Origin of the sequence: Lysinibacillus sp. 54212 (genome assembly GCF_036662795.1) — a bacterium.
Classification (GTDB): domain Bacteria; phylum Bacillota; class Bacilli; order Bacillales_A; family Planococcaceae; genus Lysinibacillus_B.
Map to the genome: position 1 here is coordinate 1 of NZ_JBAFWZ010000023.1, position 56724 is coordinate 56724.

The window sequence follows — 56724 nt, forward strand, 5'->3', positions numbered from 1 at the left end:
CAGTGAGTGACCACATGATTACACATGAACAAACAACACAAGAAGAGAGACAAACTTCATTTACAAAGATGGTGGAAATAGCTTTAGATGTAGTATAAATATTGTCGGTGCGATGAGTTTTTACTTTATAGACAGCACATAGTCGACTTTATTGCAAAGCAACTGCACCTAAAAAATTTAATCATAAAAGGGCTAAAGGCATTTGAAATTCCTTCGTTTCCTATGCCTTTTATTTGTATTGATCGACAAACTGTATCATAAATAGATTAGGTACATAACTCTACATGGGCGATTTACAATATATGGTTCATAACTATACTATTAAAAAATGTCAGATACACACCAAAAAAGCACATAAAGGAGCTGCTTATAGTGGAAATTAATATACCAGGAAGAGAAATCATAAAAATTAAAAATCTTGTACTAGACTACAATGGAACTATAGCTTGTGATGGTAAGCTTATTCCTTCCGTAAAAGATAAAATAGAGGCGATTAATAAAAAAGGGGTAAAAGTACATTTAGTCACTTCTGATACTCATGGTTCTGCCAGAAATCAATGTGCTAATCTGCCAATTGAAATACAAATTTTTGATAACTCAAATGCTGCAGAAAATAAAAGAGAAATTGTAGAAAAACTGGGAGTAGAACATTGCATATGTATTGGAAATGGGTTTAATGATGGACAAATGTTTGAAGCTTGCAGCATATCGATTATAGTGATCGGGGAAGAAGGGTGTTCCGCAAAATCTTTAATGAAAGCTGATATTGTATGTAAGGATATCGAAGAGGCCTTTGATTTACTATTAAAACCGAGTAGAATCATTGCAACTTTAAGAGGATAAAATATTTTGGACTATTATTGAGTTTACACAGTGAACCATAATATATATATAAGTGTAATTTATTATAATATGTGTGCCAAATTATTAATCTTGGGATTTTTTATAAGCGATCAATAAAGTTATCTGTGATGATTAAAAAATGACATTTTCAATATAGGAGAATGAATGTAGTGAAAATTCAGTGTGCTTCAGCAGGTGGTCGTTTAAGCCTGCTATTTTTTTGAGTGAAAAATAATTAATTGAATAAAGATTCCTTTCATTTGAATTCCTTGTTTTCTGTATAAATAAAATAAAGACATCCAAACTAATGAAGGTATTTAAAAATGAACTAGGAGGAACAGGGATGGAAAATGACAGACATGACATATTTAATAAGAAGTCCGAGAATGCGCTAAGTCTAGGGAAAATGGTTGAAAATACGAAAGAAAATATTAAAGAAGCTGAAATTAGTAAGGAATTTGCGAATCCTGAAGAGCTAGAAAATATAGAGAGAAAAAATTCCCGGCGTAGACAATCAATCGCTAGGATGGAAGAGCAATTAAAGGGATCTACAAAGAAAAAATAAGCATAAAATATTGTAGAATTCCTATTTTTAAAAACCGCACATTGGCAAGTTACGATGAGGCGATCTTAGTAAGTTGTTTTTTAAAATATAAGTACGAAGTCTATTTATTTTAGACTTGGTACTTTTTTGTTGCTTAGAAATTTATTAGATTCTGAATAGTGGAGAACGTAAGTGCATTAAAGCATAAAAGGCACCGATCTTTGAAAATTCTACAATAGAATATATTACCGCTATTCCAATTAAAATAATATAAAAAGGAGATACCTTTATGCACGCAATTAACAAAATAGGTAACAGTTTTTGGTATATAACGCCAATATCAGTAACCGATCGACCTATTCTAGGAATGGTGGTCGGCAATAATAAGACATTAATGATCGATGCGGGTAACTCTGAGGACCATGCTAATTATTTTCAAAAAGAACTTTTAAAAAGAGGTGTTCCAAATCCTGATCTAGTTGTTCTTACTCATTGGCATTGGGATCATATCTTTGGTCTTTCAGCATTATCTAATACCGTTTCCATCGCCTTCAAGGAAACAAAGGAAGAGATGGAGAAATTAATCCCATTTTCATGGTCAGACGAGGCAATCGATGCGCGAGTGAAAGAGGGAATAGAAATTGAATTTTGCGCCAAAGCCATTAAGGAGGAATTCAAGGATCACCGAGACATCAACATTGTCCTACCTCATATAACTTTTGAAAAACGAATAGAAATCGACCTTGGCGGGGTAACATGTATTGTTCAACATGTTGGAGGGGACCATGCTGCGGACTCTGCAATAGTGTATATCAAGGAAGAGAAGATTCTTTTCCTTGCAGACTGCATTTATCCTAAAATGTATGCTGTTAAAGAAAACTATACAATCAAAGAAACGCTACGGCTATTAGATGAGTTAGAGCAATTTGATGCCGAAACATATATTCCTTCGCATCAAAAGCCAATTTCAAAAGAGGAATATAATCAGGAAGTAGCCAAGCTTAGAATGATTGCAAAATATACAGATATTTGCGGTGGGGATCAACAGAAAATAATAAAAGAATATAAAAAACATGTAAGTAGGGAATTGACAGAAGACGAAAGAGAAGCGATTTCAAACTTTGTAAATGGCTATTAAATCAAAAGGCGGTGGTGGGAACCACTGCCTTTTAATTAGAAGCGCATTTTCTATTTCTCGGTCACTGATTCCCATTCCAACAGCAAGAAAATTACTTTATAAAATCAAACTAACGATGATACCTGAAAGTACGCTTACAAGTGTGGCTCCATATAACAGTTTCAACCCAAAACGGGCAACGGAATTTCCCTGCTTTTCGTTCAGACTTTTGACAGCCCCAACAATAATACCGATAGATGAGAAGTTGGCGAAGGAAACAAGGAATACAGAAAGAATACCCATTGTTTTTTCACTAAAATGATAATTGCCTCCGGATAATTCCAACATCGCTACAAATTCATTGGTCAACAGTTTAGTCGCCATAATCGATCCAGCGCTAACCGCTTCAGAGAAAGGAATCCCCATGATGAAGGCTACTGGAGCAAGGATATAACCTAATATAGTTTGGAAAGAAATGTTGAATAACACTTCGAACACATGGTTGAATCCTGCCATCAATGCAATGAACCCTATCAACATGGCCCCGACGATAATCGCAACCTTGAAACCATCAATGATATACTCGCCTAGCATTTCAAAAAAGGATTGTTGTTCATGCGCCTCTATTTCTAATATATCCTCATTTGGATCAATCTCGTAAGGATTAATAATAGAAGCTATGATAAAACCGCCAAATAAATTTAATACTAAAGCAGTGACAATATATTTCGGTTCCAGCATTGTCATATAAGCCCCAACGATGGACATTGATACAGTCGACATCGCCGACGCACATAGAGTATACATACGTTGGTTTGAAAGCAGACCGAGTTGCTTCTTTAATGTGATGAAAACCTCCGATTGTCCGACCATCAGTGAAGCAACCGCGTTATATGATTCCAGCTTACCCATTCCATTCACTTTACTTAATAACAATCCAATTCCCTTCATAAGGATTGGCAGGATTTTCAGATACTGAAGAATACCAATTAATGCAGAAATAAATACAATTGGCAACAATACAGTTAAAAAGAATGGAGCCTCTCCCTCGTTCGCCATGCCGCCAAACACGAAGGAAACCCCTTCATTTGCATATTCTAGCAGCGTGTTAAAAACAGCAGCTATTCCCTTGATGATGATCAATCCAAATTCTGTATTTAACAATAACAAAGCTAAAAGAATTTGAATAACAATCATTAGGATAATTGGTTTGACTTTTATATTTTTTCGATTGGAACTTACCAACCAAGCCAAAAACAATACAACAATAATACCTAAAATAGAAATAACGTATTGCATATGTAACCTCCTGTTGAATTATAAAAATGTGCTGGTTACCTAAAGAATTGTATTTGTAATAAGTATCTTGTCCATATTTCATAAAAAAACGTATTTAGTTTTAAAAAAAAATTAGGTTTTACTTAGAATTGTGTAGAGGTTATGTAATGTGCAACTATTTAGAAAGTGGATTATGCAACGAGGATGAGGTATGTTTATATGACTGTTTGACTAGTGGAAACTAACTTTTATAGCATTGATTTGCGTGTTCATCATGAGTAACATGTTTGTCATCGTCAAAGTATGATTAGATTTTTTGTGGGGGAGAATTATCAATAATATTCGGCTGTGCTAATGGATTAATGTATGTTGTAAATGCTGATACCCAGATCATTGCATTCTATAAAGCAAATGCAGACAACAACAGTTTGTAAGTAGTGCATATGATGAACGAAAAATAAGTGTGCCAAGTTGATTACTATAAACTTGGCACTTAAAAATGAACGCCGCTTAGAAAGGTGTTCAATCAATATAAAACACTTCGCCCTTTGCAATAAATGGCAATCGGTTTCCTTTTGGTAAAACAAAAGCATGTGGATGGGCGATTTGTAAGCGGTCAGTAAAGCCATCTGTGATGATTAAAATCGGACCGTTTTTCGGGAAGTCCTCCGCTTTTTGTAATAGCGTAATAGCTGGCTGTAATATCGTACCGCCGCGCCCTTTAATTTTAACGGAGCCTGGAATATCTTCTGCTCGCATATAGCCGGCATCATAGGCAACAGTATCACAAAAAATAACGCGCACAGCCTCGACATCACGTGCAATACTGTAGCTTGCAATCGTACCGAGTGCCTTAGCGAGAAGCTTAGTATCCATGGAGCCAGATGTATCAAGTACAACACCAAACGTGCGCCCTTTAATATCGTCATCGTTTATAATATAGCTTGGTCGTGGAATATTAGGCGTACTAGATTGTCTGCGTGATAATCTTGAAAAGGTGCGCTTTTTTTCAATTGGCTTGAAATAATGGTCAAACCATTTTGCAAGCTCTACATCCCATCGTATTGGAGGCATGCTAAGTGCCCGAATTTCTTCAATTAATCCAGCAGGAAGTAGACCTCGTCCGCGTCCTTGGTGGAACTCAAGACCTTGAGATAGACATGACTTATAGAAATCTTCTAGAGACATGCCTTCTCGAAGTATCCACGGAGCCCGGGGACCATCATCAATCATATCTCTTCCTTCGCGCCCCCGTAGTGTATAGAGCTTACGGTAGGTACGTAAGTCTGTTACGATACGGTCATAAATTTCCTCTGCACTTAGCCCTTTTAAATCAGGGTCATACAAAACACCTGCTTTAGGCATATCACCAATGCTCATTTCCACAAGCCAATCGTTAATAACGTAATCACAGGCGACATTCCAATAGTAAGCATCGCGTCCTTGCCTACGTTCATGATGACAAAGACCGGCATGGAGAAGCTCATGTGCAAGAACAAACTTCATCTCATCTAGCGAAAGACTTGCTGAAGGGTTTATATAAATTTCCTGATTCATCACATCGATGGCGGCAATCGAAATATCAAGCTGTTGACAGAGGCGTAAATCCGTAATGATAGTAAAGCTTGATGCTAACGAGCCGAGAAGGGGATAGCTACTAATAAACCAATTTTTCGCTTGCTCCGCTTCGGTTAAAGACCTGCTAGTACCACTAAAAGATGGTGCAACTCCGCTGGCAACTTCGACCGCTAGACTAACAGCATCGGCTATCCCTTCGGCTAATAAATAGCCCCATTCCTTTTGAAAGTAATAACTAGTTTCCTCTTCAAACATATCTGGCTCATTAGGTCCTGCAGTCCCCCAGCCGATGTATTGCTGCTCGACTCCCTGCTCAACAAAATGATTGTATAATGTATTTTCATCTTTTGTTTTAGCATCTGTCGGTGGTGTTAGTCCTTCTGGATGACGACCGATTTTCATATCCGATAAAAAGCGTGCAACAATTACATCACAGGCAATATTCCATAGCCTGCGATGCTCTTTCTGCTTAAAATGCTCAAAACCTAAATGAAGCAAGCAATGACAAAGTACATACACCCATCCATCCGTAGAGAGGTTCTTGCTCGGATTACAATAAATGCCTCCACCCTCCGTGACATATGCATAGCCTTGTGCTGAGCCGCTGTAATTGCTATCTCTTCTTACATAAGTACTATAAAAAAGTCTAGAAAACATCGGATGCTCATTTAAAAACAGACACGCCGCTGAAAAATTTTTCTCGCTCGTAGTTTGCTGCCGTTTATTATTCGCCATATTATTTATCCTTTCGATCAACAAGTCGAGGTAGGTCACGAATGATTTCAGTCATAAACCAGTTTGGTAAGTTATCCTCATCCTCTTGATTAACGACAACAAGCTGTGCCATTTCGTGACTAATGGCAGCTAAGTCCTTAATAAGTGATTTTGCTTGATGGGCGAAATTGCGTTGTGTTCCGGATATTTTTTCATTTGTTGGTGGTAGCTCTTTAATGATTTGAGCACGGAAGCTTTGTACGAGGAAGTATAAAATATCACGATCCTCAGGCGCACTTGGAAACTTCATTTCACCTGCTAAGATTTTATTTAAATAGTATTTTGTATCACTTTGCTTATAAAATGCTTTAAATTGTGCAGCATGCTGAGGTGAAATACACCCTTCAGCTAAAATACCGATAATTTCAGTTGTTAAATTTTCGTCCCCATACTCATATAGAGCATCACTTAACATATGCCAGCTTCTCGGTGTAGAGAAAGGCTCCTCATGCTTTGGCGGTTGCTTCCATAGATGATCCGGACGTACTTGTAAATATTCAATTACGAGTGGATGAATACTAGCACCCATTGCCCACTCTAACCATTCTTTGTGTGACACATGCAGCTGTGCATGGAACATACGATTAATAAGGGCAGAACTCATCGTCTTTACGATGGCACTATCCTGAGCGCGGTTGCCTGCACCAATGACGATAGAGCCTTCGGGTAGTGTATAATTGCCTACGCGACGATCATGGATTAAGCTATAAAATGATTTTTGCACCTCTTGAGAGCAGGCGTTTAATTCATCTAAAAATAAACAGTACGGCTCATCCTTAGCAATCATCGTTGGCGGACAAAATTCTGTTTTGCCGTTAATAATTTGAGGGACTCCGATAATGTCCTCAGGCGCCAGCTGGCTACCTAGTAATGAAACACATGGCAGACCAACTTGGCTTGCAAACTCCTCTACTAAAGCGGATTTCCCGATACCAGGTGCGCCCCAAATAAAAACCGGACGCGTCACGGCAACATTTAGTAAAACGTTCATTAATTGTTTTTGTGTTACTTTTGCACCTAAATTCATGTCTATACTCCTCGGCCAGTACTAGATTGTTATCGTATTATTTTTCACCTAAAATTGGGGATGAAAATAAATAAAAGTATACTTTGAATAAGCGTCATGAAAAAACGCAACATCTCTACTTAATTTACAATAATTGTAACGTTGTGCTATTGGGTATGGCAAGTAGTGAAAAATGGTTGTGGGAGTTAAAAGGAAGAGTAGATATTAAATTCAGGTATCATGTTTTTCTTTAAAGCCTGATACTTATTGGGGGAATTAATGACGGTTTCAATTCCGCTCTTTTCAAACCTTACAACAATTGTGGGATTTATTTACGGGGGAAAGAGGTAAATGATTTATTGTCACTCAAAAGTTATCGGATAATGGGTGCTTCATTCGGGTCTTCAGTTCATGTCTTCAGTTCATGTCTTCAGTTCATTTTGATAAAGGAATTACAGGTAATAATCAGAACAAATTAATCAATTAAAAAATTGCTACATACAGGTTTCCGCTATTCGAGGTTTTTTGATGCATTTCCAAACTTTTGGTATGTATAATTAAAATAATTTTCAGTTTTTCTTTGTAAATTTAAAAAATAAACTTACGATAATTGAAAGTATTGTATAAATGATTACCCAAAAAAAGAAAGTTTCATTAAAACGGGTAAACGTAAGAATAGTAAATACAATAAAAGTTAATATAGGCGTTAAAAACCATTTTTTTACTAGGTAATAACTGATTATTGATGCGATAATAACAGTAATTGGGCATATAAGTAGTACGAATATAAATTCCATTACTATAACACTTCCACTTCATTTTTATCATAAAGTATACCAAACTACATTATATAGTTATATGCAATCCTACCTAAAGCGCCGTTTGGGCACACTTCATTGATTACCCGTGTAAATCCGCATTAATCTGACCAGAAGCCTTTAAGATTATAAATTTAGTAATAGTTGTTCAATAATTTCCTTGTCTTCAGGATAATTATGGATTATTGTTGAAATTTCACTATTATTTTTCCATGAAATTTCTTCAATTTCTTCATCAGGATCATGATATTGTAATTTGCCACCGATAATTTCACATAAGAAGTGATGTGGTGTTACTTTATAATCTTTGATAATTGAATTTTTGGTATGTATCTCTTTAACTATTTCAGCTTTATATGCAGTTTCTTCAAAAACTTCACGTATACAAGTTTCCTTTGCTGTTTCGTCATCTTCTACTTCCCCCGATGGAACACCCCAACTAATTGAATTGTTTGCTCTTACCATTAATACACTATAATCTTTAATAACGATTGCTGATGCACCATTCCAAATCTTATATAGCATTATGATATCCCCTTTATTATAGATGTTTAATTGATTTCCACCAAGTTAGCACAATAAGAAAGATATCACTCAACCTCACTTAAGATTTTTTCAATTCGTTCAAGACGTTGTTTAATCTCTTGTAAATCTGTTTCTTCCATTTTTAATTTCTGTTCGGCTATTTTAGCGTTCGCTAAATAACGATTAACTATCCTAACGATATATACAAAAGCGACAATGATTACACTAATTATTGCCAAAAGAGCAATTGGTAAAACAACTGTAATAAACTCTACCCAACCAGATGTCTCTATTTCTGGATAAACTATTTTTTTCTACTGTTGCATCTCTCCTTTGAATACGTGTTTATAAATACTCTAAGTGTTAATTAATAATTCTACATTGTTATTGAATTTACCTAATCGTTTGCTTACGTGACTCCCAAAATTGGTGGAATGGAATGCTAAAAAAATATTACAAATAAAAGTATGATCCCGATCTTAATGATGTCTGCCAAGGGGGATTTGGTACAGATGTTTACATTGCAAAGCTACTTTCTATGATCCAACTTGTCGCTAGAGTAAAAGCTATTAATTTCACCTAATCAATTTAAGAAATATCTATAAACGCTTTGAATTTGTCATTCTGAAAACGGCTCTTCAAGAGCGAATGGGCGCTTTAATGAGTTGGTATGAAACAGAAGCACAGCAGCTCCATCCAGTTCTTCGTGGGGCTATGCTACACGCTATTTTTGTAGGGATTCATCCTTTTATTGATGGTAATGGACGCACTTCAAGACTATTATTAAATTTGGAGTTATTGAAATCGGGTTATCCGCCGATTGTTATTAAAGTTGGGAATCGTTTGGCGTATTACAATGCGTTAGATAAAGCACATACGACAGAAGATTATCAAGATTTTATTGAGCTCGTTGCATCTGAAGTCGAATCTTCATTAGACTTATATTTGAGTGCGATAAATTGTTCGTGAAACGGTATTGTTATAACTAAGGCCGATTATCAATTAAATAATCGGCCTTTGCAAATTGTTACGAATGAATGTATTTCCAAACGACTTAACATCTTGCACTTTTAAACTTCTTCATTCCAAAATAAATCATTCAATGTTTTATTTAATGCCTGGCAAATCGCTATACAAACCGAAAGCGTTGGATTGTACTTTCCTAATTCGATCAGACCAATTGTTTGACGGGTGACGCCTACCTTTTTCGCTAAATCCTCCTGTGACATGTCACTTTCAATTCGGGCAGCTTTTAATCGAACATTTTTCATTTATGCTTCATCATCCAATTCATCTAACATTTTACGATTTACTTTATCGCTTTGGCTTTTCGCCATACTGTATGGAACTAGTAATACTATCAGCAACCCAGGAATGTAAATGATGAGTGATACTAAAAATACGATAAAGAAATACTCAATTGCTTGCGCTGTGCTATCTGCATAATTAAATGCACTATTCACGCCGAATATTATACTTAAGAATAGACCATAAATAATCCCGATTGCCATTGTACGTGTACTGTATTTAAATTTACTATTAGCATTCGAGATTTCCACCTCTTCTGAGAAAATCCCCATCTTTACTGATCTAAACAGATAATATACACCTGACAATATCAATATAATAGTCTCCGTTATGATTAAGTTAAATTCCTTACCAATAGTCAAAAATTTAATGGCAATGCTTACGAAACAAATGACCGTAATAATCGTAAAAATTTCCCGATAAATTTTGTTTTGCATATTTGTAACACGCTCATCTGAAAACTTTTTTCGTTTAAACATAGTACAGCCCCCTTAATTTTCTGATTACTTATAATATACATTATAAATTGCTTTTTGCAATATATAAATTGCATTAAGGGTACAAAATTTGATAAAGCATAAAACAAGCACCGCTTTTTTGAAACGGTGCTTCAAATCATAAATTTTGAACTTGTCTGCATATTTATGGTTTTTTTTTATAAATGATGATTTTTATTGGATAGTTATTATTGAAATAACAACGATTATTAGTAAATAAGACCATATTTTTGCCTTTTATCGTTTGGAGAATCCATCTCATTATTTTCTATCAATGGGGAAAGATAAATTTATCTTCGTTCATTGGGAGTTGGGATAATTGAGTAAGGTATCACATGTATTTTGGATTTCAATTGGCATTGCAAGTGCTTTTGTTATTTGGGGAATAGTTGCTCCTGTTCAATTAGGAGAAGTGATGGATCATACAAAGGGTTTCTTTTTAGAATCCTTTGGTTGGTTTTATCAATTATCGGCAACCTTTTTCCTTCTATTCGCTGTATTTTTGATTTTTAGTAAGTACGGAAAAATAAAGTTAGGTAAGGATGATGATAAACCTGAATTTAAAAATAGTACGTGGTTTGCTATGCTGTTCAGTGCTGGGATGGGGATTGGACTTCTCTTTTTTGGCGTTTCTGAGCCAATTTCTCATTTTGTCAATCCACCAATTGGGGAAGGTGGAACAGGAGAAGCAGCAAAAATTGCTTTACGCTATACCTATTTACATTGGGGCTTTCATGCATGGGCAATATATTCGGTTATCGGACTGATCTTAGCTTATTACAAATTTAGAAAACAACAGCCGGGTTTATTAAGTGTCACGTTAACGCCTCTACTTGGGGACCGGGCAAAAGGAACGGTAGGAATAATAGTTGATGCTATCGCAGTGTTTGCTACTATTTTTGGGGTGGCCACTTCTTTGGGACTAGGTGCTACACAAATAAATGGAGGTATTCATTATGTAGTTCCGGCTGTGCCTAACAACTTTACTGTCCAACTAATCATCATGGCAATCGTTACGGTCTTATTTATTCTTTCGTCTAGTACCGGTCTAAAAAGAGGAATTAGTCTATTAAGCAATGCAAACTTAGTCTTAGCGGTCATTCTGCTATTTACGTTCTTAATTTTAGGTCCAACTGGGTTTGTACTGGATTTATTTACAACAACCTTAGGAAGTTATGTTCAAAACTTGCCTAGTATGGGATTAAGATTGACCCCCTTCAATAAAGAGCAAGCTTCCTGGATACAAGATTGGACTATTTTTTATTGGGCTTGGTGGATTGCGTGGGCTCCTTTTGTTGGGACCTTTATTGCCAGAGTTTCAAGGGGGCGGACAGTTCGGGAATTTATGATTGCTGTGCTTGTTATTCCGACGATCGTATGTGCTTTTTGGTTTGCTGTTTTCGGAGGAACAGCTATTCATTTTGAGTTTTTTGAGGGGGCAAATATTTCGGGTGAAGGATTGGAAACAGCAATATTTGCAGTATATAACCTCTTACCATTTTCAAATGTCTTAGTAGTCGTTACGCTTTTATTGATTACGACTTTTTTCGTTACGTCGGCAGATTCAGCTACCTTCGTTCTAGGGATGCAGACTACTCATGGTAACTTAAATCCTCCGATTATTGTTAAAGTTGTATGGGGGTTGTTTCTAAGTGCATCAGCAGTCGTATTAATGCTTTCCGGGGGTCTCGAAGCAATGCAGACAGCTATTATAGTGAGTGCCTTTCCACTGATTTTTGTCCTGATTACCATGGCCCTTGCCATTTTAAGTGATTTTAGAAAGGAAATATTAGGTAAAGGTGGAGAAAAGAAAAAAACGAATAAAATAAAGCCCGAGTAACAGACAGAACCCATTCTAAAATAATAAAAAAATTAAACCTCATTTAGCTTATGTTCCGTGAATCAAATTGTAAGTAAGTGCGATTTTCTCATAGAAAATTTAATATTAAACAACCAAAGGCATTTGAAATCTGTTTAACTCAAATGCCTTTCATCTGAATTTATACATGAGGAGAATTCGGTTGGCAATATAATCAGAAATTAAATGTAAGAGGCTTCTTAGCAAATACTTAATGATACCGATTAAGGAAGCTGATTTAATTTAACTACGGCATGAATGCGTTAATCAGGACTAGTATGGTGGCTTGCTGAGTGTAGATTGAATAGTAGGTTAATAACTTGTAGCTAGTAGACTTTTTTATTGATTGAAAATTGATTTTTACATACCTTGAAAATAAAATTTGGAAACTTGAAACTATTCCGTTGACGAGAAGGTCTAACGGGGTAAGTGTTGAAAGGAGGCTACAATGGAGTTCCAAACGTTTGAAGAAATTTTACATAATAATGGAGATTATATTTTACGACTTTGCTATACGTATACGAAAGATTGGCAAATTGCCGAGGATTTGACGCAAGAAACGTTCCTGCGATTTTATCAGGCACAAAATAAATTTAGGCATGAGGCAAATGTGAAAACGTATTTGTATCAAGTTGCCGTGAATCGATGCAAAACGTATTTAATGAGCTGGAAGTATAAGGGCACGAAGCTAGTGCAATTGAGTCAAAATTTAATTTCGAAAACTCATGTTGAAGAGGAAATAATTAAAAAAGAAATTATGGCAGAGCTTTATGATCAAATTGTAAACTTGCCTGTAAAATATCGAGAAGTAATTGTGCTTTATCATTATGTAGAAATGACGACAGCACAAATAGCAAAGATTCTTCTTGTTTCAGAAAATACGGTGAAAACAAGGCTGAGGCGAGGTCGACAAAAGCTAGGGGATTTACTGGAGAAGGGGGAGTTCGTGGATGGATCCGATTTCTAAAGCATTATCCGATTCATTGAATACTAAAAAAATGTCTCCACAATTGAAGCACAGCATATTAAATGGACAACGAAAAAAACGCAATTATATGCCATCATTCATCGTTGTAAGTATGATTGTGATCTCTGCTTTATTATACTTAACTATTAATGTAAAGAACGAGGGAGTACCACAAGAGGCTAGTGGAGATGCACGTTTTGGTAGTGTCGATGAAGCGATTGTAAATTATTTTAATGACATGGTTATCCTTTTAGAATCGGACGATACTAATCAATTTTTCTATGCTGGGGATGCTTATTTAATGCGTCTCGCACTTGAAAAAAACAGTGGTCAGTTTTATAGCGATTCATCCTTAAATAGTCAGGAGCGTTTTTTAATTAGTGAGCTGCTCCATTACTTCCAGGAAGCTTTATGGCATGGGGACACTCCGCAACAAGTGCAACAAGTTGAATCGATAAAGGAACTCGTTTCTCAAGCACCAGCTCTAATTGCAAAGCTCGAACCAGTAGCGGAGATTCCATATATTAAAATTGGAGACGAAAAAAATAATGGGATGAAATTGCTTTATTATGAATGGAGTAATTGGTTAACCCTATTATTCATGCAAGTATTAGTTGTAGCAGCCATTGTATTTTTATTTAAAAATAAGCATCGGAAAATCGGAGTATTATTCATAATTGTTTTCGTTGTTTCTACGCTACAACTCTTCATGTCACCGAATAGAAATAACATTGGTTATGATGAGCAAACAATAATTGAGGTTGTTGGAAAAAGGTTAGATGAGGCTCATGTAAAATTTGGGGAGCCGACATTGGAATATGTATCGACATTCCATAATACTCGTTCGGCGTTAATTTCATATTCAGATGGGCTAAGTGCATTAGCGGTATTTGAATATCACGATGGTCAATATGTGTATAGTTCGATGACATGGCATTCGGGAAATATTTTTAATGAAGGTCAGTTTGTCACGATAGATGATGAGACGACTACAGTAAGGATGCTCGGTTTGAAATCAGAGCATGAAGTGGCATCCATTACGATATATGAGAATAGAAAGAATAAGGAATTTGTAAATATAACACCAGGAAAACCAACGATTGTACATTATATAGTACCGGTAGATGTCAAAGAACACTCTTATTTGTATTTAAATGAACGCGGTGAACAGGTGGAGTAATTCGGAATATCAAATGTTAAAAAATAACCTTCCCAATGTAGCTTTGAGAAGGTAAATCTTCGGGGCCAAAACAGCCCCTTATTTTTTCACCAATTGTTTTTCATACAGCTCAATCCATTGCTGTGGTGTCATCTTTTGCAGGAGTTCGCCAATCAGCTCATAGGGAATATGCTTTGTGTTCGTTAGTCGAATACAGCTTTTCCCCATGTTTAATTTTGTAGGTACTCTCTCAGCATATTCATCTTGGAACCATTGTAGGAGTTCATGATCAGCATAAATGCCCATATGGTAAAGTCCGATATGTCGCTTTTGCGCAATAAGACCGAGAAAGGGAAGTGGCTTTTCAGGCGTACAATGATAGCCCTTTGGATAGAGAGAATGAGGGACGACATAGCCTATCCCACCGTATTCTTCAAGTTTTTCAAATCCATTAGGTAAATTTTTTTCAATTGTTTCTACGAGCTTTATAAAAGCTTCGCGTCTTTTTTCATCTACTAAATGATCGTAGTTCATATTGTAACCTCTCCTTAGCATCGTACATATTTTCTTTTAAAGCCGATTCGATTACGCTCAACTTCCTTTAGGATACTTTCATAGGCATGTACAATACTGCTTTTTTTATTATCACGCTGAATTTCTACCGGACCCACGCTTTGGGCTGTTTCAATCGCCTGTTGGTGTAGCGGCTTAAAGGAGACACCGACAGTCGTTAAAAAATTATTCATAGAAGCTTGCGTACGCGGAGGTGCCTCATGAATTGTTGCTTTCACGGCTTGAAGCATGTCAGTTAACTTAGGGATAGAAAATTCCTCGTCCTTTCGATTGCCAAGGGTCCAGCAATAGCAGCTCCATCCAGCGGACATTTTCAACTCATCACCACTTGCAATCCATTCATCGGCAATGCTTTGGGCGATAGGCGATTCTGCTAGTGTTACTGAGACAACATAGTCCGAAAGCATGTAAAAATAAGCGCCATCGATCCAACGATTAAAATCATCCGCGGTCATATGAACTGGGTCGGCAATGATCCCTGCAAAGTACATTGCATCATAGTTGCCTGTAGCGTAAAGCTGTTCTGCTAGTGGTTGGTTGATTTTTATTCTTTTGGCTATAGGCTTCATCGCACCTGTTGCAACGCCGAATACAGGTTCTTTTGCACCGTTTGAGACATAGATTTTCTTCGTACGCTCTTTCCCTAATGCTTCTAGTTGCTCCATCACTTCATCAAAATTCATGTCACACATCCTCAATCGATTTTGATTATTATTGTAACGGAAAAAGTTTGGATAGCAAACAAAGTATCGATTCCTAACATATCCATGAGATCGATTCTGTACCATTTTTTCTATTAAAAGATTGAATTAAACAATAGTAGGACCATCAATTCTGATGGCCCTAATTAGTAATATCGCTAAATAATGTGGAGGAGGAAAGTTGTTTTTAGTACCTTTGCTGCTCTATTTTAAAATATTCAAATACGCCAAATACTCTTTTTTTACATTCCTCAGTTGAGAGTCATGCGGTTCATTGTGAAAAGGTTCTCTTATGGAATTTTATTAGTTTCGCTTTTCTAAATCTTTAGCGGTTTTACTTTGGGCTACATCCTTTTGGTTTTTAAAGGTGCCCATAAGATAATCATAGGCTGGATTCGTTACGCCATACCAGAAATTTTCATTTTTAAAGTGATGCAGTAAATGGACTTTTTTCATCCAACGTCCCCATGGAGAGATGGGCTGAAGAGGACGATGGGCGATATAATGCTTCCACTCATAATAAAGTAGGAAGATGATAATTCCTGCAATAAAGGCATTCGTCATAATCAGGCTAGACGAAAAGAAATAAAAAATGGCTCCTGCAACGGCAATGTTTGGTACGCTATACCATAGGGGTAAAAATAATAAGTGTAATTCATTTGGATTAGCATGGTGGTCATAATGCAAGCGCTTTAGCAACTTTAATAAAAAAGCATTCTTTGGGGGCTTTAAGTGAAAAACAAAACGGTGAATCATATATTCAGCTAAAGAATACAGGATCATTCCGAGAATAAAGGCACCTAATATTGCGATAGAATTAAAATGATATACCATAACTCCAAAGCTAAGAAGAAATAAAAGGCTCATGACTAATATATCAGGATAAGAGAAATATTCTTTAAAATATTTTAACTTCATATCTCACGCCTCCAACTATTATTATTTTATTCTTGCTTTCCAAAGGGTCAAGCTTTTCTCCATTGTGGCTTTGGACAATCTCTCTGCCTCAGTTGCATCTCCATTTAATGCAGCTTGTAATAAGCATTTGTAATAGTTTGAGGACAGATCACGATAGTCTTTCACGGAAAAATATCGCCTCGCCATTTCTTCATAGATCGAATCAAAGCTATTTAAAATGAGTAGATAAATAGGGTTAGCAGCAAGACCAGCACAGCTTTTTTGCAAGTGCCAATCAAATGCTGCATAGCTTTCCTCACAATCTTCTAGACTTTCTAGATTGGCAAGGAGAGCCACGACTTTTGGCTGATTATACGTAATAGCATCTCGAATATAGGTCGGTGTTAACGAGCTTCTTAATTCTAATAGGTACCCGATAAAATCATCTGTCATGGATTGATGGTTTTCAATAATATTAACGAGTGTCGTCAAATTCCCACTGCGCCAGTAATCATTAACCATCGCCGGCATTCCCTTTCTCCCTGTAATCCATCCACTCCTTCCTAAACGTTGAAGTGCCTCCCGAATAGTGGGACGACCAACACCAAATTGTTTGGCAAGCTCTCTTTCAGGCGGTAAAGTGCTTCGTACACAATAAAAACCAGCTAGGATCGATTGAATAAGTTCGTGTTCAATTTTATCTGAGGAGCTTTCCTTTTCTGTCATATTATCGTCCTCCTTTTTTCGGTAATACAACTTGAATGCTGTGGTAATACCAAAATCATACATTAAGTAAGAATTTTCTGTCAATAGAAGTGAACGGGTTTTGGATAAAATGGGCGAAGTTAAGAATGGAAATTATGTGTCTTGAAGGAATCTGAGGAGAATGAGTAGAACATAGTAGTGAAATGTATTCGATTATTTATAATTGGAGGATAAGTATGAAGCAACTATATATAAAGCAGAAGGTATTTAGTTTAAGTGGAAAATTTACAGTAAAGGATGAGAAGGAGCAGGACGTTTATTTTGTAGCGGGGAGTTTTATGCAAATTCCGAAGACCTTCTCGATTATGAACGCTGCGCGGGATGAGGTTGGACTTATTACTAAAAAAGTGTTTAGCTTTTTACCTAAGTTTTTTGTGGAAGTGAATGGGCAAGAGGTGCTAACGATTAAGAAGGAGTTTTCTTTTTTAAAGGCACGCTATTCAATTGATGCAGCAGGTATTGAAGTACATGGTAACTGGTGGGATATGAATTTTCAGGTGCTTCAGCATGGTGAAGTTGTCGGGAGCGTAAGCAAGGAGTGGTTCACATGGGGCGATAGCTACGAGGTTCAAGTGTTGAATGAAGAAATGGAATCCATCATTATTGCAATAGTCGTGGCAATTGATTGTGTAAAGGCTGACCAAGCTGCTGCTTCATCAGCGGCGACCTAACGTATGAATAGACACTGAGTGATGATATAGCAAAATGGAAAGAGGTCTGCTAGTCAATGAATGACTAACAGACCTCTATATTGGTTACATCATTAAAATTAAAGTTTTACGATGTTTGTAGCTTGAGGTCCACGTTGACCTTCTTCTACTGAGAATTCAACTTTTTGACCTTCTTCAAGAGTTTTGAAGCCGTCACCTTGGATAGCTGAGAAGTGAGCGAATACGTCGTTTCCGCCTTCAACTTCGATGAATCCAAAACCTTTTTCTGCGTTAAACCATTTTACTGTACCTTGTGTCATTAGAATGACCTCCATTAATTAAATAAATTTAATAAAATCACATGTTTTCCAAAAAAAGAATTCACTTATTACAAAAAGTACCGAATTTAACATGATTACTCTTTGTAATAGGTGAATTCATTGATATTTTGTAATTGATTTTATTAAACTTAATATACTATATAAAATCACATTTGTCTAGTCTTAAATGAGCTTATTATTCAAAAATTAATTTCTAAAGGTATGATGCCTTCATTATTTTCTTTTCGAACAACAGATTATACAATTTAATAAACGCGAATGCGAGTTGATTTTAGCATTCGCGTTCTATTGTTAGTTTTTACTTAATTGTCTTCTAATATTTTCATGATCCTTACGACTGAATGGATAAAGCCACGTTGCTACAAGTGCCAGCACTACAAAGATGCCTGGTGCTAACGCCATTGTCCATTTAATGACGTTTATCGTCTCGGCTGTTTGCACTTCATTTGCTATATAGCCTGAAAATTCTAGAACGAGCCCGATCAAAAAGATGGCGAGCGAGTTTGCGAGCTTCATGAAAAATGTCATAATTCCCGAATAAATGCCTTCTCTTCTTTTGCCAATTCTTAATTCATCAAAATCAATAACATCTGGGAGCATGGCCCATGGTAGAACGTGAGCTACACCATAGCCAACACCTACAATGGCGCCGATAGCATACACCAAATATTCAGGTGAATCCGCCGAAATGAATAACCAGCCGAACTGTCCCAAGAGCCACAGGACAAGTCCGATGAACAATGTCTGCTTTTTGCCTACTACCTTTGTGACCTTTGTCCAAATTGGTAGTGAAAGAATCCCAGCCCCAATAACGATTACAAATAATATGGACATATCCAGCTCACGGTCTAAATAGTATTTGAGGTAATAAATAACAAATCCTTCAATCACATTGGCAGCCGCATAGCAGCCCACATAAATGAAGAGTAAATATTTCATTGCCCGATTTTGAAAAACACTTTTTAGCTCTCCAAGCAATTTCGTTTTTTCTGTTTGAATAGGGACAGGGCGCTCATTTGTCATGCTGAATAATAAAATCGCTACGGTCGTCATAAAAATCCCGATTCCAAATGCCATCGTTGAATAGCTTGTTGCATCTGCTACGATTTTAGGTATAACTGCTGCAAATAGTCCGAAAAAAAGCTGAAAGAAAATCCGGTAATTTGTAATGCTCGTTCGCTCCATATAATCGGTGCTATATTCAGAGATGAGTGAAATATAAGGAACATGAAACACCGTCAAAGCCGTCATAAATAGCATATAGAGCAATGTGTAGTAGATGAATGAGGTAAGTGTTGAAAATTCAAACTCCTGCCATAAAAATGAGTAGAGTATAATTAAAGGTAGTGCAGCAAATAAAAAATATGGCCTTCTTCGTCCCCAGCGTGTTTTCGTACGGTCACTGATCAATCCTATTGCAGGGTCAGTAAACGCGTCCCATGAACGCCCAATCATAAAAACTGCCCCAGCCAGTGCAGGTGATATTCCGACAATATCTGTTAAAAAGTATAGAAAATATAGAGCAATAACCGTATTAGCAACGACCGGTACACTTTCACCCGAGCCATATATAACCTTTCGTAACCGCTCATTCATGGGCACATGCCTCCTTTATCGCAATCGCATAGTGCTATCTAACGTTTGTATGATAAAATCATGAATTTTCGACTTGTCAGGCATTTGTCCAATCATACCGTACATCGCAGCGGTTCCTTCCTGGGCTAAATTCGGATTGTCTAAAGCAAATTGAACGGATTCTTTTAAATCGAGAATAAAGGCATCGGCTACGTGTAAATGTGCGGGTGTAATCATAAAGTGGAGGCATGTTGGCAATTGTTGACGATCGATATGCCAGCCACGCTGCTCTAATGTATCCGCTAAAGCAAAAATATTTACTTCATTTGATGCTATCGTAAAAATTGAAGCCCTTGGATTGCCGAGTATTTGAAGCTCAGGAATCGTTGCAAGACCATCCAGAAATTTATTCGTAGCCTGCATTGTTTTACTTGCGAGCTCAGAATAGCCCTCTTCACCTAAATACTTCATGACCGCCCAAGCAGAAGCAATTGCACCTCCAGGACGAGTTCCTGTGGCAGTAGGTGAGGCAAACAATCCTCCTGGCCAATCCCCATACGCAAAATACTGGCACCTGCGATATTCTTCATCACGGTATAGTATGGCTGATACTCCTTTTGCAGCGTAGCCATATTTATGCACATCTGCTGAAATGGATGTGACACCGGGGACACGAAAATCGAACGGTGCAATATGGCCCCCAAGCCTTTCAATAAACGGAAGGATGAAGCCACCTAAGCATGCATCTACATGCAACGGTATTCTATGAGCTTCTGCAATTTCGCCTAATTGCTCAATCGGATCGACAATTCCCTGTGGATAATTTGGTGCAGAGCCTACAAGTAAAATCGTATTATCGTTTATTAATGCCTTTACCTCTTCTACATCTACTTGGAATTGATTGTCTACAGGTGCATGGATTGCCTTCACCCCGAAATAATGCGCAGCTTTTTCAAATGCAGCATGAACGGTTGTTGGTACAATCATCTCTGGTTCCTTAATGTGGGGACGATGCTTTCTAGCCCAATCACGGTAGGCCTTCACCGCCATTAAAATACTTTCAGAGCCACCGGACGTTAAACTGCCTACCACTTTTTCATCTCCGTAAAATAAGGAGCTTGCCATAGACAGCACTTCCGTTTCAAATTTTTGTAGGCTTTTAAACGCCATAGGGTTTAAGCCGTTTTCATGGAAAAATAAATTGTAAGCTTCCTTAGCTACATTGCTTAATTCTTCACCAGCATAATATACAAGACTAAATGTTCGTCCGTCCTTCCAATTTGCATCATGTGCGCGCGCTTCTTGCATTTCTTCGAATAGTTGTCCTTTAGGTAAACCTTTAGATGGCAATCGCTTCATTCTTTTCCCTCCTCTAAAACAACTGTATTAATAGTTTATAGATTTACAGAAGAAATAATGTGTTATTTATAGAATATTAGTAAGTTAATTTCATAAATAGTTGATTCACGATTTGCCAGAACTCTTTATTTATTTTAACGAGATATTTCTGAATCTTTTTCTAAGGTATTCCGTAAAATTATGATATGAATAACGGAAGGGGGTGTTAATAGTGGGGAAAACACAAAAAATAATGATAGGTGTAACAACGACTGCACTTACCCTTGGACTAACTGGCTGTGGTTCATCAACTGCCGAGCTTCCACCTCAGCCTACTGATCAAGAATGTAGGGATTGGGATTGGGACGACGATGATGGTGTTTGGGTATGTGACGATTCTACTTCAACCTACCGTGGACATTATTTCTTTGGTGGTCGATATTATAAGGATAAAAACTCGCTATTAAAAAGTAGTGACTATATGAGCTATAAAAATGGTTCTTCCTTTAAAGGGGGAAGCCAGACTAGCTCTGGGTTTGGAAGTGGATCAAAAAGCTACGGAGGATAACGAGTTTTTATTGAAAAGGGAGGATTCTAGTGAATTTATATATTAATTTCTTAGCTTATATAGGAGTTGCACTTGTTCTACTACTTGTGGGGGTTGCTTTATTTACAATTAGTACACCAAAATTAAAAGAATTTAAGCTCATTGCTGAAAAAAATGTATCAGCGGCTATGCTTCTAGGTGGAAAAGTGATGGGACTAGCCCTTGTGTTAGGTGCGGCTGCTGAATATTCAGTATCTCTAGTCGATATGGCGATTTGGGGCGTCATCGGGATTGTGTCTCAAATTATTGTCTTTATGCTAGCGGAAGCGATTACTATCCGCTTTAGTATTCAAAAAGCAATTGAAGAGGATAATCGGGCAGTAGGGACGATGCTGCTATCGTTATCTTTAGCAGTTGGTTGGATTTTAGCAAAATGTTTATCGTACTAACATAGGGTGGGGACGTTATTGAAAAGATTAATTTACTATATTGATAAAGGTAATGGTCTCTATGAGCCGTTTTATGAATACTCGATTCCGAATATAGGCGTAGATGAATGCTATGCAAGGCAGCTTTGTACATATTTTATTATGAAAGGAACTCAGTTCGAGCTAACGGCTAATGAGATGGATGGCGATCAAGAGATTTTAGTAGTAAAAGAATTAGGAAGAAACTTGTCAGGGGAAGATGAACGAAGCTTTAGAGGTGAAGGAATACAGGTGGAATTTCGGAGCCCGAATGAACGAGAGAACTATCGATTGTATTCTCGAATTTCCTGCCGTTCTCATTTTGATGTTCTTCGCTTTCTTTTAAAGGATGTAGTGGATGTGCCAGGCATCGGGCAAAGGCTTGTTACCTCTACTGAAATTGATGAAGACCGAGGCGTATATGTTATATACGTAACGGATTTAGAGGAGTGCTGACTGAAACTATGTATAGTAGCAAACGACAGCAATTTTACGGGAAGATAGAAGATTTTTGGGCGAATCTTTACGGAGAGGAATATGCACTTTTTGATTTAGCGCTGTTGACCGAAGCCGAGGTGGCTCATATCCGTCTTGCTAGTGAACGTATTGGCTCCATCTTTTTTAAGATGGGGACCTTACTTCGAGAAGTGCCAGATGAAACACTGCTTGAAATGGGTTTTCCACCCGAGACGCTTTCTTTTTTAAGGTTAAAAACGCTTCCGGTCGAAAGTGTAATAGCACGACTCGACCTGATCCCATATGGTGATAGCTATAAGTGCATTGAAATCAATGCAGATACACCGACATTTATTAAAGAATTGTTCTCTATTAATGGTAAGGTATGCAAGGAGTTCGGTGTAGAAAATCCAAATGAGGGTATGGAGGGGCTGTTACGAACGTCTGTTAGGAACAGTGTGTATGGAAGTACAAAGAAAAAGTCTCCTCATATTGTGTTTACTGCTCATGAGGATCATCTCGAGGATTATCTTACGGTGAAATACCTGCAGGACGGGATGCAGCCATCTAAGTTTACTCCGCTTCACAAGCTGCAAATTCAAAGAGGTATTGGGCTTTTTGATGAAGAGGGTAAAAGAATTGATATTTTATATCGACAAACATTTCCAATTGAAAATTTGATAAAGGATGAAGATTCCACAGGAAATCCGATTGGGTTATGGCTACTCGAGCTTGTTGAAATGAAAAAGCTAACGATTATTAACCCTCCCTCAGCCTTTTTACTGCAAAATAAAGTAGTTCAGGCAGTTATTTGGGGACTGCATGAAGAGCAGCATCCTTTTTTTACAGAACAGGAGCATAGCTGGATTCATGAATATTTCCTTCCGACATTTCTTGAACAAGCTCCTTTATTACAAAAGGGTGTTTCTTATGTGAAAAAGCCTGCGTTTGGTAGAGAGGGAGACACTGTAGAGATATTTAATGAGGATGGCAGGCTAACCTATAGGGATCAACAACAGTCGTATTCGGAATATGTTTCGGTGTATCAACAATATATCGAGCATCCTACAGTTTCTTTCAATAGTGAGAAGGGTAGGCAGGAAGGGAATTTGTTGTTAGGAAGCTTTCTGCTAAATGGAAGAGCGGGAGCCATTGGTTATAGAGTTGGAGGGATGATTACTAATAATCTTTCGTATTATTTGCCAGTTGGGTTGAAAAATAAGGGGTAATTTTAATTTATTGGAGGTCTGTCGGTTGAAAGTAGAGAGTAGGAATATTAACTATCTTATAGAAGGAAAAATTACTGCCATACCAACCCGCATACTTTATGATCAATTAGATGAAGGTGAATTTCAAAGGATTCACTTTGAAGTAAGAGTGAATAATCATCCATACCAATCTAAGCTTTCGGACTCCTTTGAGTATGCATTAAAGTATTTACAAAAGGAGCTTCCAAGCGGTATCTGTCTTGCGTGCTGTCAATCATGCCAGCACGGGAACTTCAATCCGTTCGGTAATGAAGAAAATGAGATCTTTTGCTTTAGGGATAAAATGATTCTCAATAGGGATGATGTAGTAAAAGCCTTCTCAAAACGGGATAAATTTTTTAAGATAAGAAGTAAAAAGCTAGTCGATTTTTGTGAAGACTATAAGCCTATATGTGAGAAAGAAAAATATACATACAATGATTGGGGTTTAGAAGAGCTATCATAAAGAAAAGCGCAAGCGCCCTGTATAGCCCGGAATCGAAAGCATCTCTTTTGAAATAAATAAAAAAATTAGGGAGCCATTTATTGTGGTAGCCCTAATTTTTTTTACTAAATCTTAAATATTAAATTACATAGAGATTAACCCTATGTTCATATTGCCATTTCGGAATTCGACATAAGGATCTGAACTCCTAATCACTAGTTTTCCATCGTGTGTATCTACAACCTCATTATGTGAAAATGATTCGCCATTGTGTTCGCCAGTAACCTCAACATGGTGCCAAAAAGAATGACCATCCTCATATTCAACTTCTAGGATTTTGAAACAGGTTATTTTGTAATTTTGCTTATCCATAGTATCCATTTGTTCTATGAATAATTTTTCTGCTTCCTTCTTCGTTAACTGGGTACCGTTCGATAGAGCATTCGTATCATCAAAAGGAAACAAAGTTGAAAAAGCCCTCTTATAATCTTTTTCAATGAGTGCATTGTAATAGGTGTTGATTGCCTTCTCAGCCTTCTGTTCTTCCATAGAATTGCAGCCTGTCAGCATAAAAAAGAGTAGAGCAATAGTTGAGAGTGCCGCAAATTGTTTCATAAATAGCCTCCATTCCCAATTAAAAACGAACTATACAAGTAGAGGCGTATATTCCTGAAAAAGGTTGCTTGAAATTGAAGAGACTTGTATAAAGGGGGATACCTTTCGAAGATTAACTACCTTGAGTCGTTCTGTAAAATGGTACTCTCTTGTAAATAAGCAACGTTATAGCGATCTGCCAATTGCTGAAGTAAGATAAGCAACGTAGTGATTTCGTCGTGTTCAAGTAATGTTTCATATTTTAGCTTTTCTTCTGGCGTAGCCATATTTCGAAAATAGCCCCACATATGCTGGCAGGCATTTCGTTTGCTACCCTCTGATGGCGTTTGTAGCAATGCATCTTGAATTAATGCCTCAATTTGTTCATGGGGGGTTTTATCACGCATCGCTAGGCGGATTTCGTTATAATGCTTTTGGCTAAAGAACATTACACGATATTTCTCTTCACGCCATAATTTTTCCGTTTGTTGACGGGACATCGAATCACCTCTATAAGTACTAACGGAGTATATGTAGAGCCGTAGTTCATAATGCTACGGCTAGAATCCATTCTACTCTTATGTGTCTTTCATCTTACTAAGAAGGGGGCGATCTTGTAAATAATATTGGATGTCGGGGCTATAGCCTTCGGAAATTTCTTGTACAATGAGTCTAGCTAACAGCTGACTGTAAACCGTACCATTGTCGCCAAAAGCAAAAAGGAAATAGCTTTGTGGGTACTGTTCATAAACACCAATAATCGGAAGTCCATCGGCTGTTCCGCCATAAAAAGAGGCTAAAAAATACTCTGGTTTAACCTGAATAGTAGGGAACATAGCGTTGAATTCCTCGATGAGCTTATTTTTCTTATGGATGAGCTTTGAATCTCGATCCTGTGGGGAAGTTGTATTTTCATCAAGACCCCCGATAATGATACGGTTATCCATTGTTGTCCGTAAATATAAATATGGGCGCGCGGTTTCCCAAAGAAGAGTTCGGTTATACCAGCTCGAAAAATCATCAATGGTATTTGTTGTGACTGTGTAGGTGCTAACAAAGGACACCTGCTTCTCCTTTTTGACGTCGATTCCTTCATACCCCGCTGCAAATATCACATAACGTGCTTCAATCGTGTGCTTGTTTTTTGTTGAAATAATGGTTTTCTTGATTTTTTCGTCATAATAATGACCATTCATTTCTGTCTGTTCATAAATTCGGACCCCGTTTTTAAAAGCATAATCGAGCAGTGCATGTGTAAATTTAAATGGATTAATCTCAGCATCATTAGAGGAATAAATAGCGGCATCTCGGCTAAAGGGATAATGAGCTTCAATATCCTCCTTCGTCCAAAAGGATACATCACAATTGTTTTTTACTAAAAAGTCATACTCTTTTTTTAACCGCTCGATATCTTCCGGAAGGCTAGCCGAATATAAAGTATCTCGACGGGTAAATTCGCAATCAATGGGGACCGTTTGGGATGCCCTTTCGATTTCATCTATGGAGTCCTTTAATAGGGCTAAATGCTTTTCAATATAAGCTTTTCCAAAGGTATTCACCAAATTGATAAACATCTTTTCACCAGAATATTGGAGAAGTGCAGTATTGGTAGCAGTACTTCCACTTCCAACGGTCGATTTTTCGATAACAACGACATGTAAGTTTGTTTGAGCAAGATAATAAGCACACTGTGCAGCGGAGCTTCCACCTCCAATAATAAGAACATCGCATTGAATATCGGCATTTAACGGTTTATACGATGGTGCTTCAGGAAAGGTAGTAGGCCAATAATATGTTCCAGACTGTTTATCCATTCTTTTCTGTCCCCCTTAGAAATGAAATACATGCTCATTATTGCCAATCGGGTAATGAAACATTCGAAAAAGGAAAAAGCGCAAACCGATAAATCAAAGGTTTGCGCTTTTTGAAATAAGCTTCATGCTAGTATTGTTATTTAAACATATTAATTGTTGTAATAATGATTGGCATACCAAACACGTCAATTAAGAACGCTCCTACGATTGGTACGATAAGGAAAGCTTTTCGTGATGGACCGAATTTAGCAACGACAGCTGACATATTCGCCATTGCATTTGGTGTAGCACCAAGACCGTGACCTAGGAAACCAGATACCATAATCGCTGCATCGTAGTTTTTGCCTAATAAGCGGAAAAGTACAAACACCGCAAATAATACGATAAAGATAACTTGTGCAATAACGATAATAATTAATGGTAACGCCAAGTCTGCTACTTCCCATAATTTAATGCTCATTAATGCCATAGATAAGAAAATACCTAATGAAATATCTCCGATTAAATTAATTTCTTTCATATTTATTGCTTCAGGGTTAAAGCGATCAACGATATTACGAACGATCACCGCTACGAACATAGCACCTACGTAGCCTGGTAAAACGAATCCAGTCGCGCTAGAGAACAGTTCGCCAACATAAGTACCTGCGGCCATACTAAACGTAATAAGGAAAACTTGTACCATGAAGGATTTTTCCGTAATCGGATGCTGTGCTTTTTCTACATATTCTTCTGTTTCCTCAGTAGAAGGTTTTAAGTTGAATTTACGAATTAAGTACTGAATAACTGGGCCTCCAACAAGTCCACCAGCTATTAATCCAAATGTAGCTGCAGCCATACCAATTGAAATAGCAGAGGAAACACCTAAGCCTTCAATTGTTTCCCCGTAAGCTGCGGCACCACCATGTCCACCTTCCATAGAAACGGCTCCGGCCATTACACCAAGTAGTGGGTGAATGTCCATTAATTTCGCTAATGAAACGCCAATTACATTTTGCATCAAGGCTAAAAATCCACAAGCTAGCCAATAAATAATAAGCAGTTTACCGCCAAGTTTTACTAGCTTGAAACTTGCCCCAAGCCCAATCGTCGTAAAGAATGTAATCATGAAAATTGATTGAAGCGATGTATCTAATGTAATTTCAAGTAGATCGAAGCTTTTTAAAACGGTAGCTAAAATAGCGAATAATAAGCCCCCAACTACTGGTGCTGGAATACAGAAACGATTTAAGAAACCGATTCTTTTTACTAAAAATGTTCCTACTAAAAATAATGTTACTGCTAGGCATAGTGTTGTAAATTGATTTAATACCATAAATATCCCCCTTCTTTTAATCGAAACTGTTTGTAATTACTTCATTGATAAAATATGCTCCTAATTTTGCTGTTCTATTATCTACATCTAGTAAAGGGTTAACCTCACAAATGCTGAAACTTACTGTTTTTTTATGTGATGCCATTTGGCGAAGTATTTCACGAACCTTTAAAGCCGATAAGCCAAATGGTGATGGTGCGCTGACCCCAGGTGCTTCAGCCGCATTTAATACATCCATGCAGAGCGTAACGAGTAAAACGTCGTGTGCATCCATAAAATTATTTAGCTCAGTAGTGAATGCTAGTGAATCTAATTGTTCATCTAAAAAGTACTGCACATTATATTGATCTGCTGTGTTGAATAGAGCAGTAGTATTGCCATATTGCTGAATGCCACATACGAAATAATGTGCATTAGGGTCCTCGTCCAAAATTTGCTTAAACATTGTACCTGACGAGGTTTGGCTATCATACGACCGCATATCAAAGTGAGCATCGATATTAAGTAGCCCGATGGAAGCGTCGGGACCTGCTGCTTTGCGCACCCCTAAATATTGGCCATATAGTGTTTCATGACCGCCACCAAGGATAATGGCTTTACCTGTTGAAAGTATCTCGGAAACCTTATCGCCGAGTTCCTGCTGAGCACGTTCTAAATTTTGATCCTCACAAATAATATCTCCAAAATCGATAAGCGAAAAATCATCACTATACTTACGCCATGGAATAGGTGCTAATTGCTTGCGTAAGGCAAATGGCGCGTCTTTTGCACCGACACGTCCATTGTTCCGGCGTACGCCTTCATCACAAGAGAAGCCTATTAATCCAATAGATCCTTGCTTAGCTTCAGTTGTAATTTGAACAATTTGATGATAACGAAAGTATGTGCTATCTGTATCATGGTCGATGCGTCCTTGCCAAACTTTTGATTCCGGTTCCTTATACATTGTTTATCCCTCCGAAATACTGAAAAATTGATATTTTCATTATATTTTTGAACATTTATAATAACAAATATTAATTTTTTATATTATAATAGCTTTAAACTATAAGTGAGGTGGCACGATGGATATACGGAAGATGAATTATTTCGTTGCAATTGTAAAGTATAAAAGCTTTTCCAGGGCTGCAAATGCCTTACATATTTCACAGCCCTCCTTAAGCAACGCGATTAAAGCGCTAGAACGAGAAATTGGTGCACCACTAATAGAACGGACAACTAAGCAATTTCAATTAACAGAATTAGGGCAACAATTTTATGATCGCTCGGTTCATTTAACCTCACAATTTGAAGTAATGGATACAGAGCTCAAGGAAATGGCAAGGGGAGAGCATTTAGAAATTCGAATAGGAATGATAGAATCCGCTAACTACTGGTTTTCACAAGTTATTATTGCGTATCAAAAGCAATATCGGCACAATCAAATTACGTTAATTGATACACTGTACAATCAAACCGTGCGCCATGCATTATTAAAATTACATGTACATGGAGTTATTACGAACCAGCTTATTGTGGATAATGAAATAAAAAGTGAATTATTATATAACGAGCCGTACGTCGTATTACTTAGAAATGATCATCGCTTTGCTACGAAAGAATGGATTACGCTTAGCGATTTTACCGAAGAGGCCCTGATCATTGGTATGCCACAGTTTCAAACGAGTGCTCAAATATTAAAAGCGTTTGAGCAGGAGCACGTAACGCCACATATTCAATATAAGATCGAACGATTTGAAATGATTAAAGTACTAGTAGAAGAGGGGCTCGGTGTTGCCATTCTCCCTCAAAAATATGTTGAACAGCATTTAACAGAGTGCTTACTCACAAGGCCAGTCCGTAGCGAATTTCTAAATCGGAATGTGTACTTATGTACGATGAAGGACCGGACGTTTCCGAAAAGTATAAGCAAGCTGTTTGAGCTAATCAAAACGATGCATTAATTTAAAAAATATAGTGTAAGTGGAAAATATGTACGCTTTCGTCACAGGTAGTAATTTGCTATTCCCGTAGGAAGCTTTGCACCTGCCGCTTCACTTCCGGTGCAAAAGAACAATGCTCTGTAGGGACATGAAAATGCCGTCAGCTACACTCTCGCCGATTACGCTACAATCAACTAGTAAGCCGTTTTTGATATTATTTTACTAAAAAGCTCACTTCAATATTATTTTTTTGATAATCAAAAAATATAGCGTAAATGGAGAGTGTCAATATTGAACAGTGGTTCATTTTATGGGTATTATAGAACAAAAGATGCTCGGTATACTTCCTTTAGAAAATGGGAAGCTAGTGGGAATGCAGGAGTCAACAATTTTATAAAGATTTAGGGGATGAGAAGCAGTGTCTGCTATTATAAAGCAAGGAAATAAAACAGTTTATCCGATACTTTTTGAAGTAAATTATGGGCAAATGAAATCGATTAATTGTTATTTATATCATGATGGACAAACATTAACATTAATCGACGGTGGTTTTCGTACTGAAAAGTTTGATGAATATTTTGATTTGAAGCTTGCAGAATATGGACTGTCCATTGATGAAATCGATAGAATCCTGTTAACACATCATCATGAAGATCATACAGGTCAGGTTAATCGTATTGTTGAACGAAGGAATATTCCTGTATATGCACACCATTTAGCCCTTGAACGATTGCATTTTGACAAAACATACCTACAAAAAAAGCGTGATTTTTTCATGCGATTATACGAGGACTATGGTTGTACAAAATTTGCGAGCGATCGCTTAGAGAAAATGGCTAAAACCTTTTTAGAAAGCGATAAATATAAGCTGAATACTGAAATTCATCCGCTTTATGGCGGGGATTCAATTTGTGGTATGAAGGTAATAGAAGTACCAGGCCATTCACCAGATTCGATAATCTTTTATGATGAGGAAACGAAATGGCAGTTCGTCGGGGACCTAGTGTTAAATCCAGGCTCTACAAATGCGTTAATCGATTTTGACGAAGATTTAAATTTACTCCCAACAGTGGCACAATATGAACAGTCGCTATTAAAATGTCAGGCTCTCGATGCGAGTTTAATTTTCCCAGGACATCAGCAACCATTTTCTAATCACAAAATAGTAATAGATGAAAAGCTGAATCGAATTGCTACTAAATGTGAGCGAATCGTTGAAGTGATTAAAGACGGGCATCATCAGGCTTTACAGATTGCATATGCAATGTACGGACCTAAGCTACAAAAGGAATTTCCACTTGTTATGTCGGAGGTTATTGGCTTTTTAGCATACGCTGAGAGCAAACAAAAAATCTCAAAAACGATGAAAGACGGGGAATGGTATTTTGAAAGGGTGTAGGATCAGCTAAATAAGTAAAAAATCATGCTTATATGATTAGTGATGCCAGAATAGATCAGTAAAACAAAGGAGACATGGATCAATTTCTATGTCTCCTTTGAAACTTCATGAACGAGAATTCGTATAGTATGACAGGGGCTGCTGTGAACATTCTATGAAATCAATCATTTTTACTTGTATTTTACTAAAATGATACGTTATACTACAAACTATAACGTGATGGTTTGGGGTGGTAATTTGGGAACGAGAAATTAAAGATTGGTGAATTAGCGATTAGATCAGGTGTAACAAAGCGTACAATTGATCATTATACGAATCTAGGTTTGCTCCAGGTGGAACGTTCTGCATCCAATTATCGCTACTATGATCAATCAATGAAGGAACGGATCTCTTGGATTGAGGAGCAAAAAGCACAAGGTAAATCTTTAGATACTATTCGAACAATGTTAAGTATAGATACACCGATCGAAGAAGAAATAGATGTTCAAGAAATACGTGTCCAAATGCGAAAGCTTGAAAAAGAAGTTGCGCTACTAATGGAGCAAATGGACGAAAAACAAAAGCAACAATTAAAGAAAAAAGTGTCACCTGAAAGTGTGGCGCTTATGCAATCACTATTATTACTTTTAAACAATTAGGAGGTGAACGTTCTACTTTAGATAAGTAGAACGACTGTTTGTCCACAGCGATTAATTTAACCATTTTTATTATATTATTAGCACTTACTGCGTTTTTCGTAGCAACGGAATTTGCGATTGTAAAGGTACGTCAATCTCGTATTGATCAGCTCGTTGCAGAAGGTAAATCAGGATCCAAGGCCGCAAAGCATGTAACGACCCACTTAGATGAATATTTATCTGCCTGTCAGTTAGGTATTACTGTAACGGCATTAGGTATTGGTATGGTCGGGGAATCTACATTTGAGTTTATTTTACACCCATTATTCAATTCGATAGGTATTTCAACGGATTATATCCACTACTTTACTATCGGTGCTGCGTTTATGATCGCCACATTCCTACACGTAGTTGTCGGGGAGCTTGCACCAAAAACAGTAGCAATCCAAAAGGCCGAAGCGGTTACACTTGTTTTTTCTAAGCCAATTATGCTGTTCTATAAAATCTTATATCCATTTATTTGGGCATTAAATGGTTCAGCTCGATTATTATTAAAGCTATTTGGTATGAAGCCAGCAGCGGAGCACGAATTATCGCATACAGAAGAAGAGCTTCGCTTACTATTATCTGAAAGCTATAAATCAGGTGAAATAAATAAAAATGAATTAAAATACGTAAACAATGTATTTGAGTTTGATGATACGATTGCCCGGGAAATAATGGTGCCCCGTACAGATATAGTTGGATTTGAAAAAAATGCAACCTTTGATGAAGTACTAACACAAATATCAGAGGAACGTTATACACGTTATCCGATTTATGAAGGTGACCGAGATAATATTATCGGTTTCCTAAATATTAAAGATTTCTTAACGCTAGGAATTAAAAATCGTGTTTCAGCGGATACATTTAACCTAGAAACATTCATTAATCCGGTTATTAACACAATTGAAACGACACCAATCCATGATCTATTGCAAAAAATGCAAAAGGAACGTATTCATATGGCAATTTTACTAGATGAATACGGTGGAACTTCTGGTCTTGTCACGGTTGAAGATATTTTAGAGGAGCTCGTTGGTGAAATTCGAGACGAGTTCGATGATGATGAAATTCCTGAAATTCGAAAAGTTGGTGAAGATCACTACATCCTTTATTCAAATGTATTAATCAACGATGTGGCCAAACTTCTTTATATAGATTTAGAAAATGAAGCTGTTGATACAATTGGTGGATGGTACTTTACACAGGACATGGATTTAGATATGTCAAAATCAATTTTCCATCAGGGCTATGAATTCTCAATTAAAGAAAAGGATGCTCATCACATTCAATATATTGAAGTGAAAAAGGGCGAAGAACCAGAAGAAATAGTGTAAAATATGAGAGGGAGGCATTTACTTGTCTTCCTCTCTTTTTGAGTATAGGAGGATTATATGGAAGATATTATCTTATTGATTAAACATTTAATTATTGGATTAGTGCAGGGATTCACTGAGCCTATACCCGTTTCATCAAGTGGTCATGTGATGATCGCGAGTGAAATTCTAGGATTGGGTGAGCAAGGGTTTACATTTGCCATCTTAACTAATACAGCATCCCTAATAGCAATATTATTTATTTATCGTGAGGATATTTTGCGGTTAGCTGGACATTTTTTCAAGTATTTGGCAACGAAGGACAATACATATAAAGCGGATTTTCGTTTTGTTATTTTTATCGTTATTGCCTCAATTCCAGCGGGTCTATTAGGTGTACTATTAAGTGATTTTATTGCTGAAAGTATTAGTATGACTACAATTGCATTAATGCTGTTTGTAACAGGGATTGCTTTATGGGCAATTCGTAATTTAAAAGGAACAAAAAACGATAAGGATATAACAGCGAAGGATGCCTTTTTAGTAGGACTAGGTCAAGCTGTTGCACTAACACCTGGCATTAGCCGTTCTGGTGCTACAATTATTTCGGCCATTGCTGTTGGTATGAAGCAAGAAACAGCGCTGCGTTTTTCATTTATGATGTATATCCCAGTTAGCCTAGGAGGGGTAGTGCTCGGTTTTTCAGATTTTTTAAATGAACCAAACAAGGCGGATTTAGCACTACCATATGGAGTTACGTTTATTGCTACTTTATTTATGACGTATTTTGCGATGAAGTGGTTTATAGGTATTGTAATGCACGGTAAACTTATTTACTTTACGTACTATTGCTTTATCGTAGGGACATTGCTGTTAATCTTTTTCTAGAACAGTTCATAATCCAAGTAATACGAACCTTATCAATTGGTGGAACTAATTATAGAGTAGATGCAAATTCTTCCGATTTAAAATGGAAAGTATGTTTTTATAATTCAACAAGTCATAATGTGTTCAAAAAATTCACGTTGGCGAGTAAATTGAAAAAAGTGGCTAGTATTTTCAAGAAATCGGCTAGTATTTCAAAAATTTTGGCTAGTATTTTCGAAAAAGTGGCTAGTATTTCAAAAATTTCGGCTAGTAAATCATGGTGACAACAATCGCTAGCAAAATAAAAGGGTGATCCATTTTCTAAACCACGGATCACCCAACACATTCTATCGTATACTCATTTTAAATTGTAAGAAATACTCATTGTATTTTCCTAGCCATTCAAGGCCTAGGTTTTCGTATACTTCTAAGTTTTCACGAAGCTCTTCATCAGGGTAGAAGCGTTCATCCTCTACGACTTCTGGGTCAAGAAGCTCCCATGCTGCAGCATTTGGAGAGGAGTAGCCAACAAAGTCTGTATTTTGAGCACCAACCTCAGCATCTAGCATAAAGTTAATAAATGCATGTGCACCCTCAACATTTTTTGATGTTTTTGGGATAACAAAATTATCGAACCATAAGTTAGAGCCCTCCTGAGGGACAGCAAAATCTAATTCTTCATTTTCCCACATCATATCGGCTGCTTGACCTGACCACGTTAGGGCAACGGCTGCTTCATTATTAATCATAAGCGGTGTTATTTCATCACCAATTATTGCTTTGACGTTTGGCGAAAGACCGATTAATTTATCGGTTGCTTGCTTTAAAAGCGCCTCGTCCTTAGCATTTAATGATTCACCTAAAGAGTTTAAGCCCATGCCTATCACTTCACGAGAACCGTCTACTAAAAAGACTTTTCGTTTTAAAGAAGGGTCCCATAAATCCTCCCAAGAATCGAATGTTAAATGCTCCTCGATTAAACTAGGATTATACACAATACCAACTGTTCCCCAAAAATAAGGAATCGAATATTGGTTTCCAGGATCAAATGGTAAATTTAAAAAGTAAGGATCAATGTTTTTTAAATTCGGTAGTTTTGTATGATCGAGTGGTATAAGCATATCATCCTCAATCATCATTTCAACTGTATATTCAGAGGGAGCGGCAATATCGTATGCCGAACCACCTTGCTGAATTTTCGTTAGCATCGCTTCGTTAGAATCGAATGTTTCGTAAATGACTTTGATGCCAGTTTCCTTCTCGAACTGCTTAATTAGGTCTGGGTCGATATATTCGCCCCAGTTAAAGACGGTTAAAGTATTCTTGCTCCCTTTACTACCAGCAGACTCCATTTGGGATGCTGCAAGAAAGAGAAGGGCACAAGTAAGAACAATGGCAATCGTAGCTTGAATTAAATTTCTCATTTGTGTCCCTCCGTTTTCATTTTCGATCGATTATTGACAAAATAATAGCCAAGGACAACAAGCATTGTTATAAAGAATACTAGGCCTGAAATCGCATTAATTGTTAATGAAATACCGGCACGTGCCATGGAGTAAATTTCAACAGATAGGGTACTAAAGCCATTTCCTGTTACAAAGAATGTGACCGCAAAATCATCTAACGAATACGTTAACGCCATAAAGAAGCCGGCAAAAATACCAGGTGAAATATACGGCAGAATAACACGTGTCAAAACGTCACGCTTTGTTGCACCTAAGTCTCGAGCTGCATCGATTAATGACGTATTCATTTCTAAAAGCTTTGGTAAAACCATTAGTACAACAATTGGTACACTAAACGCTACGTGTGATACTAGGACAGAAGTAAAGCCTAGCTTCACCCCAACCATCGTAAATAGAATCAGGAAGCTAGCCCCAATTACTACATCAGGTGATACGATTAAGACATTATTTAGTGATAATAATGTATTTCTCATTTTTGCATCTTTAATGGAGACGATTCCTATTGCACCAAGCGTACCAATAATTGTTGCAATTAGACCTGAAAGTAGGGCAACGATAACTGTATTGATTAAAATAACAATTAAACGTGAATCTTCAAATACAGCCCCATAATGCTCCAATGTAAAGGACTCGAAATTATTCATCGTGCCACCACTATTAAAAGAATAGAAAATCAAATAGAAGATTGGTGCGTACAAAATGACGAACACGATTGCTAAATACATTTTAGAGGCAGTCGACAATTTTTTCATTATGCGCGGCCTCCCTTCGATTTTTGACCAGTAAATAGCATTGTCACGACCATAATTAGGATTAAGAATACGGCGATTGTCGAGCCCATTCCCCAGTTTTGCGAAACAAGGAATTGCTGCTCAATTGCTGTCCCTAACGTAATAACCTGGTTTCCAGCGATTAAGCGAGTAATCATAAATAAGCTTAGGGCCGGAATAAATGTAACTTGAATACCTGACTTTACCCCGTCAATTGTTAATGGAAATACTACTCGACGGAATGTTGTAAAGCTTGATGCACCTAAATCACGAGCTGCATAAACAAGTGTTGGATTTAATTTATCCAATGAATTAAAAATCGGGATAATCATAAATGGAATAAAAATGTAAACCGAAACAAATATGAAGCTAAAGTCTGTAAATAGGATTTGCTTTGGGTTCAATCCAAACACTTCTATGAATGCATTAATCGGACCGTATAATCCAAAAATACCCATAAAAGCATACGTTTTTAATAGTAGGTTAATCCATGATGGAATAATAATTAACATTAACCAAAGATGCTTATGCTTTGTTTTTGTTAAAAGATAAGCAGTTGGATACGAAATGATTAATGTAAAGAATGTGATTAAAAATGCATACCAAAAACTAGATAGGGTCATTTTTAAATATACAGGCGAGAAAAACTTTTTATAGTTATCTAGTGTGAAATTTCCTTGTAAATCAAGCATTGAGTAATAAAGGACTAAGGCAATCGGTGCAATAACGAACAATGCAATCCAGAAAATATAAGGAAATAGTGCGCCTTTTGCATTTTTAGCCTGCATGTTCTTCATCTCCATACGATTCTAAACGCTTATCGAATTCTTCTTCTGTTTCATTTAAGCGCATAACATGAATTGCCTCTGGATCGAAGTCTAAGCCGATTTCTGCACCTACTTCTGCCTTTTTCAGTGAGTGAACAAGCCACTCATTGCCGTCCTGATCATATGTTGAAAGCTCATAGTGAACCCCGCGGAATAATTGTGTATCTACTTTTACAATTAGCTTTCCTTTATCCACTGTTGTAATTTCTAAATCCTCTGGGCGAATCACGATGTCAATTCGTTCATTCGCATTTAAGCCTTGGTCCACACATTCAAACTCTTTTCCTGCAAAACGTACACGGAAGTCCTCAATCATAATGCCATCTACAATGTTTGATTCGCCGATAAAGTCTGCTACAAAACGGTTGATTGGCTCATCATAAATATCTACAGGAGAACCAGACTGCTGAATTTCACCATTACTTAAAACGAAAATTTCATCACTCATTGCGAGTGCCTCTTCTTGGTCATGTGTGACGAAAACGAATGTTTTGCCTAATCGCTGCTGTAATTCACGAAGCTCATATTGCATTTCTGTACGAAGCTTTAAATCTAAGGCTGATAATGGCTCATCTAGTAAAATAACCTCTGGATCATTGACAATTGCTCGTGCAATAGCAACACGTTGACGCTGACCACCTGACATTTCAGAAATCTCTCGGTTCCCATAGCCTGCTAGGTTAACGAACTTTAATGCTTCTAGTACACGCTCTTGTACCTCTGCTTCTTTCACCTTTTTAATACGTAGCCCAAATGCAACATTTTCAAATACATTTAAATGAGGGAAAAGTGCATAATCCTGGAATACCGTGTTCACTTGACGATCATTGGCTGGAATATTGTTCATACGTTTATCATTAAAATATACATCGCCGCTTGTTGGATCTGTAAAGCCAGCAATGATACGTAAAATCGTTGTTTTCCCACAACCTGAAGGACCGAGTAATGTATAAAATTTACCTTTTTCAAGCTCAAAATTAATATTTTTTAATACGACCGTACCATCATCATACGATTTCGATACGTTTTCAAAACGAATAATTGTATTATCCATTACATTACCTCCTTGTTATAAATAAGATTCTGTCGCGACAAGTAGCAATCGCGTAATCCCGTGATGTGCGTTGAAAATTTGATGATTAGAAGAAGCTTCATAATAGACAGCGTGACCTTCACTAGCGATATATTCATCCTGACCAATGACAACTCGAATTCGACCTTTTAATACATAAATAAATGTTTCAGCTAACGACGGTTCAAACTGTTTAAATTCACCGTGTTCTTTTAGTGTAAGAATGACAGGCTCCATTTCTTTTTCGTTGGACGTTGGGATGAGCCATTGAATCGTATAATTTTTGTCGTGATCAGTGAAGCTTGTTTGCTCATCTTTTGTATAGACCACATGCTGACTGTCTACGCCATCATCGAAAAATTCCTTCGGTGTTGAACCGAGAACCTCGAGGAGTGAAAAAAGTGTTTCAATAGAAGGAGAGTTTAAATCACGTTCAAGCTGTGAAATATATCCCTTCGTTAAGTCTGTTCGCTCACCGAGTTCTTCCTGGGTGAGCCCTTTTTTTATCCGTAAGGCTTTAATTTTTGCCCCAATTTGCATATGTGTCTTCTCCTCTTATAGTTTAGTAATTTTAAACTGCAAGTATCAAAGTTTACTTTTACAAAACTTTATGTTTACAAACAAATCAATTATACATAATACACATTAAAATACAAGTATTTTTAGACATGTTTTTACTGTTTTTTTAGCAGTCGAAGTCGAATGCTTAGATTGATATAAACACCCTTGATTTATCAGATTAATTTAGAAATTCAGACTTCAAATAATACAAACTCTGGATGTGCTTCAGGAGAAAGCCGTCAGCTAGACTAAATCGACTTCCTATATGCGCTTAAATGTTCATAGGTTTACTTCAACATTGGAAAGGGAGAGGGTAACTTGAAAGAAGATGAAAAATCAACTGGAAATTAAATTTTATGACTGTTGGAAGTATTGTTGTGTCATAAAATCGACATAATAAAGGAATATTCTGTTTCGTTGGATTTGTCTTGGTTGAAAAAGAAAAAGGAATTTGTTATGTTTTAAATTGAATTCATTAGTACTATTTGGAGGTATTTATAATGGCAGAACGTATGGTAGGTAAACAAGCACCACGTTTCGAAATGGATGCTGTATTAGCAGACAAATCATTCGGAAAAGTTTCTTTAGAAAAAAACATGGCAGAAGACAAATGGACAGTTCTATTCTTCTATCCAATGGACTTTACATTTGTATGTCCTACTGAAATTACAGCGATGAGCGATCGTTACGATGAATTTGAAGATTTAGATGCGGAAATCATTGGCGTATCAACTGATACAATTCACACGCACTTAGCTTGGATCAATACAGAACGTACGAAAAACGGTTTAGGCGACTTAAAATATCCGTTAGCTGCAGATACAAATCACCAAGTATCAAAAGACTATGGTGTCCTAATTGAAGAAGAAGGAATCGCTTTACGTGGTTTATTCATCATCAATCCAGAAGGCGAATTACAGTATCAAACTGTTTTCCACAATAATATCGGTCGTGATGTAGATGAGACATTACGTGTTCTACAAGCATTACAAACAGGCGGACTATGCCCAGCTAACTGGCGCCCAGGTCAAGCAACACTGTAACGTCGATAGTCCCTACATGTACATGTAGGGACTTTTAGTAGATATGAACCAACAACATCTCGCCCTATTTTGGGGCGAGATGTGTCTTTCTATTAGGATTGCATATAATACTATTTGTATATCATTCATTTAAGGAGGCTATTTCATGAAATTACGTGCACCAATGCCTGAATTAGCAGGAGCTACAGCATGGCTTAATAGCGAGCCATTAACGAAGGATCAATTAATCGGTGACAAACCAACATTAATTCACTATTGGTCTGTCAGCTGTTATTTATGTAAGGAAGCAATGCCAGAAGTAAATGCGTTCCGTGATCAATATAAAGATGAGCTAAATGTTATTGCTGTGCATATGCCTCGTTCAGAAGAGGATACAGATTTAGAGCAAATTAAACAAGTTGCTGCAGAGCATGATATTACACAGCCGATCTTTGTGGACAATTCACTAAGCTTATCAGATGCTTTTGAAAATCAATATGTACCTGCTTATTATGTGTTCGATAAAACAGGTGTACTTCGCCATTTCCAAGCGGGCGGAAGCGGCATGAAGATGCTAGAAAAGCGTGTTAATCGTGTATTAGAAGAAACACGTAAAGCACAATCGGAAGCTTAAAAAATGATTCGAGGCAGAGTGACTATGCTCTGCCTTTTTCTTTTTGGTAAATTACGTTACACTAAAGGAAATAAATGTACGAGTCGTTTCGGAGGTAGCAGAATGAGGAAAGAATTTGTAGTTATTGGTTTAGGGCGATTTGGCGGAAGTATCGTCCGCGAATTGATAGCCCAAGATGCAAACGTGATGGCAATTGATTCATCCCCTGATCGAGTGGATGAATTTTCACAAATTGCAACACAAGCGATCGTTGCAGATACAACAGATGAGGCAGTTATAAAATCGCTTGGCATATGGAATTTTGAGCATGTCATTGTTGCCATTGGTGAGGATATTCAAGCTAGTATACTAACAACACTTATTTTAAAGGAATTAGGCGTTCCGCAAATTACGGTAAAAGCACAAAACGATTATCATGAAAAGGTGTTACGCAAAATTGGTGCAGATTTTGTTGTGCATCCTGAGCGAGATATGGGTATTCGGATTGCTAACAATATGATTTCTAATAATGTCTTAGATTATTTAGAGCTTTCAGATGAACATTCGATTATGGAGATTAAGGCGAATGACCGTCTAGCTGGTCATACGTTAATGGATTTAGATATTCGTGCGAAATATGGAATTAATATTGTAGGAATCAAGCGTGGAGAGACGATTATGATTTCTCCTGCGGCAGATGATCCGATCCTACTTGGAGATATTCTGCTTGTCATTGGAGCGGATATTGATATTAATCGATTTGTTAAAAAAGCAATGTAATAAAAAAAGCGGAAGCGTCCCGTTTAGCACCGAAACGAAAGCATCTTTCTGGTTTTCAATCGGGGGGAGCCAGACTCTGCTCAAGCTCCAAAAAATTTATACTTTCTTATACTGATAAAAAGCGTTCACGAAAGGGGAAATCCCTTCTCATGAACGCTTCTTTTTATACTTCCATAATAATTGGTAGAATCATTGGGCGACGCTTAGTTTTTTCAAATAAGTATGGACCTAAAACGTCTGTTATTTCATTTTTCAATTCAGTCCATTGTGTAGACTTTTCTTGAATTGTGTTATTTAGGTGATGATTTAACATTTTTTGTGCCTCGTTAATCATCGTACCTGATTCACGCATGTAGACAAAACCACGTGAAATAATATCAGGACCTGCAACCATTTTTTGATTCTCCATATCGACACTTACAACGACGATTACTAAACCTTCCTCCGAAAGAATACGTCGGTCGCGTAATACGATATTGCCGATGTCACCAATTCCGTTTCCATCAATATAAATATCACCTGATGGGATTCGACCAGCTACATGTGCCTCGTTTGCGCTAAGGGCTAATACATCACCGTTTTCCATAACGAATGTATTGTCAAGTGGCACATCACAATCTGAGGCAAGCTGTGTATGCATTTTTAACATGCGATACTCACCGTGAATTGGCATAAAGAATTTTGGCTTCATTAAGCGTAGCATTAGCTTTTGCTCTTCCTGAGAGCCATGTCCAGATGTATGAATATTATTCAGGGAGCCGTGAATAACCTCAGCTCCTGCTCGGAATAATAGGTTAATGATTTTATTTACACTAATTGTGTTACCTGGGATTGGTGAAGATGAGAATACAACCGTATCACCAGGCTGAATTTGAATTTGACGATGTGTTCCATTAGCGATGCGTGAAAGTGCAGCCATTGGTTCACCTTGAGAGCCTGTACATAAAATCATAACCTCGTTTGCTGGGAGGCGGTTAATGCTTTGGGCATCCACAAACGTCTCTTTTGGTGCTGTAATATAGCCTAGCTCACGTCCAATTGTAATCGCATTATCCATCGAGCGACCAAATACAGCAATTTTACGACCATGTGCAGCAGCAGCATCAGTAACCTGCTGTAGACGATGGATATTGGAAGCAAAAGTGGCAAAAATAATACGTCCGTCTACTTTGCGGAAAATATCATTAATACTCTCGCCAACTTTACGTTCAGACATCGTAAAGTTCGGTACTTCTGCATTGGTACTATCTGATAACAAGCAAAGTACACCGTCACGACCTATTTCAGCCATTCTAGTTAAGTTTGCCGGTTCACCAACAGGGGTAAAGTCAAATTTGAAATCTCCTGTATGAACAATATTACCTGGTGGTGTTTTCACGACGATACCAAATGCATCTGGAATACTATGTGTTGTACGGAAGAAGCTCACGGAAGTTTTTCGGAACTTAATAATATCTTCTTCTTTAATCTCGATTAGCTTTGTTGAGCGTAATAAACCGTGCTCCTCTAGTTTATTTCGTAAAAGCCCTAGTGCAAGCTTGCCACCGTAAACAGGGATATTCACTTGACGTAGTAAGTAAGGGATACCACCGATATGGTCTTCGTGTCCGTGCGTAATAAATAATCCTTTAATTTTGTCGACGTTACGTACTAAATACGTATAGTCAGGAATAACATAGTCAATTCCTAATAAATCATCCTCTGGGAATTTAATTCCAGCATCAATTAAAATAATCTCATCTTGAAATTGAACCCCGTATGTGTTTTTGCCGATTTCGCCCAGTCCGCCGAGTGCGAATACAGCCGCTTGATCGTTTTTAACGAACTTCATAATCGATTAAGCGTTCTCCACGCGGAAGTTTGGGCTTGCTTGTTCGTACTCAAGGTAATTACCTTCTAAAAGTTGAACAAGTTCAATGTTGTAGTTACGGTCTTTTAAATAGTGACGAACTTCACGCTCAGAAGAAGCCTCTAAATAAAGTGTTTTAGTGTTTTCGCGAACTGGAATTTCATTAACATTTTCTTGATAATAAACTTTGTAAATCATAGTTACTCTCCTTTAATTACGTACATTATTATTGCATTTAACTTTACACGAATGAGTTGCTATTTAAATACTTATGTAATGATTTGTCTGAAAAAGTAGATATAGCAAGCATCGTGAAAAGGGATTGCCCAAAAAAAGCGAAATAAATGCATTTCCTTTATATTATCACGCGACTCCCTTAAAATAAAGAAAAGCCCTTCAATTTATGAAGGGCTTAGGCAATTGATTTTTTTCCGAGGATGCCATTCAACCGTTTCAACAATTTCTTTTTGAGTCGTTTTAACATGGCGCACCACTCCTTACTACTATTATAATGAATTTTCTGAAATTTGTAAAGTGTTAGGTGAAAAAATTCAGTTTTGAAAGGACGTATAAAGATGAGTAAAATATTATTTTTTGATGTAGATGGAACGCTTTATAATGATGACAAAATCTTACCTTCCTCTGCAAAAGAAGCTATTTTCAAAGCTCGTGAGAATGGACATGAGATTGCTATTGCAACAGGGCGGGCACCCTTTATGATCGAGTCTCTGCTACAAGAGCTTGAAATTGATACATATGTTACGTTTAACGGGCAATATGTTGTGTACAAAGGTGAAGTTATTTTTACAGATAGCGTTTCAAACGAGCAGCTTCAAGAAATTATAGCGTTTGGAACGGCACGTAATGAGCCTGTCGTGTTTCTAAATGAAAAGGAAATGATTGCTTCTACAACCAATGATGCAAAGATTGAGCAAAGCTTAGCGACGCTGCAGTATCCTTATCCTCGAATTGATGAGGTATTTTATGAAACTAACGACGTTTATCAAACGCTAATTTTTATGGAAAAAGAGTATGAGGAGCTATATAAACAAACTTTTCCTCAAGTACAGTTTGTGCGCTGGCATCAGTATTCATGCGATATCCTTCCGAAAGCAGGTTCAAAAGCGAGAGGTATTCAAAAAGTTTTACAGCATATTGGAAAAACAATGGATGATGCGATAGCCTTTGGAGATGGACTGAATGATCTTGAGATGCTCCAGGAGGTCGGTTTAGGTGTGGCGATGGGGAATGGCCACGATAAAGTTAAAGAAGTAGCCGATATTATTGCACCACATGTGGATGAGGATGGAATTAAAGGGGTAATGGAACAATTAAAGTTAATTTAGTGCTGAAAAAAGCGTTCGAAACCTCAATTGAGTTTCGATCGCTTTTTTTAGCGCTTGTCAGGGCTAAACGAGACGCTTCAGCTTTCTAATCTATTCACGATCAAAAGGTGTGGCGTTTGGAATGGGGCCAAACGGATCTTTTTCATTAATACGGTCATAAAACATTATGCCATTTAAATGGTCTAGCTCATGCTGGAAGGCGATGGATGTTAACCCCGTTAGGCGTAATTTTTGTTCCTCGCCATCTACATTCATAAATTTAACAGTAATTCGTGCATAACGTGGTACATAGCCTGGGACATTTCGGTCAACAGAAAGACATCCTTCTCCAGATGATAAATACGTCATTTCAACAGAGTGGCTAACAATTTTAGGATTGATTGCTACAAAGCTATAGTCTTCTACACATAGCGCAAACATACGCTTTAAGCTATTTACTTGATTTGCAGCTAACCCAATCCCACCTCGTAGGTCGTATTTTTCTGCAATTTCAGGATTTTGACTGTTAATTAAGTATTGCAGCATATCATCTGCTAATTGACGATCCTCTTTTGTGAGGGGGAATGTTACTTCCTCCGCTCGTTTTCGTAATGTTTCGTGTCCTTCACGAATTATATGTTCCATTAAAATCATTTGAAACTTCCTTTCGCAATCTACTTATATATTTTAGTATACATGACATGGAATGTGCTTCAATAAAAAACTGTATTCTTTAAAACAATTTCGAAAAATGAGTTGAAAAATGTTAGAACAAGGGAAGAATACAATCGGAAGAGTTTAAGGAAGGATGTTATTAGGGTGAAAGTATTTTAACACGAAAAAAGGTGTCTATTATAGTACAGGGTTTCTTTTGATGTATAACAGTTGTAGAAAATGCATTGCCGTTGCAATGAGTAAAAAAACGGGTTTTCCACGATAATCAATGATTGACCGATGTAATTTTATTGATTATACTCAATATAAGAATTTGTTGTACTAATATTTTTGTTATTCAAAATAATACAGATGAAGGGGAGAATAGATTATGGGAGAGAAAATGACAAATGGATTCCATCCGACTAAAACATTAAATGAAATTGAAGAGAAATTTCAGATGTTCCAAATATTAAATGAAGATGGGGAAGTAGTGAATGAGGAAGCAAACCCTAACCTATCTGACGAAGAGCTTGTAGAGCTAATGAGCCGTATGATTTATGTTCGTATTTTAGATCAACGCTCGATTTCACTTAACCGCCAAGGACGTCTTGGCTTCTATGCACCAACTGCTGGTCAAGAGGCTTCTCAGCTTGCATCACATTACGCGCTTGAAAAAGAAGACTGGATTCTACCAGGCTATCGCGATGTTCCGCAAATTGTTATGCACGGTCTACCTTTATGGAAGGCCTTCCTATTCAGCAGAGGTCACTTTATTGGTAACCAAATTCCTGAAGGAGTAAATGTCTATCCGCCACAAATTATTATCGGTGCTCAATATATTCAAGCAGCAGGTGTAGCACTTGGCATACAAAAACGTGGACAAAAGGCTGTAGCTGTTACGTATACAGGTGATGGAGGCTCATCTCAAGGTGACTTCTATGAGGGCATTAACTTTGCAGGTGCAATGAAGACACCCGCAATCTTTTTCATTCAAAATAACCAATTTGCGATTTCAACACCGCGTGAGCTACAAACAGCAGCAAAAACGCTTGCACAAAAAGGGGTAGCAGCAGGTATTCCAAGTATTCTAGTAGATGGTATGGACCCACTTGCTGTTTATAAAGTAACAAAGGATGCTCGTGAACGCGCAATTAACGGAGAGGGCCCAACTCTAATCGAAACGATGACATACCGATATGGTCCTCATACGATGGCAGGGGATGACCCAACTCGTTACCGTACGGGCGATCTTGATACGGAGTGGGGAGCAAAGGATCCGATTGTGCGCTTCCGTAAATATCTAGAGGCGAAGGGATTATGGTCGCTAGAGAAGGAAGAAGAAGTGATTGAACGAGCGAAAGAGGATATTAAAGAGGCTATCAAAAAGGCAGATGAAGCACCAAAGCAAAAAGTATCAGAATTAATTGAGAACATGTATAGAGGTGATCTGCCTGGAAACCTGCAAGAGCAATTAGCAATCTACAAAGAGAAGGAGTCGAAGTAACTATGGCACAAATGACGATGATTCAAGCAATTACAGATGCACTTCGTTGTGAATTAAAAGATGACGAAAACGTATTAGTATTTGGTGAGGATGTTGGGGTAAATGGAGGCGTATTCCGTGCAACTGAAGGTCTTCAAAAAGAGTTTGGCAAGGACCGAGTATTTGATACGCCACTTGCTGAGTCAGGTATAGGTGGGCTAGCAGTTGGTTTATCGCTAACAGGATACCGCCCAGTCCCTGAAATTCAGTTCTTCGGCTTCGTTTTTGAAGTGTTTGACTCGATTGCTGGTCAAATGGCTCGTACTCATTATCGTACAGGTGGCACATACAACATGCCGGTGACAATCCGTTCACCATTTGGTGGCGGTGTACACACGCCAGAGATGCATTCGGATTCATTAGAGGGCTTAATGGCTCAAACACCAGGCTTAAAGGTTGTTATCCCATCAACGCCATATGATGCGAAAGGGCTACTAATTTCATCGATTCGTGATAATGATCCAGTTATCTTTTTAGAGCATTTAAAGCTTTATCGTTCATTCCGTGAAGAGGTACCAGAGGAGTCGTACACTGTGCCAATTGGAAACGCAGCTGTAAAGCGTGAGGGGAAAGATTTATCCATTATCGCTTACGGTTTAATGGTACATGAAAGCTTAAAGGCAGCAGAGGAGCTTGAAAAAGAAGGCTATTCTGTAGAAGTGATAGACTTACGTACAATCCAGCCATTAGATATCGAAACAATTATTGCATCTGTTGAAAAAACTGGGCGTGCAATCGTCGTGCAAGAAGCACAAAAACAAGCTGGTATCGCAGCGAACGTTGTAGCGGAAATTACAGAGCGTGCGATTTTAAGCTTAGAGGCACCTGTTCTTCGAGTAGCAGCACCAGATACAGTGTACTCATTCCCACAAGCTGAAGGGGTTTGGCTACCGAACTACAAAGATGTAATGGAAACAGCGAAAAAAGTTTTAACATTCTAATTTGAAGAGGGTGAAAGTAATGGCATTTAATTTCCGTTTACCAGATATCGGGGAAGGTATCCATGAAGGCGAAATCGTAAAGTGGTTCGTAAAGCCGGGCGATACAATTAAAGAAGATGATATTCTATGTGAAGTTCAAAATGATAAGGCGGTTGTAGAAATTCCGTCTCCAGTCGATGGAACGGTTGAAGAAATTTTAGTAGCTGAAGGAACAGTAGCGGTAGTAGGTGATGTGTTAATTCGTTTTGACGCACCTGGCTACGAGGACTTAAAGCTAAAGGGTGACGAGCACGCTGAAGCACAAACGGAGGCACAGGTGCAGGCAACTGCTGAAAAGGGGCAGAGCATTGAGAAGGAAGAAACACCAAAGGCTTCTGAAAAGACAGCAGCTCAACCTGAAAAAGTAGCGGTGGAAGAAACAGATGCTACAAAGCGTATTATTGCGATGCCATCTGTACGAAAATTTGCACGCGAAAACAATGTAGATATCCGTCAAGTAGCGGGCTCAGGAAAAAATGGGCGTATTTTAAAAGAGGATATCGAGAGCTTTATGAATGGGGGCGCGGGAGTTTCAGAAGAGCCAGTGCTTGCTCAAGCTAGTTCGGCTGAACAAGGAGAAGCAGCGCCGAAAGCAGTACAGCCAATTAACCTTGAGGGCGAATTCCCAGAAACACGCGAAAAAATGTCTGGTATCCGTAAGGCAATTGCAAAGGCAATGGTTCACTCGAAGCAAACTGCACCACATGTTACATTAATGGACGAAGTAGATGTAACGGCACTTGTAGCTCACCGAAAGCGATTTAAGGATATTGCAGGAGAAAAAGGCATTAAATTAACATACTTACCATATGTAGTGAAGGCGCTTGTTTCAACATTACGTGAATTCCCTGAGTTTAACCGCTCATTTGACGATGCATCGCAGGAAATCATTCAAAAACATTATTATAATATCGGGATTGCCGCAGATACTGAAAAAGGTTTACTTGTTCCAGTAATTAAACATGCAGATCGCAAATCAGTATTTGGGATCTCTTCGGAAGTCAACGAGCTAGCAGTGAAAGCACGAGAAGGCAAGCTTACTCCAAATGAAATGAAGGGCGGCTCGATGTCAATTACAAACATCGGATCGGCTGGTGGACAATGGTTTACACCGGTAATTAACCATCCTGAAGTTGCAATTTTGGGAATTGGGCGAATTTCTGAAAAACCAATAATAAAAAATGGTGAAATTATAGCTGCACCTGTGTTAGCATTATCATTGAGCTTTGACCATCGAATGATCGATGGAGCCACTGCGCAAAATGCATTAAATCACTTAAAGCGTTTGCTAAGTGAACCAGAACTTTTATTAATGGAGGCGTAATAATAATGGTAGTTGGAGATTTCCCAATCGAGCTTGATACTCTCGTTGTTGGTGCAGGCCCTGGCGGTTATGTAGCAGCAATCCGTGCAGCTCAAACTGGACAAAAGGTAACAGTTGTAGAAAAAGGTAATTTAGGCGGCGTATGTTTAAATGTAGGGTGTATCCCTTCAAAGGCATTGATCTCTGTTGGTCACCGCTTCGAGCAAGCAAAGCATTCAGACGATATGGGTATCGTAGCAAGTGATGTGAAACTTGATTGGGCAAAAGCACAAGAGTTCAAAAATGGTGTCGTTCAAAAATTAGTTGGCGGCGTTGCAGGTTTACTTAAAGGTAATAAAGTAGATGTCGTGAAAGGCGAAGCATATTTTGTAGATGCAAACACTGTACGCGTAATCGACGGCGATAACGCACAAACATATACATTTAAAAATGCGATCCTTGCAACAGGATCTCGCCCAGTTGAAATTCCTACATTCAAATTTACTGAGCGTGTAATTAACTCAACTGGCGCATTATCTCTACCTGAAGTTCCAGGTAAATTAGTAGTAATCGGTGGTGGTTACATCGGTACGGAGCTAGGTTCTTCTTACGCAAACTTAGGCTCTCAAGTAACAATTATCGAAGGTGGAAAAGATATTTTAGCTGGCTTCGAAAAGCAAATGACACAAATCGTGAAAAAAGGTCTTAAGAAAAAGGGCGTTGAAGTAGTAGTAGGCGCATCTGCTAAAGGCGTACAAGAAAACGAAAACGGTGTTATCGTTACGTATGAAGCTGGTGGCGAAGAAAAAACAGTAGAAGCGGACTACGTATTAGTGACTGTAGGTCGTCGTCCAAATACAGACGAAATGGGTCTTGAAGCTGTAGGCATCGAGTTTGCTGACCGTGGCTTAGTAAAGGTTGACAAACAATGTCGCACAAATATCCCGAACATTTATGCAATTGGTGATATTGTCTCTGGTCCACAACTTGCACATAAAGCATCTTACGAAGGTAAAGTAGCTGCAGAAGCAATCGCTGGCGAACCATCAATCGTAGACTACCTTGCAATTCCAGCAGTATGCTTCACAGATCCAGAACTAGCAACTGTAGGTTACTCTGAAGAGCAAGCAAAGGCAGAAGGTCTAGAAGTGAAAGCAGCGAAATTCCCATTCGCAGCAAACGGCCGTGCATTAGCATTAAATGCTACAGAAGGCTTCGTGAAGCTTGTTGCGCGTAAAGAAGATGGCTTACTTGTAGGTGCTCAAATCGTAGGTGCAGGTGCATCTGATATGATCGCTGAAATGGGCTTAGCTATCGAAGCAGGTATGACTGCTGAAGACGTAGCTTTAACAATTCACGCGCACCCAACATTAGGTGAAATTACAATGGAGGCTGCTGAAGTATTACTAGGCAACCCAATCCATATCGTAACTAAGTAATTATTAAAAATAGCTGGTCTAATAGCTCGTTGTATAACGACTATTAGTGCCAGCTTTTTTTATTAGTTCTATAATATTTGTTGGGTATTCAAAAAGTTTAAGTAGTATTTACAGGAGAGGGGAGCGAATGTCGAAATTGGTGTCAAGCTTCTAAGGCGGCTGTGAAAAGGCATTGAATCGCTCTGGCATTGGCGCTGAACTCTTTCACTTCAATTAACGAGATCTAATTACCCAAGTTGCACTCCTAAGAACGAAACCTTTATGGACGGATAACCGTAAATATACTAAGTAAAGGAGTTGAGATTGCCGAATGATTTTTCGTTCAAAGGTAGATAATTTCTTTGTTGCAATTATTTCTATATTAATATTATTAATAGGGTTAGGAACATTGCTACCCCTATTCATTGATAAGAATACAGATTTGATAGATGTCATCGTTATGTCTGGTTTATTTATTTTTTTAGAAGGTATTGTAGTGTGGACATCCTTTTCTATCCAGTACGTTTTTTATGATGATTTTTTATTCGTGAGGGGAGGACCGTTTCGTAGTAAAATTCCATACCAAAAGATAACTATGGTTTCTCAAACGAATGATATTTTTACCGGTTATCGAATCTTATCATCCAAACAGGGTCTTGAAATATTTAACAGTTCTACAATCTTCGGAAGTGTAAAGATTTCACCTAAGAATAAGAAGGAGTTTATAGACGAGCTAAAAAAACGATGCCCGAATGTACACAGACAGGAATAAACTTAACAAATAACAGTTGAACGTAATATTTGTAATGACCTGTATAAGGGTCATTTTTTTTATGCAGTTCGGAGGGTATCAACTATTGCTTAATTTGATTCGACACGTTGAACCGTTTTTCAAGTGCAAGGTTTTAATGGAGGTTAAGTCATAAAACAAAAAATGTGCATTCGCACTTATCACAGAACGAATGCACATTAGATTTATTGTTTTAAGAACACGGGATTATTGAATCCGTTATGACGAATGATTTGATAAGCATAGAGTAAACCTACTACAACAGTAGCGGATAAGCCGATAATCATGGCTAAACCGTATTCTAAGCCGAATCCTTCAGGAGCAACCATTAAATACGTGAATACAACAGCGGTCATAAACATGGCTGGAAGGCCGGCGATCCAGTGGAATTTACCTTCTTTTAATAAATAAGATGTAGCCACCCATAGCATTACCGTTGCCACCATTTGGTTTGTCATCCCAACATAGCGCCATAGGAATTGATAATCGATTGTTGTTAAGTAAAATGCTGGAATAGTAACAGCGACTGTTGCTAAAATTGCCACTGTTTTCTGATTCCCTTTAATACGAGAGCCTAAGAAATCTAGCACAATCATACGAGCTGAACGAAGCGATGTATCACCTGTTGTAATAGGTAGGATGATGACACTTAGGACAGCTAATAAGCCACCTACTGTTCCTAGTAACCCAATAGCAATTTGGTCTACTACACCACCAGCACCTTCTGCTGAAATGACAGCTCCAAGCTCACCTGTACTGCCAAAGAAGCTCATGCCCGCTGTACACCAGATAAGAGCAATAATTCCTTCACCAATCATCGCGCCGTAAAATACTTTACGTCCCTCTGTTTCTTTTTTTAGCGTACGAGAAATAATTGGGCTTTGTGTCGAGTGGAAGCCAGAAATTGCCCCACAAGAAATAGTAATCATAAGTAATGGCCAGATTGGTAAATCAGCAGGATGTAAATTAGCTAACGTTAATTCTGGAATTTTAATATCTGAGAATAATAATGAAACTAAAATAGCACTAGCCATAATTAATAAAACTGCTCCGAATAACGGATAAATACGACCGATAATTTTGTTAATCGGTAAGATGGCTGCTAATAAAAAGTAGAAGAAAATAATGACAATCGCAACCATAAATGTAATACCTGTTTTAGCTGAAATAACTGCTGCAGGACCTGCTGTGAATGCAGCAGCTACTAAAATCATTAACACAACAGATACAATATCTGTAAAGACACGCATTACTTTACCTAAATATTTTTGCACTAGGGCAGGGAATTGTGCACCACCATGACGAAGTGAAAGCATTCCGGCAAAGTAGTCGTGAACTGCACCAGCAAAAATACACCCAAATACAATCCAAACCATTGCAACAGGACCATATAACGCTCCTGCAATGGCCCCGTAAATCGGACCAAGACCCGCGATGTTTAATAATTGAATTGTCCAACCCTTCCAAGCTGGCATCGGCATATAATCAAGGTTATCCGTTTTTGTATAAGCGGGAGTGGGTGTTGCATCATTCACAATAAACACCTTTTCTACAAACTTACCATAAACAACATAACCGAGTAGTAATAAAATGATAGAACCTAAAAGTGTAAACATAAAAACTCTCCTAAAATAATTTCATTTTTTTGATAAATCGAATTATATAACGTAAAAATTATTTTGACAAACTATTTTTAGAAAATTTATTATATTGAAACTATTAAAAGCTGTGTGGTTGTTTAATGTAATCGGTTACATCGAGCAGTTTTAAGTATTTAATGCAATAAAATAGGTATTTGAAAAAGATTAAAAACGGGATAGTTCCGCTTCAGAATTATTAGGAAATACGCTATTCGTAATAGAAAATATTAACATAGTATTATTAAATTGGAGTACATTCACGGTATAATATGATTACTAAAGGTAAGGGGGTTATTGTATGGAGTTAGGTTTACAAGGGAAGGTAGCAATTGTTACAGGAGCTAGTAAGGGAATTGGCTTTTGGACAGCGTTACAGCTTGTAAAAGAGGGGGCTCATGTAACGCTATGTGCGCGTGGGGAAAAGCAATTACAAGTAGCCGCTACAAGCATCAAAAAGGCAACCGGTAAGGATGTATTAGTTGTATCAGGGGACATGTCGAAGGAAAAGGATTGTAAAGAAGTAATAGATAGAACGGTAGAAAAATATGGTCGAATTCATATATTAATAAACAATGCAGGCACAGCTTCTGCCAATTCATTTGAGCAAGTGTCAAGTGAGCTTTGGCAAACCGACCTTGATTTAAAGCTATTTGGAGCTGTAAATTGCTCTAAATATGCAGTTCCTCATTTAAAAGAATCCGGGGGAGGGTCTATTGTCAATGTAACGGCTGTACTAGCAAAAACACCACCAGCGAATTCGCTGCCAACAACAGTAAGCCGTGCCGCTGGACTAGCTCTAACAAAGGCGATGAGCAAGGATTTAGGTCAATATAATATTCGTGTGAATGCGGTGTGCATCGGACTAATTCGTAGCGACCAAATCGAAAAGCGCTGGAAGGATCAAGCCCCACATCTATCGTGGGACGAATATTCTCAGCAAGTTGGTGAATCGATTCCATTAGGCCGAATTGGTGACACAGATGAAGCAGCGAATGTTATTACATTTTTAGCATCAGAGGCAGCATCCTACGTAACAGGTACAGCGGTGAATATTGATGGTGGTTCTGGAGGAGCTCTATAAAAATTAACACTCGTCAATTATGGCGAGTGTTTTATTGTTCCAATTAAAATATGATAAAATGATGTGATTCTGTAGAATTTATACGGATGAAGTCGAAAGATGAGGAATTGTATTATGGAAAATTGGAAACGAAATATTACATTATTTTTAACGAGTCAGACAATCTCGTTATTTGGATCTGCCTTAGTGCAATATGCAATTATGTGGCATATAACACTCTCTACGCAATCTGGGCTGATGATGACATTGTACATTCTTTGTGGATTCCTACCAACGTTCTTATTAGCTCCTTTTGCTGGTGTTTGGGCAGACCGATACAATCGAAAATGGTTAATTGCTATTGCTGACGGTATGATTGCCTTTTCAACATTAATTTTAGCTATTCTTTTCTTGATGGGGTATGAGTCTATTTGGTTACTTTTTGTTATTGCAGCGATTCGTGCATTTGGTACGGGGATTCAAACACCAGCAGTTGGGGCAATCCTGCCACAAATTGTACCAGAAGATAAGTTAATAAAGGTGAACGGAATCAACGGAAGTATTCAAGCAGCAATAATGTTTATTGCACCGATGATTAGTGCGGCATTACTTAGCTTGGCAACGCTTGAGGTAATTTTCTTTATTGATGTTGTCACTGCTGCTATCGCCATCTTTACATTGTTATTTTTCTTGAAAATCAACGTACACGAAAAAGCTACGGAAAAACAAGTTGGTTATACGGATGATTTTATAGCGGGTATTCAGTATATTCGTGAGCATGCATTTTTAAAATCGTTCTTTATATTCTTTGCTATGTTATTTTTCTTAACGGCACCAGTGGCTTTCCTAACTCCGCTGCAAGTTGCGCGGAGTTTTGGAGATGATGTTTGGCGATTAACTGTCATCGAGCTTACATTTTCAATCGGGATGATGGTTGGTGGTGGAGTCATTGCATCGTGGGGCGGCTTTAAAAATCGTATTCATACAATGGCCTTTGCCGGTGTTATCATGAGTATTTGTACAATTGCCTTAGGGGTTGTACCGAACTTTTGGCTGTACAGTATGTTGATGATTATTTTTGGGGTTGCTATGCCAGTTTTCAATACACCAACGACTGTTATAATTCAAGAAAAAGTGGATGGGAATTATTTAGGTCGTATATTTGGGATTTTTAGTATGATTTCTTCTTCTATGATGCCAATTGGAATGCTAGTATTTGGACCGTTAGCAGATACAATCGCCATTGAATGGATTTTAATAGTAACTGGGGTATTGATGTTAGTATTATTAGTTTTATTAGGACGAAATAACGTATTATTAGAGGCTGGGAAACCGAAGTTACTAAGAAATGAGTAGGGTGCTTGACTAGTAAGCTGAAGAAGTGGCGAGTATTTTGCTGCCCTAGCAAGTATTTACGTGTTGAATTTTCACATTGGCGAGTAAATTTCAAATTTCGGCTAGTAAAATGGAAAAAGTGGCTAGTATTTTTAAATTTTTGGCTAGTAAACATCGGAACTAAAAATTTGAGTGAAATCCAAAAGGCAAAAAGGTTGTTCTATCAACTTTTCTGCCTTTAGTAATTCATTTATCTTTATAGCTCAACTGTGACAATCACGCCAGATGTATTATCACCCGAAATATGATAGGGCTGCCCTTCAATTATGGATACTTGAAGATTTTCCGACATTGCATAATACGTAATTTCGTATTTCTGGCCATTAATTTGTGTTACATATTGGTTATTTTGCTGTAAGTATTGTAAGTATTCCTCGAGTGTCCAATTTTCCTGCCCCATAATCGCACTATGTGGCAACCCTACATACCGGAAATGCCAAGGCTCGTACTGAATGCCTGTAATCGCGACCTTATCTTCCGGATAGCGTAAAATGAAACCGTATTTCCACGCATTATTCTTTAGCCATTCTCCCTCAGCCGCTTCTTCCATCAGGCCTCCAGTCGAGCCGATATCGATCGACAAGCCTAAATTATGCTCACTGTAGCCTGGTGGTAGTGCGAATTGGGCACCCATCTTTTCATAGAGAGTCGCCTGTACTGCATTGTTTCGGTAGCTACTATTGATTTTAAATTGATTGACGCCATCCTTTTTAGCCTCTTTTAACATGGATTGCATTTTTTGCAGCACATTATAGGACATTTCAATTGAGGCATCAGAAATAGTCACATCAGGTATCATTGATTGATGGTCCGCTAATAATTCAATATCAGCTGGAATGCTATTTTTCGTAACAGGAGTGTCACTGTTAATTAACAGTAGATCTCCTCGATAGACTTCATCCTCGTTTAATCCAATCTCTATTCTCGAAACCTCTTCGGATTCTGCATTTCTATATTCATTTATAAAAAATAATCCACAGAGTATTAGTGCGATAAATAGTAATTTTTTCAATGCCAATTCTCCTTTACATAAAGAACTCTATTTAAGATTACAAAGAAATAGTGAAGGTGTGGGTAGGAGAATTCTTAAGTTTTTCTTAAGTTTTGGTACGAAATCACTCATATTCAATACAAAATAGACTCGGAGTAGCGAGCTGTATTAACAAAAAGTAGAGATATTTACTAAAAAAAAATTGCGGCTAGCTTTGAAATTACGCTGGATTATAGCTTGAAATGGATCAATTATCTCATTAAACCATCCTAAACCACATGTTGCTGAGTAATGTCTATCTGTCTAGAGGTCCACGGAAATGATGTATATTTATTTCTTTTAAAAACAAAATCTACCCCGCCTAATATTTTTAACAAAACTAAAAAACTATACCGTTTTTTTATCGCTAGAATCGCTATTCGGCAGGTTTGACATACAACTTATATATAAATAAGCATTCCTGTTATAAGGATTTTCGGGGACTTGAAATAAAAAAAGCCCT

General features: G+C 37.6%; 59 protein-coding genes and 1 pseudogene. 29 read left to right on the plus strand and 31 right to left on the minus strand.

Translation table 11 applies throughout. The features are described 5' to 3' along the window. Positions 1-372: 372 nt before the first annotated feature. The 3 genes from V4T18_RS14205 to V4T18_RS14215 all read left to right on the plus strand — a co-directional run bounded on the left by V4T18_RS14205 (position 373) and on the right by V4T18_RS14215 (position 2525). Positions 373-843, plus strand: a complete 471-nt coding sequence (locus tag V4T18_RS14205; protein ID WP_332650403.1) for an HAD family hydrolase — start codon at positions 373-375, stop codon at positions 841-843. A 343-nt stretch (positions 844-1186) separates the two neighbouring features. Continuing rightward, positions 1187-1408 carry a spore protein Tlp gene (locus V4T18_RS14210; protein WP_332650404.1) on the plus strand — a complete coding sequence of 74 codons (222 nt, stop codon included), beginning with the start codon at positions 1187-1189 and terminating at the stop codon, positions 1406-1408. A 268-nt stretch (positions 1409-1676) separates the two neighbouring features. Further along, positions 1677-2525 (plus strand): MBL fold metallo-hydrolase, encoded by an 849-nt coding sequence (locus V4T18_RS14215; RefSeq protein WP_332650405.1) that lies wholly within the window; start codon positions 1677-1679, stop codon positions 2523-2525. A gap of 96 nt (positions 2526-2621) precedes the next feature. Here V4T18_RS14215 and V4T18_RS14220 read toward each other — a convergent pair whose 3' ends face one another. The 6 genes from V4T18_RS14220 to V4T18_RS14245 form a co-directional block, all read right to left on the minus strand. Beyond that, positions 2622-3803, minus strand: coding sequence for a NupC/NupG family nucleoside CNT transporter (locus tag V4T18_RS14220; protein WP_332650406.1), 1182 nt, complete (start codon positions 3801-3803; stop codon positions 2622-2624). Positions 3804-4304: 501 nt separating this feature from the next. Continuing rightward, positions 4305-6095: a vWA domain-containing protein gene (locus V4T18_RS14225; RefSeq protein WP_332650408.1), complete on the minus strand. Its 1791-nt coding sequence runs from the start codon at positions 6093-6095 to the stop codon at positions 4305-4307. Position 6096: 1 nt separating this feature from the next. Then, positions 6097-7161, minus strand: a complete 1065-nt coding sequence (locus V4T18_RS14230; protein WP_332650409.1) for a MoxR family ATPase — start codon at positions 7159-7161, stop codon at positions 6097-6099. Positions 7162-7709: 548 nt separating this feature from the next. Continuing rightward, positions 7710-7937, minus strand: a complete 228-nt coding sequence (locus tag V4T18_RS14235) for a DUF2651 family protein (protein WP_332650410.1) — start codon at positions 7935-7937, stop codon at positions 7710-7712. A gap of 147 nt (positions 7938-8084) precedes the next feature. Further along, positions 8085-8483, minus strand: coding sequence for an NUDIX hydrolase (locus V4T18_RS14240; RefSeq protein ID WP_332650412.1), 399 nt, complete (start codon positions 8481-8483; stop codon positions 8085-8087). 65 nt (positions 8484-8548) lie between these two features. Next, positions 8549-8722: a hypothetical protein gene (locus V4T18_RS14245; RefSeq protein ID WP_332650414.1), complete on the minus strand. Its 174-nt coding sequence runs from the start codon at positions 8720-8722 to the stop codon at positions 8549-8551. Between the two features lie 409 nt (positions 8723-9131). On the opposite strand from V4T18_RS14245, the gene V4T18_RS14250 reads away from it, so the two are divergent. Beyond that, the gene (locus tag V4T18_RS14250) at positions 9132-9452 is read left to right on the plus strand and encodes a Fic family protein (RefSeq protein WP_332650415.1); all 321 of its coding nucleotides are present in this window, start codon (positions 9132-9134) and stop codon (positions 9450-9452) included. 101 nt (positions 9453-9553) lie between these two features. Here the strand turns inward: V4T18_RS14250 and V4T18_RS14255 are convergent, their stop codons facing one another. Then, positions 9554-9754, minus strand: a complete 201-nt coding sequence (locus V4T18_RS14255; RefSeq protein ID WP_332650417.1) for a helix-turn-helix transcriptional regulator — start codon at positions 9752-9754, stop codon at positions 9554-9556. Then, entirely contained in the window at positions 9755-10270 is a 516-nt protein-coding gene (locus V4T18_RS14260) for a DUF6773 family protein (protein WP_332650418.1), read from the minus strand. Between the two features lie 337 nt (positions 10271-10607). Here V4T18_RS14260 and V4T18_RS14265 point away from each other — a divergent pair, with 337 nt between their 5' ends. Further along, entirely contained in the window at positions 10608-12128 is a 1521-nt protein-coding gene (locus tag V4T18_RS14265; protein WP_332650421.1) for a glycine betaine uptake BCCT transporter, read from the plus strand. Between the two features lie 150 nt (positions 12129-12278). Here the strand turns inward: V4T18_RS14265 and V4T18_RS14270 are convergent. Beyond that, positions 12279-12389 (minus strand): annotated as a pseudogene (locus V4T18_RS14270) (TetR/AcrR family transcriptional regulator); the annotation flags it as partial. A gap of 205 nt (positions 12390-12594) precedes the next feature. Between V4T18_RS14270 and V4T18_RS14275 the strand changes: the two are divergent. After that, a complete protein-coding gene (locus V4T18_RS14275; RefSeq protein ID WP_332650422.1) occupies positions 12595-13113 on the plus strand; it encodes a sigma-70 family RNA polymerase sigma factor in 519 nt (172 codons plus the stop codon). Next, the gene (locus V4T18_RS14280) at positions 13097-14293 is read left to right on the plus strand and encodes a hypothetical protein (RefSeq protein WP_332650423.1); all 1197 of its coding nucleotides are present in this window, start codon (positions 13097-13099) and stop codon (positions 14291-14293) included. Before V4T18_RS14275 ends, V4T18_RS14280 begins: the two co-directional genes overlap by 17 nt. 78 nt (positions 14294-14371) lie before the next feature. Here V4T18_RS14280 and V4T18_RS14285 read toward each other — a convergent pair whose 3' ends face one another. The 4 genes from V4T18_RS14285 to V4T18_RS14300 form a co-directional block, all read right to left on the minus strand. After that, positions 14372-14806, minus strand: a complete 435-nt coding sequence (locus V4T18_RS14285; protein WP_332650425.1) for a DUF1801 domain-containing protein — start codon at positions 14804-14806, stop codon at positions 14372-14374. A 14-nt stretch (positions 14807-14820) separates the two neighbouring features. Further along, complete coding sequence (locus tag V4T18_RS14290; RefSeq protein ID WP_332650427.1) at positions 14821-15528, minus strand: DNA alkylation repair protein; 708 nt, start codon at positions 15526-15528, stop codon at positions 14821-14823. A gap of 321 nt (positions 15529-15849) precedes the next feature. Beyond that, positions 15850-16464 carry a sterol desaturase family protein gene (locus tag V4T18_RS14295; protein ID WP_332650429.1) on the minus strand — a complete coding sequence of 205 codons (615 nt, stop codon included), beginning with the start codon at positions 16462-16464 and terminating at the stop codon, positions 15850-15852. Positions 16465-16485: 21 nt separating this feature from the next. After that, the gene (locus V4T18_RS14300) at positions 16486-17169 is read right to left on the minus strand and encodes a GntR family transcriptional regulator (protein WP_332650431.1); all 684 of its coding nucleotides are present in this window, start codon (positions 17167-17169) and stop codon (positions 16486-16488) included. Positions 17170-17384: 215 nt separating this feature from the next. Between V4T18_RS14300 and V4T18_RS14305 the strand changes: the two genes are divergently transcribed. Continuing rightward, positions 17385-17879, plus strand: coding sequence for an LURP-one-related/scramblase family protein (locus tag V4T18_RS14305; RefSeq protein WP_332650433.1), 495 nt, complete (start codon positions 17385-17387; stop codon positions 17877-17879). 98 nt (positions 17880-17977) lie between these two features. Here the strand turns inward: V4T18_RS14305 and V4T18_RS14310 are convergent, their stop codons facing one another. The 3 genes from V4T18_RS14310 to V4T18_RS14320 form a co-directional block, all read right to left on the minus strand. Continuing rightward, complete coding sequence (locus V4T18_RS14310; protein ID WP_054770577.1) at positions 17978-18178, minus strand: cold-shock protein; 201 nt, start codon at positions 18176-18178, stop codon at positions 17978-17980. A 312-nt stretch (positions 18179-18490) separates the two neighbouring features. Then, complete coding sequence (locus V4T18_RS14315; protein WP_332650440.1) at positions 18491-19795, minus strand: MFS transporter; 1305 nt, start codon at positions 19793-19795, stop codon at positions 18491-18493. Positions 19796-19810: 15 nt separating this feature from the next. Further along, positions 19811-21133, minus strand: a complete 1323-nt coding sequence (locus tag V4T18_RS14320; protein WP_332650442.1) for a pyridoxal phosphate-dependent decarboxylase family protein — start codon at positions 21131-21133, stop codon at positions 19811-19813. A gap of 211 nt (positions 21134-21344) precedes the next feature. Here V4T18_RS14320 and V4T18_RS14325 point away from each other — a divergent pair, with 211 nt between their 5' ends. From V4T18_RS14325 to V4T18_RS14345, 5 genes are read left to right on the plus strand one after another with little or no spacing between them, the layout of a single operon-like run. Next, positions 21345-21680 carry an aminotransferase yhxA gene (locus tag V4T18_RS14325; protein WP_332650444.1) on the plus strand — a complete coding sequence of 112 codons (336 nt, stop codon included), beginning with the start codon at positions 21345-21347 and terminating at the stop codon, positions 21678-21680. 29 nt (positions 21681-21709) lie between these two features. After that, complete coding sequence (locus tag V4T18_RS14330) at positions 21710-22108, plus strand: DUF350 domain-containing protein (RefSeq protein ID WP_332650445.1); 399 nt, start codon at positions 21710-21712, stop codon at positions 22106-22108. Positions 22109-22126: 18 nt separating this feature from the next. Beyond that, entirely contained in the window at positions 22127-22582 is a 456-nt protein-coding gene (locus V4T18_RS14335; protein WP_332650446.1) for an RNA helicase, read from the plus strand. A gap of 8 nt (positions 22583-22590) precedes the next feature. Next, positions 22591-23811: a glutathionylspermidine synthase family protein gene (locus tag V4T18_RS14340; RefSeq protein ID WP_332650447.1), complete on the plus strand. Its 1221-nt coding sequence runs from the start codon at positions 22591-22593 to the stop codon at positions 23809-23811. Positions 23812-23836: 25 nt separating this feature from the next. After that, entirely contained in the window at positions 23837-24295 is a 459-nt protein-coding gene (locus V4T18_RS14345) for a hypothetical protein (RefSeq protein ID WP_332650449.1), read from the plus strand. 123 nt (positions 24296-24418) lie between these two features. On the opposite strand, the gene V4T18_RS14350 is transcribed toward V4T18_RS14345, so the two are convergent. The 5 genes from V4T18_RS14350 to hutG all read right to left on the minus strand — a co-directional run bounded on the left by V4T18_RS14350 (position 24419) and on the right by hutG (position 28943). Further along, positions 24419-24889, minus strand: coding sequence for a hypothetical protein (locus V4T18_RS14350; protein WP_332650451.1), 471 nt, complete (start codon positions 24887-24889; stop codon positions 24419-24421). A gap of 116 nt (positions 24890-25005) precedes the next feature. Beyond that, positions 25006-25368, minus strand: coding sequence for a DUF1722 domain-containing protein (locus tag V4T18_RS14355; RefSeq protein WP_332650452.1), 363 nt, complete (start codon positions 25366-25368; stop codon positions 25006-25008). A 78-nt stretch (positions 25369-25446) separates the two neighbouring features. Beyond that, a complete protein-coding gene (locus V4T18_RS14360) occupies positions 25447-26682 on the minus strand; it encodes an NAD(P)/FAD-dependent oxidoreductase (protein WP_332650454.1) in 1236 nt (411 codons plus the stop codon). Positions 26683-26818: 136 nt separating this feature from the next. Next, positions 26819-28003: a sodium/glutamate symporter gene (gltS, locus tag V4T18_RS14365; protein WP_332650504.1), complete on the minus strand. Its 1185-nt coding sequence runs from the start codon at positions 28001-28003 to the stop codon at positions 26819-26821. A gap of 10 nt (positions 28004-28013) precedes the next feature. Continuing rightward, complete coding sequence (gene hutG, locus V4T18_RS14370; RefSeq protein ID WP_332650455.1) at positions 28014-28943, minus strand: formimidoylglutamase; 930 nt, start codon at positions 28941-28943, stop codon at positions 28014-28016. Between the two features lie 118 nt (positions 28944-29061). Between hutG and V4T18_RS14375 the strand changes: the two genes are divergently transcribed. From V4T18_RS14375 to V4T18_RS14395, 5 genes are all read left to right on the plus strand, one after another. After that, positions 29062-29940 carry a LysR family transcriptional regulator gene (locus V4T18_RS14375; RefSeq protein ID WP_332650457.1) on the plus strand — a complete coding sequence of 293 codons (879 nt, stop codon included), beginning with the start codon at positions 29062-29064 and terminating at the stop codon, positions 29938-29940. A gap of 397 nt (positions 29941-30337) precedes the next feature. After that, positions 30338-31318, plus strand: coding sequence for an MBL fold metallo-hydrolase (locus V4T18_RS14380; protein ID WP_332650459.1), 981 nt, complete (start codon positions 30338-30340; stop codon positions 31316-31318). Positions 31319-31617: 299 nt separating this feature from the next. Continuing rightward, entirely contained in the window at positions 31618-31956 is a 339-nt protein-coding gene (locus V4T18_RS14385) for a MerR family transcriptional regulator (protein ID WP_442916947.1), read from the plus strand. A gap of 38 nt (positions 31957-31994) precedes the next feature. Next, positions 31995-33314 (plus strand): hemolysin family protein, encoded by a 1320-nt coding sequence (locus tag V4T18_RS14390; RefSeq protein ID WP_332650461.1) that lies wholly within the window; start codon positions 31995-31997, stop codon positions 33312-33314. A 57-nt stretch (positions 33315-33371) separates the two neighbouring features. Beyond that, the gene (locus V4T18_RS14395; RefSeq protein ID WP_332650463.1) at positions 33372-34181 is read left to right on the plus strand and encodes an undecaprenyl-diphosphate phosphatase; all 810 of its coding nucleotides are present in this window, start codon (positions 33372-33374) and stop codon (positions 34179-34181) included. A 326-nt stretch (positions 34182-34507) separates the two neighbouring features. On the opposite strand, the gene V4T18_RS14400 is transcribed toward V4T18_RS14395, so the two are convergent. Genes V4T18_RS14400 through V4T18_RS14420 form a run of 5 tightly spaced genes read right to left on the minus strand, consistent with a single transcriptional unit; the run spans position 34508 to position 38835 of the window. Continuing rightward, the gene (locus V4T18_RS14400; protein WP_332650465.1) at positions 34508-35584 is read right to left on the minus strand and encodes an ABC transporter substrate-binding protein; all 1077 of its coding nucleotides are present in this window, start codon (positions 35582-35584) and stop codon (positions 34508-34510) included. Beyond that, entirely contained in the window at positions 35581-36378 is a 798-nt protein-coding gene (locus V4T18_RS14405) for an ABC transporter permease (RefSeq protein ID WP_332650467.1), read from the minus strand. The genes V4T18_RS14400 and V4T18_RS14405 overlap by 4 nt, the downstream gene beginning before the upstream one ends. Continuing rightward, entirely contained in the window at positions 36378-37184 is an 807-nt protein-coding gene (locus V4T18_RS14410) for an ABC transporter permease (protein WP_332650507.1), read from the minus strand. Before V4T18_RS14410 ends, V4T18_RS14405 begins: the two co-directional genes overlap by 1 nt. Beyond that, a complete protein-coding gene (locus V4T18_RS14415; protein ID WP_332650469.1) occupies positions 37174-38277 on the minus strand; it encodes an ABC transporter ATP-binding protein in 1104 nt (367 codons plus the stop codon). Before V4T18_RS14415 ends, V4T18_RS14410 begins: the two co-directional genes overlap by 11 nt. Before the next feature lie 15 nt (positions 38278-38292). Further along, a complete protein-coding gene (locus tag V4T18_RS14420) occupies positions 38293-38835 on the minus strand; it encodes a helix-turn-helix domain-containing protein (protein WP_332650471.1) in 543 nt (180 codons plus the stop codon). Between the two features lie 521 nt (positions 38836-39356). On the opposite strand from V4T18_RS14420, the gene V4T18_RS14425 reads away from it, so the two are divergent. The 3 genes from V4T18_RS14425 (at position 39357) to V4T18_RS14435 (ending at position 41271) form a co-directional block, all read left to right on the plus strand. Continuing rightward, a complete protein-coding gene (locus tag V4T18_RS14425) occupies positions 39357-39899 on the plus strand; it encodes a peroxiredoxin (protein WP_332650472.1) in 543 nt (180 codons plus the stop codon). A gap of 145 nt (positions 39900-40044) precedes the next feature. Further along, positions 40045-40512: a redoxin domain-containing protein gene (locus V4T18_RS14430; RefSeq protein WP_332650474.1), complete on the plus strand. Its 468-nt coding sequence runs from the start codon at positions 40045-40047 to the stop codon at positions 40510-40512. Positions 40513-40614: 102 nt separating this feature from the next. Beyond that, positions 40615-41271, plus strand: a complete 657-nt coding sequence (locus tag V4T18_RS14435) for a potassium channel family protein (RefSeq protein ID WP_332650477.1) — start codon at positions 40615-40617, stop codon at positions 41269-41271. A 163-nt stretch (positions 41272-41434) separates the two neighbouring features. Here the strand turns inward: V4T18_RS14435 and rnjA are convergent, their stop codons facing one another. Continuing rightward, the gene (gene rnjA, locus V4T18_RS14440; protein ID WP_332650479.1) at positions 41435-43102 is read right to left on the minus strand and encodes a ribonuclease J1; all 1668 of its coding nucleotides are present in this window, start codon (positions 43100-43102) and stop codon (positions 41435-41437) included. Between the two features lie 6 nt (positions 43103-43108). Next, entirely contained in the window at positions 43109-43318 is a 210-nt protein-coding gene (locus V4T18_RS14445) for a DNA-dependent RNA polymerase subunit epsilon (RefSeq protein ID WP_332650483.1), read from the minus strand. A gap of 377 nt (positions 43319-43695) precedes the next feature. On the opposite strand from V4T18_RS14445, the gene V4T18_RS14450 reads away from it, so the two are divergent. Continuing rightward, positions 43696-44466 carry a Cof-type HAD-IIB family hydrolase gene (locus V4T18_RS14450; protein ID WP_332650485.1) on the plus strand — a complete coding sequence of 257 codons (771 nt, stop codon included), beginning with the start codon at positions 43696-43698 and terminating at the stop codon, positions 44464-44466. A gap of 90 nt (positions 44467-44556) precedes the next feature. Here V4T18_RS14450 and def read toward each other — a convergent pair whose 3' ends face one another. Beyond that, positions 44557-45099: a peptide deformylase gene (def, locus tag V4T18_RS14455; protein ID WP_332650487.1), complete on the minus strand. Its 543-nt coding sequence runs from the start codon at positions 45097-45099 to the stop codon at positions 44557-44559. A 391-nt stretch (positions 45100-45490) separates the two neighbouring features. Between def and pdhA the strand changes: the two genes are divergently transcribed. From pdhA to V4T18_RS14480, 5 genes are all read left to right on the plus strand, one after another. Further along, positions 45491-46606, plus strand: coding sequence for a pyruvate dehydrogenase (acetyl-transferring) E1 component subunit alpha (gene pdhA, locus V4T18_RS14460; protein WP_332650489.1), 1116 nt, complete (start codon positions 45491-45493; stop codon positions 46604-46606). 2 nt (positions 46607-46608) lie between these two features. Then, entirely contained in the window at positions 46609-47586 is a 978-nt protein-coding gene (locus tag V4T18_RS14465) for an alpha-ketoacid dehydrogenase subunit beta (protein ID WP_332650491.1), read from the plus strand. 19 nt (positions 47587-47605) lie between these two features. Continuing rightward, on the plus strand, positions 47606-48949 hold the full coding sequence (locus V4T18_RS14470; protein ID WP_332650493.1) for a dihydrolipoamide acetyltransferase family protein: 1344 nt from the start codon (positions 47606-47608) through the stop codon (positions 48947-48949). Positions 48950-48954: 5 nt separating this feature from the next. Then, a complete protein-coding gene (gene lpdA, locus V4T18_RS14475) occupies positions 48955-50367 on the plus strand; it encodes a dihydrolipoyl dehydrogenase (protein ID WP_332650495.1) in 1413 nt (470 codons plus the stop codon). Positions 50368-50677: 310 nt separating this feature from the next. Continuing rightward, positions 50678-51118 (plus strand): PH domain-containing protein, encoded by a 441-nt coding sequence (locus tag V4T18_RS14480; RefSeq protein ID WP_332650497.1) that lies wholly within the window; start codon positions 50678-50680, stop codon positions 51116-51118. 203 nt (positions 51119-51321) lie between these two features. Here V4T18_RS14480 and V4T18_RS14485 read toward each other — a convergent pair whose 3' ends face one another. After that, positions 51322-52752, minus strand: a complete 1431-nt coding sequence (locus tag V4T18_RS14485; RefSeq protein ID WP_332650498.1) for a carbon starvation CstA family protein — start codon at positions 52750-52752, stop codon at positions 51322-51324. A 322-nt stretch (positions 52753-53074) separates the two neighbouring features. On the opposite strand from V4T18_RS14485, the gene V4T18_RS14490 reads away from it, so the two are divergent. Together V4T18_RS14490 and V4T18_RS14495 are read left to right on the plus strand one after the other, a co-directional pair. Further along, positions 53075-53857 carry an SDR family NAD(P)-dependent oxidoreductase gene (locus V4T18_RS14490; protein WP_332650499.1) on the plus strand — a complete coding sequence of 261 codons (783 nt, stop codon included), beginning with the start codon at positions 53075-53077 and terminating at the stop codon, positions 53855-53857. Between the two features lie 114 nt (positions 53858-53971). After that, complete coding sequence (locus V4T18_RS14495) at positions 53972-55192, plus strand: MFS transporter (protein WP_332650501.1); 1221 nt, start codon at positions 53972-53974, stop codon at positions 55190-55192. A 235-nt stretch (positions 55193-55427) separates the two neighbouring features. Here V4T18_RS14495 and V4T18_RS14500 read toward each other — a convergent pair whose 3' ends face one another. Beyond that, complete coding sequence (locus V4T18_RS14500; protein WP_332650502.1) at positions 55428-56243, minus strand: M15 family metallopeptidase; 816 nt, start codon at positions 56241-56243, stop codon at positions 55428-55430. Positions 56244-56724: the final 481 nt, after the last annotated feature.

What these genes read in the sequence shown, in the direction of transcription:
- V4T18_RS14350 (WP_332650451.1), bottom strand. Translation starts at nt 24,889, where the DNA reads ATGAAACAATTTGCGGCACTCTCAACTATTGCTCTACTCTTTTTTATG.
- pdhA (WP_332650489.1), top strand. Translation starts at nt 45,491, where the DNA reads ATGGGAGAGAAAATGACAAATGGATTCCATCCGACTAAAACATTAAAT.
- V4T18_RS14400 (WP_332650465.1), bottom strand. Translation starts at nt 35,584, where the DNA reads ATGAGAAATTTAATTCAAGCTACGATTGCCATTGTTCTTACTTGTGCC.
- V4T18_RS14305 (WP_332650433.1), top strand. Translation starts at nt 17,385, where the DNA reads ATGAAGCAACTATATATAAAGCAGAAGGTATTTAGTTTAAGTGGAAAA.
- V4T18_RS14230 (WP_332650409.1), bottom strand. Translation starts at nt 7,161, where the DNA reads ATGAATTTAGGTGCAAAAGTAACACAAAAACAATTAATGAACGTTTTA.
- rnjA (WP_332650479.1), bottom strand. Translation starts at nt 43,102, where the DNA reads ATGAAGTTCGTTAAAAACGATCAAGCGGCTGTATTCGCACTCGGCGGA.
- V4T18_RS14250 (WP_332650415.1), top strand. Translation starts at nt 9,132, where the DNA reads ATGGGCGCTTTAATGAGTTGGTATGAAACAGAAGCACAGCAGCTCCAT.
- V4T18_RS14220 (WP_332650406.1), bottom strand. Translation starts at nt 3,803, where the DNA reads ATGCAATACGTTATTTCTATTTTAGGTATTATTGTTGTATTGTTTTTG.
- V4T18_RS14275 (WP_332650422.1), top strand. Translation starts at nt 12,595, where the DNA reads ATGGAGTTCCAAACGTTTGAAGAAATTTTACATAATAATGGAGATTAT.
- V4T18_RS14470 (WP_332650493.1), top strand. Translation starts at nt 47,606, where the DNA reads ATGGCATTTAATTTCCGTTTACCAGATATCGGGGAAGGTATCCATGAA.
- V4T18_RS14300 (WP_332650431.1), bottom strand. Translation starts at nt 17,169, where the DNA reads ATGACAGAAAAGGAAAGCTCCTCAGATAAAATTGAACACGAACTTATT.
- V4T18_RS14360 (WP_332650454.1), bottom strand. Translation starts at nt 26,682, where the DNA reads ATGGATAAACAGTCTGGAACATATTATTGGCCTACTACCTTTCCTGAA.
- V4T18_RS14260 (WP_332650418.1), bottom strand. Translation starts at nt 10,270, where the DNA reads ATGTTTAAACGAAAAAAGTTTTCAGATGAGCGTGTTACAAATATGCAA.
- V4T18_RS14315 (WP_332650440.1), bottom strand. Translation starts at nt 19,795, where the DNA reads ATGAATGAGCGGTTACGAAAGGTTATATATGGCTCGGGTGAAAGTGTA.
- hutG (WP_332650455.1), bottom strand. Translation starts at nt 28,943, where the DNA reads ATGTATAAGGAACCGGAATCAAAAGTTTGGCAAGGACGCATCGACCAT.
- V4T18_RS14415 (WP_332650469.1), bottom strand. Translation starts at nt 38,277, where the DNA reads ATGGATAATACAATTATTCGTTTTGAAAACGTATCGAAATCGTATGAT.
- V4T18_RS14320 (WP_332650442.1), bottom strand. Translation starts at nt 21,133, where the DNA reads ATGAAGCGATTGCCATCTAAAGGTTTACCTAAAGGACAACTATTCGAA.
- V4T18_RS14280 (WP_332650423.1), top strand. Translation starts at nt 13,097, where the DNA reads ATGGATCCGATTTCTAAAGCATTATCCGATTCATTGAATACTAAAAAA.
- V4T18_RS14225 (WP_332650408.1), bottom strand. Translation starts at nt 6,095, where the DNA reads ATGGCGAATAATAAACGGCAGCAAACTACGAGCGAGAAAAATTTTTCA.
- V4T18_RS14465 (WP_332650491.1), top strand. Translation starts at nt 46,609, where the DNA reads ATGGCACAAATGACGATGATTCAAGCAATTACAGATGCACTTCGTTGT.
- V4T18_RS14295 (WP_332650429.1), bottom strand. Translation starts at nt 16,464, where the DNA reads ATGAAGTTAAAATATTTTAAAGAATATTTCTCTTATCCTGATATATTA.
- V4T18_RS14425 (WP_332650472.1), top strand. Translation starts at nt 39,357, where the DNA reads ATGGCAGAACGTATGGTAGGTAAACAAGCACCACGTTTCGAAATGGAT.
- V4T18_RS14405 (WP_332650467.1), bottom strand. Translation starts at nt 36,378, where the DNA reads ATGAAAAAATTGTCGACTGCCTCTAAAATGTATTTAGCAATCGTGTTC.
- V4T18_RS14375 (WP_332650457.1), top strand. Translation starts at nt 29,062, where the DNA reads ATGGATATACGGAAGATGAATTATTTCGTTGCAATTGTAAAGTATAAA.
- V4T18_RS14285 (WP_332650425.1), bottom strand. Translation starts at nt 14,806, where the DNA reads ATGAACTACGATCATTTAGTAGATGAAAAAAGACGCGAAGCTTTTATA.
- V4T18_RS14485 (WP_332650498.1), bottom strand. Translation starts at nt 52,752, where the DNA reads ATGTTTACACTTTTAGGTTCTATCATTTTATTACTACTCGGTTATGTT.
- V4T18_RS14430 (WP_332650474.1), top strand. Translation starts at nt 40,045, where the DNA reads ATGAAATTACGTGCACCAATGCCTGAATTAGCAGGAGCTACAGCATGG.
- V4T18_RS14395 (WP_332650463.1), top strand. Translation starts at nt 33,372, where the DNA reads ATGGAAGATATTATCTTATTGATTAAACATTTAATTATTGGATTAGTG.
- V4T18_RS14235 (WP_332650410.1), bottom strand. Translation starts at nt 7,937, where the DNA reads ATGGAATTTATATTCGTACTACTTATATGCCCAATTACTGTTATTATC.
- V4T18_RS14435 (WP_332650477.1), top strand. Translation starts at nt 40,615, where the DNA reads ATGAGGAAAGAATTTGTAGTTATTGGTTTAGGGCGATTTGGCGGAAGT.
- lpdA (WP_332650495.1), top strand. Translation starts at nt 48,955, where the DNA reads ATGGTAGTTGGAGATTTCCCAATCGAGCTTGATACTCTCGTTGTTGGT.
- V4T18_RS14290 (WP_332650427.1), bottom strand. Translation starts at nt 15,528, where the DNA reads ATGAATTTTGATGAAGTGATGGAGCAACTAGAAGCATTAGGGAAAGAG.
- V4T18_RS14355 (WP_332650452.1), bottom strand. Translation starts at nt 25,368, where the DNA reads ATGTCCCGTCAACAAACGGAAAAATTATGGCGTGAAGAGAAATATCGT.
- V4T18_RS14450 (WP_332650485.1), top strand. Translation starts at nt 43,696, where the DNA reads ATGAGTAAAATATTATTTTTTGATGTAGATGGAACGCTTTATAATGAT.
- V4T18_RS14240 (WP_332650412.1), bottom strand. Translation starts at nt 8,483, where the DNA reads ATGCTATATAAGATTTGGAATGGTGCATCAGCAATCGTTATTAAAGAT.
- V4T18_RS14420 (WP_332650471.1), bottom strand. Translation starts at nt 38,835, where the DNA reads ATGCAAATTGGGGCAAAAATTAAAGCCTTACGGATAAAAAAAGGGCTC.
- V4T18_RS14445 (WP_332650483.1), bottom strand. Translation starts at nt 43,318, where the DNA reads ATGATTTACAAAGTTTATTATCAAGAAAATGTTAATGAAATTCCAGTT.
- V4T18_RS14490 (WP_332650499.1), top strand. Translation starts at nt 53,075, where the DNA reads ATGGAGTTAGGTTTACAAGGGAAGGTAGCAATTGTTACAGGAGCTAGT.
- V4T18_RS14410 (WP_332650507.1), bottom strand. Translation starts at nt 37,184, where the DNA reads ATGCAGGCTAAAAATGCAAAAGGCGCACTATTTCCTTATATTTTCTGG.
- V4T18_RS14255 (WP_332650417.1), bottom strand. Translation starts at nt 9,754, where the DNA reads ATGAAAAATGTTCGATTAAAAGCTGCCCGAATTGAAAGTGACATGTCA.
- V4T18_RS14480 (WP_332650497.1), top strand. Translation starts at nt 50,678, where the DNA reads ATGATTTTTCGTTCAAAGGTAGATAATTTCTTTGTTGCAATTATTTCT.
- V4T18_RS14210 (WP_332650404.1), top strand. Translation starts at nt 1,187, where the DNA reads ATGGAAAATGACAGACATGACATATTTAATAAGAAGTCCGAGAATGCG.
- V4T18_RS14215 (WP_332650405.1), top strand. Translation starts at nt 1,677, where the DNA reads ATGCACGCAATTAACAAAATAGGTAACAGTTTTTGGTATATAACGCCA.
- def (WP_332650487.1), bottom strand. Translation starts at nt 45,099, where the DNA reads ATGATTTTAATGGAACATATAATTCGTGAAGGACACGAAACATTACGA.
- V4T18_RS14495 (WP_332650501.1), top strand. Translation starts at nt 53,972, where the DNA reads ATGGAAAATTGGAAACGAAATATTACATTATTTTTAACGAGTCAGACA.
- V4T18_RS14340 (WP_332650447.1), top strand. Translation starts at nt 22,591, where the DNA reads ATGTATAGTAGCAAACGACAGCAATTTTACGGGAAGATAGAAGATTTT.
- V4T18_RS14310 (WP_054770577.1), bottom strand. Translation starts at nt 18,178, where the DNA reads ATGACACAAGGTACAGTAAAATGGTTTAACGCAGAAAAAGGTTTTGGA.